37 protein-coding genes (1 of these 37 only partly in view) are annotated in these 57671 nt (G+C 39.5%); 33 read left to right on the top strand and 4 right to left on the bottom strand.

Translation table 11 applies throughout. The annotated features are described in order from the left end of the window. Window positions 1–474 precede the first annotated feature (474 nt). The 3 genes from FW778_RS19780 to FW778_RS19770 form a co-directional block, all read right to left on the bottom strand. The gene (locus tag FW778_RS19780) at window positions 475–897 is read right to left on the bottom strand and encodes a hypothetical protein (protein WP_150416593.1); all 423 of its coding nucleotides are present in this window, start codon (window positions 895–897) and stop codon (window positions 475–477) included. A 319-nt stretch (window positions 898–1216) separates the two neighbouring features. Continuing rightward, window positions 1217–1552: a DUF6804 family protein gene (locus FW778_RS19775; RefSeq protein WP_150416592.1), complete on the bottom strand. Its 336-nt coding sequence runs from the start codon at window positions 1550–1552 to the stop codon at window positions 1217–1219. 676 nt (window positions 1553–2228) lie between these two features. Beyond that, window positions 2229–2771, bottom strand: coding sequence for a cupin domain-containing protein (locus FW778_RS19770; RefSeq protein ID WP_150416591.1), 543 nt, complete (start codon window positions 2769–2771; stop codon window positions 2229–2231). A 499-nt stretch (window positions 2772–3270) separates the two neighbouring features. On the opposite strand from FW778_RS19770, the gene FW778_RS23635 reads away from it, so the two are divergent. After that, complete coding sequence (locus FW778_RS23635) at window positions 3271–3729, top strand: DUF6266 family protein (protein ID WP_150416590.1); 459 nt, start codon at window positions 3271–3273, stop codon at window positions 3727–3729. Beyond that, the gene (locus tag FW778_RS23800; RefSeq protein WP_150416589.1) at window positions 3723–3917 is read left to right on the top strand and encodes a DUF6266 family protein; all 195 of its coding nucleotides are present in this window, start codon (window positions 3723–3725) and stop codon (window positions 3915–3917) included. Before FW778_RS23635 ends, FW778_RS23800 begins: the two co-directional genes overlap by 7 nt. 197 nt (window positions 3918–4114) lie before the next feature. Here the strand turns inward: FW778_RS23800 and FW778_RS19755 are convergent, their stop codons facing one another. Beyond that, a complete protein-coding gene (locus tag FW778_RS19755; protein WP_150416588.1) occupies window positions 4115–4315 on the bottom strand; it encodes a hypothetical protein in 201 nt (66 codons plus the stop codon). A gap of 48 nt (window positions 4316–4363) precedes the next feature. On the opposite strand from FW778_RS19755, the gene FW778_RS19750 reads away from it, so the two are divergent. The 31 genes from FW778_RS19750 to FW778_RS19600 form a co-directional block, all read left to right on the top strand. After that, window positions 4364–4744, top strand: a complete 381-nt coding sequence (locus tag FW778_RS19750; protein ID WP_150416587.1) for a HEPN domain-containing protein — start codon at window positions 4364–4366, stop codon at window positions 4742–4744. 732 nt (window positions 4745–5476) lie between these two features. Next, complete coding sequence (locus FW778_RS19745; RefSeq protein ID WP_202552378.1) at window positions 5477–8659, top strand: SusC/RagA family TonB-linked outer membrane protein; 3183 nt, start codon at window positions 5477–5479, stop codon at window positions 8657–8659. A gap of 10 nt (window positions 8660–8669) precedes the next feature. Further along, window positions 8670–10403 (top strand): RagB/SusD family nutrient uptake outer membrane protein, encoded by a 1734-nt coding sequence (locus FW778_RS19740; RefSeq protein WP_150416585.1) that lies wholly within the window; start codon window positions 8670–8672, stop codon window positions 10401–10403. Window positions 10404–10748: 345 nt separating this feature from the next. Then, window positions 10749–12761 carry a glycoside hydrolase family 127 protein gene (locus FW778_RS19735; protein WP_150416584.1) on the top strand — a complete coding sequence of 671 codons (2013 nt, stop codon included), beginning with the start codon at window positions 10749–10751 and terminating at the stop codon, window positions 12759–12761. 71 nt (window positions 12762–12832) lie between these two features. After that, window positions 12833–15703 carry a glycosyl hydrolase gene (locus tag FW778_RS19730; protein ID WP_150416583.1) on the top strand — a complete coding sequence of 957 codons (2871 nt, stop codon included), beginning with the start codon at window positions 12833–12835 and terminating at the stop codon, window positions 15701–15703. A 261-nt stretch (window positions 15704–15964) separates the two neighbouring features. Beyond that, entirely contained in the window at window positions 15965–17992 is a 2028-nt protein-coding gene (locus tag FW778_RS19725) for a LamG domain-containing protein (RefSeq protein ID WP_150416582.1), read from the top strand. Between the two features lie 64 nt (window positions 17993–18056). Beyond that, window positions 18057–19730: a hypothetical protein gene (locus tag FW778_RS19720; RefSeq protein ID WP_150416581.1), complete on the top strand. Its 1674-nt coding sequence runs from the start codon at window positions 18057–18059 to the stop codon at window positions 19728–19730. A 139-nt stretch (window positions 19731–19869) separates the two neighbouring features. Next, window positions 19870–21321 (top strand): DUF3863 domain-containing protein, encoded by a 1452-nt coding sequence (locus FW778_RS19715; protein ID WP_150416580.1) that lies wholly within the window; start codon window positions 19870–19872, stop codon window positions 21319–21321. A gap of 124 nt (window positions 21322–21445) precedes the next feature. After that, window positions 21446–23038, top strand: a complete 1593-nt coding sequence (locus FW778_RS19710; protein WP_150416579.1) for a beta-N-acetylhexosaminidase — start codon at window positions 21446–21448, stop codon at window positions 23036–23038. Window positions 23039–23151: 113 nt separating this feature from the next. Further along, the gene (locus FW778_RS19705) at window positions 23152–25056 is read left to right on the top strand and encodes an MGH1-like glycoside hydrolase domain-containing protein (RefSeq protein ID WP_202552376.1); all 1905 of its coding nucleotides are present in this window, start codon (window positions 23152–23154) and stop codon (window positions 25054–25056) included. Between the two features lie 187 nt (window positions 25057–25243). After that, entirely contained in the window at window positions 25244–27163 is a 1920-nt protein-coding gene (locus FW778_RS19700; RefSeq protein ID WP_202552375.1) for an MGH1-like glycoside hydrolase domain-containing protein, read from the top strand. 128 nt (window positions 27164–27291) lie between these two features. After that, window positions 27292–27597: an MGH1-like glycoside hydrolase domain-containing protein gene (locus FW778_RS19695; RefSeq protein WP_150416576.1), complete on the top strand. Its 306-nt coding sequence runs from the start codon at window positions 27292–27294 to the stop codon at window positions 27595–27597. 151 nt (window positions 27598–27748) lie between these two features. Continuing rightward, entirely contained in the window at window positions 27749–28489 is a 741-nt protein-coding gene (locus FW778_RS19690; protein ID WP_150416575.1) for a hypothetical protein, read from the top strand. A gap of 194 nt (window positions 28490–28683) precedes the next feature. Further along, the gene (locus FW778_RS19685) at window positions 28684–30120 is read left to right on the top strand and encodes a sulfatase family protein (protein WP_202552374.1); all 1437 of its coding nucleotides are present in this window, start codon (window positions 28684–28686) and stop codon (window positions 30118–30120) included. 73 nt (window positions 30121–30193) lie between these two features. Then, the gene (locus FW778_RS19680; protein ID WP_150416574.1) at window positions 30194–32104 is read left to right on the top strand and encodes an MGH1-like glycoside hydrolase domain-containing protein; all 1911 of its coding nucleotides are present in this window, start codon (window positions 30194–30196) and stop codon (window positions 32102–32104) included. Between the two features lie 100 nt (window positions 32105–32204). Next, window positions 32205–34202 (top strand): right-handed parallel beta-helix repeat-containing protein, encoded by a 1998-nt coding sequence (locus FW778_RS19675; protein ID WP_202552373.1) that lies wholly within the window; start codon window positions 32205–32207, stop codon window positions 34200–34202. 42 nt (window positions 34203–34244) lie between these two features. Further along, window positions 34245–36986 carry a glycosyl hydrolase gene (locus tag FW778_RS19670; protein ID WP_150416573.1) on the top strand — a complete coding sequence of 914 codons (2742 nt, stop codon included), beginning with the start codon at window positions 34245–34247 and terminating at the stop codon, window positions 36984–36986. 103 nt (window positions 36987–37089) lie between these two features. After that, window positions 37090–38352 (top strand): aminotransferase class V-fold PLP-dependent enzyme, encoded by a 1263-nt coding sequence (locus FW778_RS19665; protein WP_150416572.1) that lies wholly within the window; start codon window positions 37090–37092, stop codon window positions 38350–38352. A 259-nt stretch (window positions 38353–38611) separates the two neighbouring features. Continuing rightward, complete coding sequence (locus tag FW778_RS19660; RefSeq protein WP_202552372.1) at window positions 38612–39898, top strand: glycoside hydrolase family 27 protein; 1287 nt, start codon at window positions 38612–38614, stop codon at window positions 39896–39898. Window positions 39899–40065: 167 nt separating this feature from the next. After that, a complete protein-coding gene (locus FW778_RS19655; protein WP_150416570.1) occupies window positions 40066–40563 on the top strand; it encodes a family 43 glycosylhydrolase in 498 nt (165 codons plus the stop codon). Between the two features lie 660 nt (window positions 40564–41223). Beyond that, window positions 41224–42708: a peptide MFS transporter gene (locus FW778_RS19650; protein ID WP_150416569.1), complete on the top strand. Its 1485-nt coding sequence runs from the start codon at window positions 41224–41226 to the stop codon at window positions 42706–42708. Between the two features lie 233 nt (window positions 42709–42941). Then, window positions 42942–43883: a dihydrodipicolinate synthase family protein gene (locus tag FW778_RS19645; protein ID WP_150416568.1), complete on the top strand. Its 942-nt coding sequence runs from the start codon at window positions 42942–42944 to the stop codon at window positions 43881–43883. After that, on the top strand, window positions 43867–45453 hold the full coding sequence (locus FW778_RS19640) for an aldehyde dehydrogenase (NADP(+)) (protein ID WP_150416567.1): 1587 nt from the start codon (window positions 43867–43869) through the stop codon (window positions 45451–45453). The genes FW778_RS19645 and FW778_RS19640 overlap by 17 nt, the downstream gene beginning before the upstream one ends. Window positions 45454–45850: 397 nt before the next feature. Beyond that, window positions 45851–46729, top strand: a complete 879-nt coding sequence (locus FW778_RS19635; RefSeq protein WP_235906485.1) for an AraC family transcriptional regulator — start codon at window positions 45851–45853, stop codon at window positions 46727–46729. 143 nt (window positions 46730–46872) lie between these two features. Next, window positions 46873–48522: a sodium:solute symporter gene (locus FW778_RS19630; RefSeq protein ID WP_150416566.1), complete on the top strand. Its 1650-nt coding sequence runs from the start codon at window positions 46873–46875 to the stop codon at window positions 48520–48522. Window positions 48523–48974: 452 nt separating this feature from the next. Then, window positions 48975–50438 carry a sulfatase family protein gene (locus FW778_RS19625; RefSeq protein ID WP_235906483.1) on the top strand — a complete coding sequence of 488 codons (1464 nt, stop codon included), beginning with the start codon at window positions 48975–48977 and terminating at the stop codon, window positions 50436–50438. 90 nt (window positions 50439–50528) lie between these two features. Then, entirely contained in the window at window positions 50529–52175 is a 1647-nt protein-coding gene (locus FW778_RS19620; protein ID WP_150416565.1) for a M1 family metallopeptidase, read from the top strand. A gap of 370 nt (window positions 52176–52545) precedes the next feature. Further along, complete coding sequence (locus FW778_RS19615) at window positions 52546–52941, top strand: sulfatase-like hydrolase/transferase (RefSeq protein WP_150416564.1); 396 nt, start codon at window positions 52546–52548, stop codon at window positions 52939–52941. Further along, entirely contained in the window at window positions 52938–54554 is a 1617-nt protein-coding gene (locus FW778_RS19610; protein WP_150416563.1) for a M1 family metallopeptidase, read from the top strand. Before FW778_RS19615 ends, FW778_RS19610 begins: the two co-directional genes overlap by 4 nt. A 216-nt stretch (window positions 54555–54770) precedes the next feature. Next, window positions 54771–56345 carry a M20/M25/M40 family metallo-hydrolase gene (locus FW778_RS19605; RefSeq protein ID WP_235906481.1) on the top strand — a complete coding sequence of 525 codons (1575 nt, stop codon included), beginning with the start codon at window positions 54771–54773 and terminating at the stop codon, window positions 56343–56345. Between the two features lie 748 nt (window positions 56346–57093). Further along, on the top strand, window positions 57094–57671 hold the beginning of the coding sequence (locus tag FW778_RS19600; RefSeq protein WP_150416562.1) for a SusC/RagA family TonB-linked outer membrane protein. Its footprint extends 2599 nt past the window's final position; the window shows 578 of its 3177 coding nt (coding positions 1–578); the start codon lies at window positions 57094–57096; its stop codon lies beyond the right edge, outside the window.

The raw sequence follows: 57671 nt of genomic DNA, 5'->3' as shown, positions 1-57671 counted from the left end.
TGTAGGCATAACGGTTATTAATAACTCACAGTTTGGGCTCCTTCCAAGAAATTAACTTAAACTTATAGGGGGCAAGATCTTTTAAACTTACGACATTCATCAATTTATCCTTCAGTATTTTAATTGGGATTTTGATTTTGTTAAATCTTAAACTTAATAAAGTAATTTCTTAATAAGTATTTAGACGCATGTGGCTGGTTTTGGGCCGCGGCGTTTTCTTGTGGCCTTTTTTATACTTGCGTACGGGTTTGAGTGGTGCCGTTGAGCAACTCAAATTTTTTATCAATGTGCGTTGATGGTGAGTAATGATTTTGTCGGATTAATTAATAGTATTGAAAGTACGTATGAGGGAAGGATTCATTGTTGACGCTCCACGGCCATGCATTTATACCGTCCGGGAATTTAAAATTTCGTCTGTTCATAACCGTTGTCAAACCTGCCGGCGGGCTGGTTTATAATTAAAGATTCAGGTTACTATTGCGGTTGAGCAAAGTTCCCTCTACCGGGCACTATTGATGAAGTAAGCTTGCTGATTTTGGCAAGAGAAAATGCTCCAATTCCCATTACGATATCACGAACAGCAACATCTAAATAATTTCCACTTGCTAATAAAGTAATTGCGATTAATGTTAACCAGGCTGAAACAATATATCCTCCGATTATTGGTTTGGCCAGTACGATCAAACCTGCGATAACTTCAATTACTCCAACTATCATCATGAAAGTATGTGGTGTAAATGGAATTAAATGTGCAATGCCAGGGTTAAGATAATTTTCCCATTGTGTTAACAAGTCGGTGAATTTGTCAATTCCTGCAACAATTGAAACAATGCCAAATGTGTACTTTAATAAATGGAATGTTGGTTTAAGCTCTTGATTTAAATTAGCGACTGCCATCTTGATTTATTTAGATTGTGTTTGATAATATAGCCATACCATATTGGAGTGTCATTCAATCAAAAAGGTTACAAAAGGTTTTGTTTCTGTAATTAACGGGGTGATTTTTTTGAGTCCGGGCCGAGACTTCTTCGGGAAAGCCGGGGTGCGCAAAACAAAAAACGAAAGTCCTGCGCAGGCTGAAACTGATAGTAATGTGTCACGCTATTTAACAATTTTTTGCTTGTGTTAGTGGGTGCTCAAATGATTTGCAAAAGAACTGAATATGCACAAAGCTAATTAGCAATTTTCAGCCAAGGCCCGGCTTGGCTATTTCTGTTTACGCCCGGGTTTTCTCATATTCCAGCCATTCGTATACTATTATTATGGTGATAATGACAGCTACTAAATAGTCAATTGAATGCCAGGTTTCTTTTTGCAACCAATTCTTCTTAAAGGGATTAAAAAGAAGTGCAGATGCACTGTAAAAAATCAGGAGCCCGGTCTTTTTATTTTTGCAAGAGGTAAAAACGAAGTAAGTAAATGTAGTCATGATAAACCATCTCATTATGATGTAATAACTATATTGGTGAGGTATCGCCGCTCCAATTACGAGAGCGATGACAATGCCAAATGCAACCAATGACTTTGCTATTTGTGAATATGTGGTATTCATGATTCTGAGTTATTTGTTCACCCTTTTAGTAGAAACTGAGGAGCCTCAGCTTAACCAAAAGATGTCTGATGGAATTCATTCTGAATAGCCGGATTGTACCTTTGACTTGATTTAACAATAAAAAAAGCCCGGTAATATTTTTTCCTCCATCCTTATACTGAATGTCCCTATATCTTCGCTTAATCTTTCAGGTTAGATGCTGTTCCGGCTTTTGCATTTTCATACTTCAGGCAACAGATTGCTGTCCCGTGCTTTAAATTTGCAATTCAGAAATTACGACTTGTGTATTTTCGAAATTCCCAGGTATTGATTCTATCATTTCTTTAAATTCGAAGCAACAGGCAGATACTTTTAGTTTCCAATTGGAGTCGATTTCTATATCGGGACGCCTGCCATGACAGGGCACATTTATTTAAAATCTTCCAGATCATATTTTCGGTATCCCCAGGCACATTGACAATTAGGGTTATAATTACCAATTATCTTACGAAGGTCAAGTTAAGAAATTAAATTTATCTTATAAAAAGTTTCATTTGAATGGCAAACCAGCCTGCGTATTAATATTTCTGAAGAAATCTCCGCGCTGTGCAGATAAGTACGGTGTTTTTTTAATGCCCCATCATCAGTATGATAATTAATCTGGTATGTTCCGTTTATTGATGTTTGATTGATTGAGTTATGACAAGGGGCTTAAATCATACCGTTTAATAATTTCTTCTGCGCCATATGGATCGATAATAAGGCCGTACTTTTTAGCTGTTTCTTTAAGTCTATCAATCTGAGGCGGCTTTCCGGGTTGTAGGAAAGGAGCTATTTCAGCAAAATAACATTCAAAGTTTCCAGGTGTAATCACCTCGATAAAGCGCACCACCTCTGTTCCCGAATTCCAAAAAGTATGAAAAAATCCCCTTGGTTTTACGATATACTGTCCAGGACCTGCAGTTTGAACATTCCCGTTTTGGAATACGGAAAGCTCACCCTCAAGTATATACGATATTTCGTCTTCATGGGTATGTTTATGCATGGGGGATCCGATACTTCTAGCCTCCAGGGTGTGTTCTACTATTGCAGCAGACCCGCTTACTGATTCACTTAGCACTTTATAGGTAGTGCCCAATGCGCGAAAAAAAACTGATTGATTTACTTGCACTTTATTGTTACCATTATTTGCCGGCATCATAATGAATAAATTGATAGGTTCAAATGATAAAGTTAGCATCTTTGGGAATATTGCGCGATAGCATAGGGGTATTTTGGATGAGGTAAATAAAAGTATTGCTTTGGATTGGCATTCACTTTGACCCGCCCCGACATTTGAAAAACGAAATATACAGCGTATGAAATTTAATGATTTGTATAAAATGGAAACCTTTCGGAGAGTTTTTCAATTTACAGGGTATCACGTTAGTAACAGCTGGCCTATACGAAGAGGAGCTGCATTGTTATTTTGAATTTGTTTACAATATCGTTCTCTCTGATCAATTTCCTTTTTCCTACCTCTTTCATCTCCCTGCACAATAATTAATCAATACCTGCGTTTAATAGTGACCGGAGAATAAATAGTAAGCGGATGGTATTTGGCCGGTATTTGTTCGGTCTTAACACCGAAAATTGAGTTACCACTTGGTATCTATTCATTAAATCACTTGGGGAATTGGCTGGTTAGGAAACAGGAATAAAGCGGTAAACAAAAATTATTTTCATTAAAAATAAATAATATGGCAGAAATAAGACAAGGAATATTGGGCGGCTTTACCGGAAGAGTAGGCCCCGTATCCGGCTTTAGAAGAAATGGCCGTGACCTTATGCGCAGTGCCACCAGCACAGTAACGGACAAGCCTACCCCGGCACGGGTGGCCCAGCGTGAAAAAGTGAAAGTTTGCAATGCGTTCATCAACGCGTTTTCCGGAACGGGCATCTTTCGCAAAACGTTTCCTGATCCTAACCACGGCGGCTCTGGTTACAATCGGGCCATGAAGGTTTTAATGAACAGTGCCTTAGCAGGCCGGTATCCTCATTACGAAATACTATACGATAAGTTTCTTATCTCCAAAGGCGAACTGCCCGTTGCTGAAAATGCGGCGGTAACTTTAGATGCTGGCGGTAACTTTGTCTTTGCTGGACAGATAACTCAACTGATGGTACCGCCAAAACCAATGACAAGACTGTATTGGTAGCATGGTTCCCGGAGAAGCAAACACAACTGGCATGGTCGCTGGATGCTGCAGAAAGGGCAGCCGGTACGGCTACTCTTACAATACCTGGTGAGAATAAAGGTGCCGTTGCAGAAACATGGATAGGTTTTGTTAGTGCAGACGGGCAGATCGCTTCCAACAGCGTGTATACGGGACGGCTGGAAGTGTGAGGATTTTATTCTGCCAACTTAAATTACAAAAAATTAAAATGATTCATTACTGTGAAGGGTATTCGAACTATTTTGGAGTAGAGCGTAGGTGCAACCGAAATATCTGCATGGAAAAAATTATCTCAATGAATTACATCCACGTTCAACAAAGATAAACCCCCAAAGAGTTAGCAATCACGTTCGTTAGGTGGCGGCCGCTATTTTTTTCCCATCGTCTTTTCCAGCAAAGCAATCTTCTCATCCTTCTCTTTCAATAAAACCTGGTAAAGCTTTTTGTTTTCTCCTACCCGCTCAATGTATTTATCAAGCAGGTTTATGTTTAAAGTACAATTAGTATTAGAAACAGATGCATTATCATGAAAAGTACTGGATATAACGTTTATTGCAGAACTGTTCATCAAAATTCTTAGTAGCTTCCGCAGGTATCTTTAAAACGAAATAAAGAGTTGCTTACAGAAGGCACAAATAAAATAGCAGAATTTTTAGCCTCTGCTGATTTGTACCTGTTAAGAAAACAAAGAAATATGGCGGGCTTTATGTTGCACCGGGCTGGCGAGCAGGCTTTGCATACCATGTTTCTTATTACCACGGGCATGTACCTGAACACGCACAGTATTGGTAATTTATTGCGTTATTGCTCCATGGTATATTACCGCCTTCCTGATATTTTTCCCGGGAACAATGAAAAGAACGAACGTTTATTCCGGCTTTTGCAAAAAGCGTATACAGGTAGGCGTTATGATATTGATTATTCTATCGGCATGCAGGACCTGGAAGTGTTAAAGAAAAGGGTGGAGGAATTGAAAGGACTGTCGGACAGGTTATAATACTTTTTTTAATTGCTTAGGCCCTCCACTATAAAGCCCTTCTATTTCCATTACCTCCATTACCACCGCCTTTACGAAGCGATCAAAGATGACAACAGGATCGATCCGATCCTTATTAGTTTGTATATGGCGCTTTTTCAGTTGTATAATTAAACCGCTTTTGTAATCCCATAAACATTACGCGGGCTTCCGTGATGGACACGGCCAAAATAAGCGGACTGGCAACCTGCCATAAATTTATTAAAGACCTGCTGAATTTGTATATAGTCAGTATATGCCGTCATTTAACCCTGATGTTTGCAGCAGGGTTTTTTTGTTGAAGGTTTGAGATGATTCAAATGTTGTTAACAAAGCAGACTTTGTTCCTTTAGGTGGCGGCGAAGATTGTGATAAGTATTGTTAATACTGCGCCTGAAATGGTTATTCGCATTCTTTTAATGAAATGCAAAGGACTGGTCATAAGAAGCCCGATATTATTAAATGCAATAAAGCCATCGGTACGAGTTTGTATGTAGCATGGCAATAAATTAGAGATAGCGGAATAGTATAGACGCACGCCTCACATTATCGGCTTTAAACATGACTTTCTTATAAATTAGGAGTTGACTAAAGTGAAAAAATAAACCAATTTTTTCCAGTATTTACCAGATTTTATCCAAAGGCAGATAATATAAATTAATATTACTATTATTGATATATAAACTTACCAATAACTTAAAAAAACAGATGTTTATGAAAAAGTCAATATTCCTAAACGTTGGCGTCCTGCTACTGGCTATTTTCTTATTCTCTACGTCCGGTATGGCGCAGAGAAAAATAACGGGATTTGTACAGGATGCCACGACCAACTTGCCATTGGATGGAGCAACTGTTTCAATTCAGAACAGTCAAACTAATACTCTGTCAAAAGAAGGGGGCAAATTTGAAATTACGGCACCTAACGGTCGGAGTATTCTTTCGATTTCTTTTGTAGGTTATGAAACGCGAACGATTACGGTCGGAACAAGTTCGAACAATGTGGTTATAAAGCTGAGCCCGTCGGCGGCCAGCGCATTAAATGAAGTAGTAGTGGTGGGATATGGTACAAAAAAGAAGGTAGATTTAACCGGAGCTATTTCTACTGTTTCTTCTAAAGAAATTGAATCGCGGCCGATCGCCAGTACCCAACAGGCATTGCAGGGGTTGGTTCCTAACCTTAATATTACAGTTTCGGATCAGGGCGGTGAGCCCGGCGGTTCTATGAAAATGAATATCAGGGGGCTACAATCTTTTAGTGGAAGTAATGCACCTTATGTGCTGGTGGATGGTGTTCCGATGGATATAAATAGCATTGATCCCAACACCATTGAATCCATATCGGTTCTAAAAGATGCTGCTTCAGCTGCGATTTACGGAGCGCGTGCAGCTTATGGTGTTATCCTGATAACCACAAAATCGGGGAAAAATAATAACAGGGGTGCGAATATTTCCTATACAGCAAACATGGACATGGCAAAGCCTGTGAAATGGCCTAAACTGGTTGGGGCTATGGATTTTGCACTTGCTATGAACGACGCAGCAAAAAATGTTGGCGGGTCTCCCTGGTATAATGCCGATGCCCTGGATCGGTTGGCCAAGAACATAGCCAATCCCGGAAGTGCTCCAACTATGTATGGTAATGCTAACGGACAAACCTGGAACATTGGATCAGAAGGGCTTGGTGCAGCAGCTAATACAGATTGGTATGATATTTTTTTCAAGAAATTTGCTACGCATCAAAGTCACAGCCTGAGTGTATCAGGTTCCAATGAAAAGGTTGATTATTATTTATCGGCAGGATTGTACAATGATCAGGGATTGCTGAGATATGGTCATGAAAGTTTTGACCGGTATAATTTCAATGGAAAAATAAATGTAAAGGCTACTTCCTGGGCTAAGGTTTCAGTTTTGTTCAAATACAATTACGGTCAGCAACTTTTTCCATGGCAACTTGGTCTTGGCCGGGGTCGTATCTATGATATGATGACCAAAATAAAACCAACCATGCCGGCAAAGTATCCCGGTACAGATATTTGGACCCTGGAAAGCAGAATTGAAGAGTGGCAGGCAGACAGGGATAATACTACCACCAGAAATATGATTATTTCACCCAGGATCATAATTGAACCCATCAAAGGATGGGTGACGAATTTGGACTTTAATTACACGCAAAATAATGACCAGGAGGTATTTTTGGCTAAGCAGTATTTCTGGGTTCAACCCAATGGTCAATTGGCCGCTGGAAATGCTCAGGCTAATACCACATACAATCCCAATATAAATACTAATTCATATTTGTCGCCAAATCTTTATACAAGTTATACGCGAAGCTTTGGAAAACATAACCTGGCAATAATGGCGGGCTATCAGCAGGAAGCATACAATTACTTTGACTTATCGGGAACGGCCGGTTATCTGCTGAGTGATAACGTTCCTTCAGTCAGTACAGCCGTTGGAACAAAAACCATTTCAGATGCTATCGGACACTGGGCTACCCAGAGTGCATTCGGAAGGCTGAATTACAATTACGACGATAAATACTTGTTGGAGGCCAACGTTCGGGCCGACGGATCTTCACGATTTGAGCCAGGTAAACAATGGGGAACATTTCCTTCTGTGTCTGGCGGATGGGTGGCTTCAAAGGAAAAATTTTTCCCATTGAAAAACGAGATCAATTTTTTCAAGGTTAGGGCTTCCTATGGTGCACTTGGAAACCAGAATGTAGACAATTATCTCTATGTCCCTACTTTACCAATCTCTCAGAGCAATTATCTGTTTGGTGGTGATCGGCTGTGGACTGTGGGGACTCCTAACCTGTCCAGTGTCAATTTAACATGGGAAAAAGTGAATACGACGGATCTCGGGACGGATTTCAGTTTGCTGAAAAATCATTTGTCCGGTTCCTTCGACTGGTATCAAACATATACAACCAACCTGGTTGGTCCGGGTAGTGCGGTTCCTGCCCTGTTGGGAACTGGCGTACCAAAGCAAAACGATGGAGAAGTTAGAACCCGGGGATTTGAACTGGAATTTAGCTGGAAGGATCATGTAGGCAATTTTTACTATGAAGTTGGAGGCAATTTGTCTAATAACCGGAGTGTAGTGACAAAATACAATAACCCCAACAAGATTTTGAGTACGTATTACGAAGGGGAAGTGCTGGGTGAATTATGGGGCTATAAAACAGCTGGCCTGTTCCAGACGACTGATGAGGTTACAAAATGGGTTGATCAAAGTTATATATATAATGGTAAATGGAATCCGGGTGATGTGAAATATGTGGATCTGAACGGGGATAAAAAGATCGGCATTGGAACAAATACCTTAGCTGATCATGGCGACAAGACAATCATTGGAAATACACTTCCACAATACTTGTATGCTTTTCACGCCGGTGCCTCATGGAAAGGAATTGACTTGTACGTTTTATTCCAGGGGGTCGCCAAGCAAACCCTTTGGCTTGCCGATTTATATAATGGAGCAATTTTCAGGGGACCGGCAAATGGCCCATTTCACGCAATGGTTTATCAGGGACAGATGGATTACTGGCGCGATGCTTCCAGCCCATTGGGAGCAAACCCTAATGCTTATTACCCTGCACCGTATTCTGTATATGATGGAGCTAATCACAAGAATTACGGGAACCCTACTGATCGCTACTCCCCAAGCGGGGCATATCTACGTTTAAAGAATCTCAGGTTAGGATATACAATTCCTGAGAAAATTTCTCAAAAGGCGCTCATTTCACATGCACAGATTTATCTATCAGGAGAAAACCTGTTGGTTTTTTCAAAATTTAAGCTTTTAGATCCTGAGGAAGTTGGGGGAAGAAACGGAGATGGTAGAACCTATCCATTGTCAAAATCTTATTCTTTGGGATTAAATATAAACTTCTAAAATTCTGAAAATGAAAAAAATATTATTTGTACTCTTATTACTAGGGATAGTTCTTAATTCCTGTAAAAAAGATTTACTGAATAAAAGTCCCCAGGACCAGATATCAGATCCGGCATTCTGGAAATCGGACGGAGACCTCCAATTGTATATCAACAATTTATACAGTCAGTTTCCAGGATGGAATGTTACAGGCGAAGGGGGTACTCCGCTGTTGGACGCTGGCACTGATGTAGCAATTGCCACGGGGTTGTTTCAAACCACCAAAAATCGTCTGGACGGTGTTATAAACGTTCCTTCTACCGGAGGGGGATGGAGTTGGCAGAACGTTCGGGCAGCCAATTATTTTCTTGATAATATCGACAGGGTTCCCGAGGGCGGAAAGAAAAATCAATATATTGGCGAAGGTTACTTTTTCAGGGCGTGGGCTTATTTTACACTGCTTAAGCAATTTGGTGACTTACCGATTGTAACCAAGTCTCTTACTACGGCAGATCACGATATCTTATATGGTACCCGCAGTTCAAGAACCGATGTTGTTAACTTCATTGTTAAAGATCTGGATACAGCTATTTCAAAAATGGGAGATAAATCTTCCGCTGGAGCAAATCGGATTAACAGGGATGTAGCCCTGGCTTTTGAAGCAAGAGTATGCCTGTATGAAGGTACATGGGAAAAGTATCATGCAAATGACGCTTTTAAAGGAACTACTAACGGTACCGCCTTCCTCACAAAGGCAGCGCAAGCTGCTAAAGCGGTTATGGATGGTGCAAATTACTCTCTTTCCACAGGTGATCCGCACCAGGCTTATTATGAACTTTTTAATAAAGTTAAAACTGAACTCAGCAATAACCCTGAAGTAATGCTATATAGAAGTTATGATAGAGCAGCTTATGGTGATGATTTCGGAAATGAAGTTTGGAACTGGCCGAATGGTTCAGGCATTACCAAAGATATGGTGGATATGTATCTTTGCTCTGATGGTAAGCCAATATCACTTAGCCCGCTTTACCAGGGCGATCATGATATACGACAGATAATCCAAAACCGGGACCCGAGGCTGGTCCAAACGGTTATGAATCCCGGCGATCCGATTACCATTAGTTTGACAGGTGACACAACCAAATTTGTCGTGCCTCAAATGATCAATCAGCAGGGGGATCCAACAGGATATGATTCACAGAAATTCCGCCAGCCGCACCTTGACCCTGCCACCGGGCTTTATAGTACTGATCTGGCATATATCATATTTCGTTATGCCGAGGTTTTGCTAAATTATGCTGAAGCCAGGGCTGAATTGGGACAATTAACCCAGGATGATATTGATATGACGATTAATAAATTAAGAGACAGAGTTGGAATGCCGCATTTAACGTTGAGTTCAATACCCGTTGATCCGGCATGGCCGGATTATGGGTATTCTTTACCAGATTATCTTTATGAAATCAGGCGGGAACGCGAAGTGGAATTATTTTCTGAAGGATTCCGTTATGATGACCTGATGCGCTGGAAAGCAGATAGGCTTTTTGTTGGCAAAAGACCTAAGGGAGCCTATTATACAGCTGAGTTGAAATCTGCATGGCCGAACTTAGTTACTGATGCCAATAATTATATTGATCCATATTTGAAAGTTCTTAGCGGGGCTAGCGGGACATGGGGATTTAATCCTAACAAGAATTATCTGATGCCAATTCCAACCAATGAATTGACGTTGAATCCAAATTTGAAACAGAATCCTGGTTGGTAAAATAAAACAATTGTTTTTTTTATGATTTAATCAATAATCTCATGATTTCAAAGCAATGCCTAAGTCATCAATATATACTTAGGGTTAGCTTTATTTTGTTTTATTTATTTTGAAATGAAAATGTGTTGCCACCAAAGGTCATTTGAAGGAGGCACGTATATGAACATTTTTTCCAGATTTTTTGGCACATGACAGAAAAAGTTATGAATATTTTATTCTGAAAATTTTTTACCGATTTGAACATCCGGAGGTTTCAATTTTTAAGGGAGCAACAAAAATAATTAATAAGTCTTCAAAGGCTCTTTATTATTAAGGAAACCCTGTTTTATGAAAATCTAATAAATCATGAAAAAGGAATTCTTTATTTTGATGGCTGGATTTTTTATGCTTGCATTCACTGTTGGGTTAAAAGAAGGACAATATTTGGTCAACGGGCAAGGTATAATACCGGGGAACTCTATTGAAGAGGTTTCCTTTCAGCATGTGACCATTACCGATAAATTCTGGCGGCCGAAAATTGATAATAACCGGTTAGCCGGTATCAGGTCTGCCTTAAAGGAAGCTTCCCATGACATAGATAATTTTGATATTGCTGCTGGAAAAAAGAAAGGAAAACATGCCGGTAGTGGAGGTAGTGATTCAAACGTATTTAAAATAATCCAGGGTGCCGCATATTCACTAAATGATACACCTGATAAGGCACTGAAAGCAACCATTGACTCCCTTATTGACAGGATTGTGGCCGCCCAGCAACCGGACGGGTATCTTTCAACCTACTGGACAGTGAATGACCTTTCAAAGAGGTGGTCAGACATTGCCAGTGGACACGAGTTATATTGTGCCGGCCACCTGTTTGAGGCGGCTGCAGCTTATTACCAGGTGACAGGTAAAAGGAAATTATTGGATGCTGCTATTCGTTATGCCGACTTGATTTATTCGACATTTGGGCACCATAAGCGGCTGGAGGTGCCGGGACATGAAGAAATTGAACTGGCCCTTTATAAACTATACAAAGTAACCGGAGAGGAAAAATACCTTGAATTGTCTTCTTATTTTGTTGACGAACGTGGTGATCCCGGGAGGATGGCAGCAGATAGAATCACTCCTCCTGATCATGATCCTAATGCAAATACACCACATCGCTGGCGGCCACCTTCCTATATGCAGGACCACCTTCCAGTGACGCAGCAGTTTTATGCTGTAGGACACGCTGTACGTGCTACCTATCTATATACTGCTATGGCAGATCTTTCCATGGAAACTAAAAGTAGTAAATACCTTCCCCCCATGGATTCTATCTGGAATGATATTGTTGGTAAAAAATTGTATATCACCGGTGGTATTGGCACCAGGCAGTTTCACAACGAGGGATTTGGTTCAGCCTACCTGCTTCCCAATGACCAGGCATATTGTGAAACCTGTTCCAGTATTGGATTTATTTTTTGGAACAGGAAAATGAGCCTGTTGACTGGAGATGCTAAATATGCTGACTTACTGGAGCTTACTATGTATAATGCAGCAATAGCTGGCGTATCATTAAGTGGTGACAGGTTCTTCTATACTAATCCCCTTGAATCGAAAGGAAAGACAATGAGGCAACCCTGGGATGATCCTCCCTGTTGTCCCACCAATATGGTTCGGTTTCTACCGGAAATAGGGTCCACTATTTATGGTAAGAGGGATAAAGAAATTTTTATAAATCAGTTTATCGCAAATGAAGCAAACATCCACATAGGAAACCAGGATATCTCTCTAAAAATGGATACCGATTATCCCTGGGAAGGTTCCGTTAGCCTGGAGATTGACCCCGAAACTCCGGTGGACATTGCCTTGCATATCCGGATTCCCGGATGGGCGCGGGGCGAATTACTGCCGGACGGCCTCTATCATTATGTTGGAAATGAAACCAATCCCGGGAAGGAAATAATCCTGAAAGTAAATGGAAGAACAATACAAAAAATTGAACTGGAAAAAGGGTATGCCGTCATTAAAAGAAAATGGAAAAAAGGGGATAAGGTGGAACTGGATTTGCCCATGCTAATAAGGCTGGTAGCGGGGAATACCAAGCTTAAGGATACACATGGTAAATTAGTTATCATGCGCGGCCCTCTTGTTTATTGTATTGAAGAAACAGATAATAAGCTCTATTTTGAAAATGATAAAGATGCATATATGGTTTCTTCAGCTTTAAAGGTAAAATACAGAAATGATTTGCTGGATGGTGTTGTGACTATTGAGGGGACTGCTTTCGAACCGACGAAAAAAAGTAAGGTTGATATTACGGCCATCCCCTATTATGCCTGGTGCAACCGGGAATTGGGGCAAATGAAAGTCTGGTTGCCGTTTCAGTTGAAGTAAAAATCGTGCGATGGGAATTCAATGATGCAGAATGGTATTAATTCAGCACAAAAAAATATAGTAAAGTGATTATGAAAAATAGATTAATTCGCTTGAGTAAATTAATAATGATCCTTTTGGTAACCACAGCTTTATTAACGCAGTGTAATACAGAAAAGCTTACCAAAGAAAAACCAGAAGATAGTTTTGTAAACCCTCCAATAGCGAACCGGCCACTCGCATATTGGCCCTGGCTAAATGGATTTGTGGATACAGCTAAAATGGTTTATGAGCTGGAACAAATGAAAGAAAAAGGCATGGGGGGAGCATTTATATGGGATGTTGGTGCAATAGCTGATCCTGATAAAGTCGTTCCTGCAGGGCCTGCATTTCTCGGATCAGAATCACTTGGATATATATCCCTTGCTTTGAGAACAGTTAAAAGGCTGGGCCTTGACCTTGGGATGTGTGTTTCCAGCAGTTGGAATGCCGGGGGACCCTGGATTGGGCAGGCTGACGCAAGTAAAGAGCTTCTAAGTGTGTCCCAAATGGTTACAGGGCCGTTGAAGAAAAGGATCGCTATCGGACGACCTAAAACAAGGCGGGGAGGAAATGAGTCCTATTCTTTGATAACATCAATGGCAATCCCCTACTCCGGCTCAAAGGTGATTGATTATTCCATGGCTAAAATAATCCCCCTGGATGAATTTACAACCGGAGATAAGTTTATTGACTGGGACGTTCCTGACGGGAAATGGGATATTATCTCTTTTTTTATGTGCAATACCGGTCAAAACCTGGAATGCCCAAGTCCAAACTCTAATGGATTGATTATTGACCATTTGAGCGGAAGGGCGACAAAGAGAGATTTCGATAGTGTCCTTGCAAGACTGGCTACCGTAAGTACGCCGGAAAATCATTTAAACTTTCTTGAGCTCGACAGTTATGAAGTTTGGCCGGCCAAAGACTGGACTCCTGGGTTTGTACAGGAATTTAAAACCCGCTATGGATACGATCCGAAACCATTCCTGCCCGTCCTAGAAGGATATAGAAGTAAGGATAGTGTAATTGGGCAGCGGTTTTTGGGTGATTATAATCGCCTGGTAAGCGATATGATAATTGAAAATCATTTTGGCCAATCTGTTGATATTGCACATAAGAATGGAATGAACATGTTTACCGAAGCGGGGCACGGAGGTTATGCCAGGGTTGACCCGTTAAAGGGGCTTGGAAATTCTGATGTACCTATGGGAGAATTCTGGAACAGGAAACAATTTTGGGTTACCAAAGAAGCTGCAAGTGCAGCTCATATATATGGGAAAAATGTAGTAGCCTCAGAATCGCTTACCGGGTGGCAGAATTGGCAACAAGGACCAACCGATTTTAAGCAGCTATGTGATATAGCATTCTGTGCGGGTCTTAACCAGATCGTTTTTCACAATTTTGCTCATAATCCGAGAATAGCCGGAAAACCAGGATTCGCTTATCATGCAGGTGAGCATATCAACGTGAATGCAACCTGGTGGGACATGTCCAGGCCGTTTATGGATTATCTAAGCAGATGTTCCTATATGCTAAGACAGGGAAACTTTGTCGGAGATGTGTGCCTTTATTATGGCGACCAGGCGCCCAACCTGGTTCCCACAAGGCGTATTGATCCGAATATTGTTCCATTATATGATGATAACCACTGCCTTCATTGTGGTCAACTCAAACCGGTTGATCCGGGAAAATTACCAGGATACGATTATGATTACATTAATGTCGATATTATAACCTCGAAACTAAAGGTGGAAAAAGGGCAGTTGGTTCTGCCTTCAGGGCAAAGCTATAAGATGATGCAGATCCCCGACCGGGAAGATATATCCCTGGAAGTATTAAAAAAGCTCGATACGCTGGTTTATGAAGGGGCCATTATTATTGGTCCAAAGCCCAGGAGGGCAACGAGTTTGAAAAATTATCCTGCATGTGATGAACAGGTCAAATCCATTGCAGATAAAATGTGGGGAGCATGTGACAGCAGGAAGATACTGTCAAACAAATATGGTAAAGGAACCATTTACTGGGGAAAGACAGTACAACAGGTACTTGACGAACAGAATATACCGCCGGATATGCAGGTCATCGGGGTGGATAATTCCGACAGGCACATTGATTATATTCATCGTAAGACCGAAACACAAGACATCTATTTTATCTCAAACAGTAAACCTGCGGCGGAAAAAGTAACCTGTGTCTTCAGGGTAGATAAAAAGATGATTCCTGAATTGTGGGATGCCGAAACCGGATTAATTCAGCGGGAAGTGGAATATTCAAAAGTGAAAAATGGGATAAGTATTGATTTCATAATGGATCCATTGGCATCAAGATTTGTGGTATTCAAAAACAAATCAACAGGGAAGAATGATGCTGGTTTAAACTATGATTTACAATTTGGGTTTGATAAAAAACAGAAGGCGGCAGAAAACCATAAGCTGATAGATATCAGCAAGGGTTGGACTTTGAAGTTCGATACTTCAATGGGAGGGCCGGCATCTTACCAACTGGACAGCTTGCAAAGCTGGTCAGATATCAATAACGAAGGAATTAAGTATTATTCTGGTACTGCAAGTTATGAAAAGGATTTTTATGTGGGTAAAGATGCTTTAACCAAAGGAACAGAAGCATTTGTGGTATTTGACGATATACAGGAGATGGCACAGGTTTTTGTGAATGGGCAGGATTGCGGTATTGTATGGACTCCTCCTTATAAAGCTGACATTACAAAATACCTCAGAGCAGGTTCAAATCATATAACTGTGAGAGTAGTAAATACCTGGAATAACAGGATTGTTGGTGATTTGAGAAACCCGGATAAAAAGCAATATACAAGGACCAATATTAAATATAAATTCAAAGCCGAAAGCCCATTGTTGAAATCAGGTTTAATTGGCACAGCTAAAATATTCTTTTCTAAAAAGTAACATTATTAGTTAATAGAATGAAGAAAATCAGTTGAAAATATAATAGAGAAATGGGATGAATAAGACAAGATTATTGCTCAATATAATGTCGCACTTGAGGTATTTTAAACTGAGATGCTCAGCCGCTTCCCACAAAAATATCATCATTTAAACCGATGATTTAGGATGCAATAAGTTTTCCTGTTAGAAAATGTTCGAATTTAAATGCCACGAGGAAGTTTGCAAAAGGAATATTTTTAAAAGTTCAATTTATACCTAATTATGAAACAAATCTTCAAATACCTAATTATTTTGCTGCTCGCCACGCTGACGGGGCAGCAAACTATTCAGGCCCAGGCACCCGTCATGAAATGGGATTTTGAAACAGTAAGGAACCGGAGTGTGATTGAAGAATTGACAAATATCTCAGATACCATTGAAGGGAACTTTGAATGGGCAGAAGGGGTGAGCGGAAAAGGAATACGCCTTGATGGATTTACAACCCGGATTGTCCGCCAAAGTAAGGATATCACTAAGCCAGGTAGAGCGTTCACGATTGAGGCATGGGTTGCTTTGGGCGAATATCCCCTAAATTGGTGTCCGGTAATCACAACTGAATCTGATGAAGTTAAGGGATATCGCCTGATGATCGGGCCTTACGGCCAGGTTTCTTTTGAAACAGCTATTAGTGAGCAATGGATTTCATGTACAAGTGCCGATGAAGCAGTGCCACTCAGAAAATGGATGCACATCACTGGCGTTTATACCGCTAAAAAAGAATTGGCACTATATATAAATGGTGGGCTTGTGTCCTCCCAGGTAATAAAAGGAGCGTTAACATTTCCTTCAAAAGCCAGTTGTATTCTTGGAATGGTAGCCGTTCCCGGGCGACCCAGCAATACCATCAGAACATGGGGAACCGTTGAAGCTTACTATGGACTGGATGGAATTGTTGATGATATTAATGTGTTTAGTACAGCATTGACTGCCAATCAGGTCAAAAATAATTTTATGAAGGTTAAGTCTGTTGTTCCGGATATTAAACCACGCAGGCTGCCTGCAATTGAAAAGAACCCGGGCCATTTTGGAGCCTATTATACCAAATTGAAATACTATCCCGGGTGGGATAATCTTTGGCCTGTTGATCAGGATCCTGATATTGTTGTCTGTTTTGACAATAATCCAACTAAGTTTATTTTCTGGAGAGGAACCAGGTATGGACCTGCCTGGGTTTCTGAAAATGAAAATTGGATGGCAGATCAAAGCCTTGAAACCTGGGGAAATGGGAAAAATGACATTGAAGGATGTTTCGAACACATGCAGGACCGTCATTGTCGTTTTTCTCATGTTAGAATTATTGAAAATAATGAAGCCAGAGCAGTTGTGCACTGGCGTTATGCCCTGGTCAGTTCTCACGATCATACCTGGATGCCCGATCCCAAAACAGGTTGGGAGTGCTGGGTAGATGAATATTACTACATTTACCCTGATGGTTCTGCCATTAGAAAAGTTTCGTGGAATAAAGGGACAACGGGTCGAGCAATACAATACCAGGAATCACTACCTCTGACACAACCCGGTCAGCAAAGCAAAGATGTGATCTGGAATGATTATGTCCATATTGCAGACTATAAATACAATAAAATTGCTGTTTCTGTCGATCAGGGCAAGAAGTCAGCCAGCTGGACCGAAAAATACACTATTCAGCAATTTAATTTCAAATCAGAAAACAAACCTTATATCTGTTTTGAACCATGTAACGAAATGTGGGTAAGGTGGATTGATGGTGGATATAATCATTTCCCTGTAAATCAGGCTCGAAGTGATGGGAGATGGGCAAAAGAAACAGATCGCCCTACCCATTTCATGAGTTCACCGTGTTCAGATCCAGTTATTCACGAGAGCGGAAATCGTCTGTTTTGGATGGGTCTTTACGGCATGAATAATATGAACATGGATGAATTGATAAGTTTCGGGCGTTCATGGGCTTATGCACCTGCCCTTTCTCTTTCTGGGAATGGAACTATTTCAAAAGGTTACGATAAAACTCAGCGTTGCTACCAATTGGAGAACCAAAATTCCAAAGTTTCATCCGTTGAATTGACCCTTATGGGTAGTAACGATTCTCCTATTATTAATCCGGCAATTGTTGTGAAAAACTGGAATTCAAATGGGGCAAAGATTTTGGTTAACGGGAAAGAAAATGGAAAATATAAAGCTGGAATTAACCATCAACTTGATGGTGACGAACTGGTTCTGTATATCCCTTTAAAATCAGAGGTGCCGGTAAAGATTACTATTTTACCCTGATTACTATGTATTATTAGTTTTTAGTAGAATTAAATAAAATGGAAAGGAAATAAATATAAATCTTATGACAAAAAAAATGATCGTAAAAGTATTTTTAGTTCTTAATCTTATTATTTTGCTTACATCTTTTGCCTCGGCGCAAAAGGCATCTGACGAAAGCAAAATAAAAAAGGGAAATGTTGGCGGTTATATGATTGCGCAGACAGAGAAGGTTGATCAATCATATAATGCAGGTTACTCAATGTATGTGGCTGCCTATCCTTTACTGAAGAAGTATCCAGGTAGGAGTTTTCAATCGGGCCTTTTTGGTACTTGGATGCATCCACAATACGACCGGCCTTTACCGGTGGATAAATTATATACCGATATCGAGGGTGGGCTTGGATGGTGGCGCGATACTGAGTATGCAACAGAAACTCCAAAATTTATCATGGGCGGAGTACAGCGCGACTTTGTCGGATGGGCTAATGGTCCTGGAGCCGGGCAAGGAAGAGACTGGAGCAAGCCAAAAGGCAAATATGGTGTGGCACAACTGAGTCCGTGGTTATTGTGGCCTCCTGATGGATTGAACCTAAAGCAGGGCACCTGCGGTGAATTATTCGGCAGTGGCTATCTGCCCTTGCCGCTCACCGAACCGAAATCAAAAACTGCTGGTGAGGATATTATTACCGGCAATCAGTGCTGGACGTTGTTTCTTAATACTGGCAACTTTAAAGGACCCGTTGCATTTTTTACCCCTTATTTCTGGACCCAGGCATCAGTTGATGACCAGCAACTTAATGGATTATTTCTGGACCAACGCCCTTCACTGGCCAATAAGCCATTCCAGATGGAAACGCAGCATATCCATTCTTTTGAAGCCACTGACTCTAAAGGACAAACTTACGCACGTATAGCTCCCACACAGTATCCTGTCGGACCTGATGGTAATTCGAATTTGTTGCATCGTCTGATGGTTTATAACAAGAAGGCCCTCTGGAACAAGGTTGATGCCTGGTTTCAAGGTGGCCTTCCGGCTGATGGTACCATTGATCTGGAAGGGGCTACCATGCAGAAGTTCAAAAAGGGAGTTCGGTCAAACTGGAAGTTATATGCAGACAATGTTCCCAAGGATAAGTTGGCCTTAATGAATATCACTTCTTATATGGATGCAAATGTTACCGATACAGCAACTTTAAGGGTGAGATGGGAAGGTGCAATTATTACCCACAGAAAAACAAATAACGGTTCTTTGGTAACTCTTCCTGAATATTACAAACTGGTAAAAAACGGAAATGATGAAGTTGGTCAATGGATAGCTGTGGCACCGGAAGAAGTGCCGGCAGAAACCCGACTTCACAATGTTGATTTTAGTAATTCCGACAAAAGAATTCCCATTGCCTATATCACTCCCAAGGAGAAGGAAAGTTGCTGGAAAACCCCTGGTCCGGTAGCCGGGCCATTTGAGGCGAAACTGGGTGACGGCAGCGTCGTAACCTACTATTGGTACCGATTTGCCGACCAGCCTGCTTTACTCAACGCTGATTTGACAAAAGATGAGCGTGAAGAAATGCAAAGGCGGGTGGAATTGCTTCACAGGCACTGGAAAAAGGACCGTGAATACCTTCCTTCTCCTTTTATCGGGAAATTGGCAGATATTGACCCTGCGCTGATTGTAACTCCGCCCAAAGGCCTGGAATTTGGATATGTCCCGATCGTCACGCAACAGGGGTTGAAAAAGCTGAACCATGGCATGTAGAATCTGCCGGATTGCTGGGGTCTGTTCGATTGATGCCATCAGTTTAGCTTAATGTGATAAAGTAGAGGAATATCCAGTTGTGTTAAAAATAGCGAAGAGGCATCAGGTTTATATTGTTACATTTTTATAATCATAAAATATGAATAAGCTTGAAAAATTACGAAAATTAATTTTTAAAATACTCTTAGTATTTATTATAGCGTGTTCATTTTGTGAATTAGTAACAGCTCAGGAAATTCCCGGACTTCAATTAATGGGTCACCGTTTTTTTACACTTAGTACGGTCGTTCGGGTTCGTCAGGTTGAAGTATCAAGAGATTCGGCTTATGGTCCAGATGAATCAAGCGTGCACAGTCCGGCTGAAGCACGCATTTTCCGGGAAACAGTGGCAAATGCATGGCCGGGAGCCAGAATTACGTGGGCCTTCAGCTGGCTTGCCTTAAAAGATAATCGTCCCAACTATCGTGAGCTAAAAAAACTGGTTGTTTCATATCATAAAAAGTATGGTGATGAGATCACCTTTATTCCCGGAGCCTATTTTGCCAATATGTATAATACCCGCGAACAGGTTAGCCGGGATTTGCACGATGGCTTGAAAATGGTATCTCAAATGGTTGGCAATAATTACCGTCCTCTTGCGGTCATTGCCGGGTTTCTTTCATCAGACAACTTGAGATACCTGGCAGAAAAAGAAGGAATTCATGTTTGCCAGGGTAATATCTGGAGTCAATATTCTGTTGACAATGGCGACGGGGAGGGTTCCATATCTTATCCATATTATCCTTCACTTGAACATTTTTGCAAACCGGCACAGGGAAAGAAAGATTTTATTGATTGCGTGAATCTTGATGGCTGGACGGTTGATTTTGTAAACGCCATATACCCGGGTGCAAAATTTATTAATGGAAAACGTTGTGGCAGCAGGCAGGGTGTAGGACCTATTGAGACCGTGATCCGCCTCGGCACGGAGCAGGGAATCAAAGAAATGCTTTCCTGCACGTCGGCTCATTTTGATACCGGATTTGCACTAAATGGATTTGCCTGGGTAACCTGTATCTGGGAATTAAGTCTTGTCGAAGCAAGAAAAATATATGGATACGACGGACGAAATGGTATGGAAGGTTTGCAAATATGGTTGAGGGAAATGCATAAACGCTGGCCCGATGCCAAATGCATCACACATGGAGAGTTTGGGATGATCTGGCGAAATCATTTCAAAAATAATGACAGCATCAATTACCGTTTCATACAGCGAGGCTCTGGTATTTGCGGTTCAGATTCAAACCTGGAAGTCAACTGGTATATGAATAAAGACTTCAGGCTGGCTTTAATGAGAAACCTGAAAGACGATTCCCCCCAGAAAGTTATCGATTTTACCCGCTATGATCTGAAAGCAAAGGAACCTGATGATCCCAAACCGGGACAGCACGTCCGTAACTGGAGTTTAATGAACAGGCTAAACCAAAAAGGGATCCGTCCGCAGGACAAACCGGTTGATATCAGAAAATTGACTTCTGAAGAGCAGGCAATGATTTATAAAAGATATCCAGAATTATTTATTCGTAAACACGATTTTGAAAAAGATAGATAATAAATACTACTCCCAAGTACTTTATACTACCTAAAAATAGCATAAGCAAGAAGTCACTGGCATTACTGGTAATCAGGGGCAATAAGAACTTAGAAAAAAAGAATATGATTAAAGTATTACTTAGATGAAAAAATATTTGATTTTTTACGTTCAATTAATTGCCGCGTTTTTTTACGTCAGTTCCTTATATGCTCAGGAAATATCTATTATTCCAAAACCTGTTGAAATGACAATTCAGACGGGATGTTTTGTTCTAAGTGGGAAAACATGCCTGGTGGTCGACAATGGAGCCAGCAAAACTGCCGACTATCTTCAGAGCCGCATTAGAGAAGGGCTGGGCATTGTGCTTAAAGAAAACAGTACAGTAGATTGTATCAACAAACTTATTCTTAAGATCGACAAACAAACAGATATTGGTAAAGAGGGTTATAAACTTCTTATTGACGATAATATTTCAATTATTGCATCAGACAATGCTGGCCTTTTTTATGGGGTGCAAAGTTTGTTGCAACTTATGCCACCCCAGGTTTATGGAGAGCATACATCAGAAATTAAGTCATTGGAACTACCTAAACTAAGAATAAACGATTACCCTCGTTTTCAATATCGTGGCATGATGGTGGATATTTCACGCCATTTTGTATCTAAAAAAGACCTCCTGAAGATAATTGATATGATGGCGATGCATAAACTTAATGTTTTACATCTCCATCTTACAGATGATCAGGGTTGGAGAATTGAAATAAAAAGTTATCCAAAACTTACATCAGTTGGGTCTACGGGAGATTTCACCAATCCGGATGGTCCGGAAAAATATTTCCTTAGCCAGGATGAAATCCGGGAAATAGTGGCCTTCGCAGCATATCGCCATGTGATGGTTATTCCTGAAATTGAAATGCCGGGGCATTCCCACGCTGCCAGCAAAGCCTATCCGGATTTTTTTGATGGAGGGAACGCCTTCAACCCCGCTAATTCAGGAACCTTCACTTTTATTGGGAAAATCATGGATGAGATGATAACACTTTTTCCTGCACCATATTTTCATTTAGGTGGCGACGAAGTGGCTGGTGCCACTCATTGGTTAGAAATGCCGGATGTCCAAAATTTTATGAAGGCCAGGGGCTATAAAACAGCCGGTGAAGTAGAAGCGTATTTTGATAGAAAAGTAGCAGATATGCTCATAAGCAGAGGTAAGCAACCGATAGGTTGGGAAGAGGTGGTAAATTCAGATGTAAATAGGAAAACAGTAATCCAGTGGTGGCTCGGTCATTTAATGCCTCCGAAAAATTTAAACAAGGCACTCAGTAATGGAAATCCTGTGATCATGTCGCCAAACTGGTATGTCTATCTTGATTATGCGCAGGCGCCGGGTGAGCCCGGGGCTCCATGGAACGGAAATATAAATGGCCCCAATAGCCTCGAGCTTATCTACAACTGGGAACCGCTTCCGGATACTTTATCTGCAGGCAAGCAAGTGCTAGTTCTGGGTATTGAAGCTCCGTTATGGACAGAATTTATAAAATCAACCAGCTTCCGTGATTATATGATCTATCCACGAATGTCTGCACTTGCTGAAATAAATTGGGTACCCAGGGGTTCAAAAAATCTTAAAGACTTTCATTTCAGGATGCAAAAACAATATATGCGGTATAAAGCAGCTGGTGTGAATTACAGGACCCCTGGCTGGATAGGCGATATTAAATATTTGACACACTAAGCAATATATTATAAAATGATATGTATAGATTGAAAAAAATAACCGGAGAGCATTTCGGGATGATCTTATTAAGATTGATGATTAAATGTGGATCGTATAAATCAGCAATCAGGATGAAAATTAAATTTCTGATCCCCGTCCTGATCTCATTTTTCTTTTTAAATAATAATTTGATTGCTCAAAAAAATTCAATTAAAGATGGTAATGCTGCAAAACAATTGATAAAATTAAATAACCGTCTTGCAACAGGATGGAATACGTGGTATACCAACAGTGTATTATCTCATGTATTATTACCCGCAGGTTTTGCGATCGATCTGCGACTACTAAATCATCAACAAAGTGATACACTAAAGGAAGCCTTAATTGGCAGGGAAGATTATGGTACAAAAGAGCATGTTGTTCCCGGGCCTCATGCCTACGATGGATCGTACACCGATCTCACTGCAGAGTGGAAAAATATTATTATTCGTGTTCAAAGTGCGACCAAAAAAAATGCGTTCTTTTTATTGATAAGTCCGGTAAAACATTCACGAAGTGATTCTCTAATCGTATATCCAAAAATGTTGTGGGGAAAGAAAGGACAAATTACGGTTATGCCAGATAGGATCACGGTTCATACACCTTCCGGTGAAATAAAAATTAAAGTAGCAGGAGGTAAGTATTCTATATCAGATAGTGTTATGACTTTTTCACTGGATCATGTTATCGCTCTTTGCTCTGATCAATCCAGGTCAGCAGAAGATGTTGAAAGGATTATTAATGATTCAAAGAAGAAATTCACTGCAGTAAAATCGGGTTATAAAGAATTGTCAGAAGAGTACAACGCAATGCAAACGGTATTGGCATGGAATACCATTTACGATCCCATCAATAAAAGAGCAATTACACCGGTAAGCCGAAACTGGGCAGCTCCGGATGGTGGCTGGGTGTTGTTTGATTGGGATACCTATTTCGCAGCATACATGCTATCACTAGACAATAAAGATTTGGCATACGCCAATGCAATTGCAATCACAAAAGAGATTACTAAAAAAGGATTTATACCCAATAACTCACAGCCAGGACATAAGAGTGAGGATCGTACAGAACCGCCAGTTGGGGCTATTGCCGTTCTGGCAATTTATAAAAGATTCCCTGAAAAGTGGTTTTTACGGGAAGTGTTCGATGAATTGCTAAGTTGGAACCGTTGGCGATCTGCAAACCGTGATATTGACGGGTATTTGGTTTACGGCACGGATCCATATGACTATGGCACTAATAAATCCCGCTCCGCCACTGAATCGGGAAAGATGAAGGCAGCCAAATGGGAATCAGGGATGGATAATTCTCCTATGTGGGATGATGCAGTTTTTGATACTGCTAATCATCGTATGATGCTGGCTGATGTTGGCTTAATGAGCCTTTATATTGCAGATTGTCAAAGTTTATCAAAGATTGCCAGAGTTCTGGGTAAAACAGCGATAGAGCAAGAGTTAAATGAAAGAGCAGAAAGGTATTCCAGGAAATTGAAAACACTATGGAATGATACATTTGGGCTTTATCTTAATAAAGACCTGGTAACAGGAAAATTCAGTTACAGGTTATCACCCACCTTATTTTACCCGCTTCTCTCAAAAGTGCCTTCACAAAAGCAAGCAGAAAGAATGATTAAAGAACATTTTTATAGTGCGAAGGAATTCTGGGGTCAATACATTATGCCTTCCATAGCACGAAATGATCCGGCATATAAGGATAACCATTACTGGAGAGGAAGAATATGGGCACCATTGAATTTCCTGGTATATCTGGGTATTCGAAATTATGATTTACCCGGGGCAAGAAAGGATATGGTAGTGAAATCGAAAAACCTGCTGTTGAAATCATGGGCAGGAGAGAATCATGTCTATGAAAATTACAGCGCTGAAACAGGGCGTGGAGACGATGATGCAAGAAAATGGAGTGATGCTTTTTATCACTGGGGAGCACTATTAGGTTTTATAAATCTTATTGAAAAGGGATATGTATTCCCTCCTTGATCTTAATAATCATTTATAATAATTAATAGTAAATATTCTCAGGAAGTTCTTTATGCAGCTGGCAAAAATAAAAGGAGCATTGAAACTTCCTAAACTTAGAATAAACGATCACCCCGGATGAGAGGAAATAATAAAAAGAAAGTATCCTGAATTATTTAATAATTAAACTCAAATGAATAGAAACAAGATGAAAATTAAATTTTTGATCGCTGCCGTACTTTCAAGTTTCATTTTCAACACTTACCTACAGGCCCAGCAGATATCCGATCAAGAGAGGAATGTAATACAAATGAGGCAATTGAATGCACATCTTTGCAAAGGATGGAATACATGGAATACCAATAGTGTTTTGTCTCATGTATTATTGCCGGAAGGTTTTGCTATTAATGTACAGTTAGTAAATCATCAAAAAGGAGATACACTAAAGGAAGCCTTAATTGGCAGGGAAGATTATGGTACAAAAGAACATGTTGTTCCAGGACCTCATTGCTACGATGGATCATATACCGACTTAACTGTTGAGTGGCAACATATAAATGTTCGTGTACAAAGTGCCGCTGAAAAAAATGATTTATTCTTATTAATAACTCCAGTCAATTTCTCAAACATGGATTCGCTGATAATAGATCCGCAGATGTTATGGGGAAGGAAAGGAAAAATAAAAATGAGTGATGGTATCATCATTGCAAATACACCATCAGGTGAAATTAGGATAAAAGTAGCCGGAGGAAATTATTCAACGTCGGATACTAGAATAATTTTTTCGCTTGATCATGATATCGCTCTTAGTACTGATAAATCTAAATCTGCTGCAGATATTGAAAGTATTATGAAAGTGTCAGAGAAAAAATTTACGGCGGAAAAATCAAAATATAAAGAAGCTTCAGAAGAGTATAATGCGATGCAAACGGTATTAGCCTGGAATACAGTTTACGATCCCGCAAATAACCGTCTGCTCACTCCGGTCAGCCGCAACTGGTGTGTTGGGTGGCAGGGATGGGTTTTGTTTGAATGGGATAACTATTTTGCTGCATATATGTTATCGTTGGATAACAAAGACCTCGCTTATTCCAATGCAATTGCCATTACAAAGGAGATTACAAAAAGGGGCTTTGTTCCAAATTTTGGATCATCAAAAAATAAAAGTGAAGATCGTTCTGAGCCGCCAGTTGGTTCATTAATCGTGAATGAGATTTATAAGAAGTATCATGAAAAATGGTTTCTTAAAGAAGTATTCGACGAACTGTTAAGCTGGAATCGCTGGTGGGCAAACAATCGTGATATCAATGGATACTTATGTTGGGGATCAGATCCCTATGTTTACGGTAAAATATCGCCCTTTCTTATTAAGGGAATTGGCACAAAAAAGGGAGCACAATGGGAGTCGGGCTTAGACAATTCACCTATGTGGGATGATGCGGTTTTTGATAGTACAAGACATCGTTTGATGCAGGCAGATGTTGGATTAATGAGCTTATACATTACAGATTGCCAAAGTCTTTCTGAAATCGCTAATGCCTTAGGAAAAACCGCAATAGTAAAAGAGTTAACCCAAAGAGCCGATAAGTATTCAAAGAAACTAAGAACTCTTTGGGATGATCAATTTGGTCTGTACCTGAATAAGAATCTTATAACCGGCAAATTCAGTTATCGTTTATCTCCAACCTTGTTTTATCCGCTACTTGTTAAAGTGCCTACTCATAAGCAGGCAGAAAGAATGATCAAAGAACATTTTTATAATCCACAGGAATTCTGGGGTCAATTCATTATGCCTTCTATTACCAGAAATGATCCCGCATTTAAAGATAACAAATATTGGAGAGGAAGGATTTGGGCCCCGATGGATTTCCTGGTATATCTGGGCATGAGAAATTATCAACTGCCCAATGCAAGAAAGGATATGGTTGAAAAATCGAAAAACCTGCTTTTGAAATCCTGGTTAGGAGAGCACCATATTTATGAAAATTACAACGCAACATCTGGTGAAGGGAATGATTCAGGGATGAGTGATCCATTCTATCATTGGGGAGCTCTGTTAGGATTTATTGATATTATGGATAAAGGTTATGTGCCAGCTCCGGAGTTGCCATTGGAAGCTAAAAATTAAATTTTCACTATAGATTTTATGAGATCTATATTATGAAAATAAAAGCCTGTTTTTCCTATTGAATATTTGTTTCGTGAGGGTTTTCCGCAAATTGCAGGGTTTTTATTTTGAAAATTAAATAATTAGTTATGTGGTTCCGGCATGGGAAGCAGAAAATGAAGGGGCATGGTATGGCAATGTTTTGGGTAACAGGAAATACGTCCTACCTCATTATGGGCGAGAAAAGTTTGGTTAGATTAGCGAAGCTGGCTGGAGAAACTGAAATGGCAGCACGGAGGCAAGTATTTATTGATAAGGCAGTGCAGGCTATGAGAACTTATATGTGGGATGAGCACGCGGTGACTTTTTTGTCAGTAAAAAAGGAAACCATGGAGAAAATCCCTGTGGCTAACAATTGGCAGCTGGATTCCACTTGCAGCTGGAGTTCCTACTAGAGAGATGGCACAAAGAAAGGCACAGGTTCTTCAAACTGAATCGGCTGACTAAAAAATACGAACTGAAACTAAAAAATCATAATAAATAATTTACTACTGTTTAAAATAAATCTATTGTTCAATAGCAGTATTGGTTCATAAATAAAATACAATGAATAAATTAATGACCTTATTAAGTTTGACTGGCTCTCTGTTAATTTTTGCGACAAATTCCAGTTTAGCCCAGGAAAAGGATATAATGATACCACCCCTTCAAAATCCTTTTTCGGAGTCATACATCAAAGAAAATCTGAAACAATCCAAACCCCGGCTGATTTACAACAAACAATTAATTGAAGAGCTTAAAGGAAAAATAAAATCAGATCCGGTTATTGCTAATATGTATGAGGCAGTGCGTCTTGCTGCATACAAAATTCTTGATACCCCGGTAATAAAGAGAATTAAAACCACCAATTCTATGCTGGATGTTTCCAGGGAATTACTTCGCAGGATAAACATGCTGGGTTTGGTGTATTTAGTGGAAAAAAATCACATTATTCTTGACCGTATCAACCAGGAGGTGCTTGCAACCTGCAATTTTTCGGACTGGAATCCACCTGTTTATTTAGATGTTGCAGAAATTTCCATGGCGATTTCGTTTGCGTTGGACTGGACACTTGATAATCTACCTGCATCAACGATTAAAAAGGCAAAAAATGCTTTGATCGAAAAAGGTATTTATCCTAGCTGGGAGGAATATGGTGGCGATAAAAGAAATACGTGGTTGATAAATGGTTATAATAACTGGAACCAGGTTTGTAATAGTGGATTAATCGCAGCATCTATTTCAATAGCTGAAGATAAGCCGGAACTCGCTGCAAAAACTATTAAAAGGGCATTCTATAAATATTAAAATACGGTTGGCTGAAAAATTAAAATGATCATCCATGTTTGATAATTCCTGACAAAAACAGCAAATAATGAAGACCGAACAAACATGATAAAAAAATTATTCAAACTACAATATCTTCTGGAAATTCAGTACCAAAATGAATTTTGGAAGTCACTGCCTAATAAAATGTTTTTAAATATTTAAATTATTAAATTATGAGAAATGCATTAATGTTAGCATTTGCTTTTTTGAGTGTTACTCTAGATTCACTTGCCGGAGATAAAACTACACCACCTAATATTATTTTAATTTTTTGCGATGACCTCGGCTATGGTGACTTGTCGTCTTACGGCTCGGTATGGAACCAGACTCCTGAAATCGATAAAATGGCCGTGGAAGGTCTCAGATTTACCGATTTTTATGCAGGGGCACCCGTTTGCACACCTTCGCGGGCAGGATTAATGACCGGTTGTTATGCCCGTCGGGTTGATCTGGATCTAGATGCCGAAAATCAATGGGTGCTTTTTCCTAAGTCGCAAAAGGGTATAAATCCAGCGGAAACTATTTTACCCGAGATGTTGAAAAAAGCAGGATATGCTACTGCTATTATTGGCAAATGGCATTTAGGTGACCAACCTGTGTTTCTACCTGTAAACAATGGATTTGATTATTGGTTTGGGCTGCCCTATTCCAATGACATGGGGATCAGAAAAAATAAGATTCCGCTTTTGCCATTGATGCAGAATGAAAAGGTTATAGATGAAATAAATGAAGATAGCCAAAGTGACTTGTCAACGATTACAAAGCGGTACACCGCCGAAGCTATAAAATGGATCGGTCAAAACAAGGATCATCCATTCTTTTTATATTTTGCGCATACGATGCCGCATAATCCTGTTGCCGCTCGGGAACAGTTTCACCTGAAGACTATTAATCCGAAAGAGAGTTATGGGGCGAGTATAGCTGAAATAAGCTGGTCGACTGGAAGAATATTAGAGTGTCTTAAAAAGGAGGGAATCGCTAAAAATACTTTGGTGATTTTTACTTCCGATAATGGCGGAGCACCACGTTGGGGGGCAAATAACGGAGTCCTTAAAGGCAGAAAAGGCCAGGTTTATGAGGGAGGTATTCGTGTCCCATGTATTGCCTGGTGGCCGGGGAAAATACATCCCGGTGCTACATGTAATGCTCCGGCATCTGTTCTGGATCTCTACCCGACATTCGCGGCATTAGCAAATTTTCAGTTTAACGACAATGTAAGAAGGGATGGCAATGACATTTCAGATTATTTGTTTCATCCTGATGCAAAAAGGGAAGCCCGTCCGTTTTACTACTGGCATGTCGGATATCTCCAGGCAGTGAGATATGGCGATTGGAAACTTAGTTTACTGGGGCGGTTTTCAAAAGAAGAACAGCAGAATATATTGAAGAGCACCTATCATATAGCTGATTTTTCAGATCACATCGAATTATACAATTTACGTGAAGATCCAGGAGAAAGTAATGATGTATCAGAAAAACATCCTGATATAGTTGCTGAGATCCTCAAATTAGCAGAAAAAGAAAAAAGGGAACTTGGAGAATGGACCAACAAAGGGCCAGAAGTCAGAAAAACACTTTATGTGGAATCTCCGGAACCGATTATTAAATGAGAAAATCCATCAAGTCATTTAATGTATTCCTTTAAAAAGAATCAATCATAATTTAATATAAAAAGTAACCCGGATGAAAATAAAAATTCATTTACTACTACTGTTACTGCTGAATTATTTGGACACCAACGCTCAAAAAAAATATAATTCCGATTATACAGGAACGGAATACATACAATTGAAATCTGAACTTGACCGGGGATGGAATACATGGAATACGAATAGCGTTTTATCACATGTTTTGCTTCCTGAAGCTATTGCAATAGATTTTTATTTAAAAGATAAAAATGGGGCAATATTAAAAGAAGCATTAATGGGGAAAAAGGGCAAGGAAGCAGAGACGATATTGCCGCTGGCACATTCCTATGACGGTTCATATACGGAATTAATTATCGAATGGAAGAATATCAAATTAAGGATTCAGTCATGTTCCCGTGGTCGGGATATATGTTTTTTGCTAACGCCGGTTAATATGAATAGCAATGGTGAGGTGTGGATAAATCCCCGAAAAATATGGTGGAAAAGAGAAGGAAACATAAGCATAGACAGCAATCAAATAATTTTTAAATTACCATCCGGTAAAATTACACTTACTGCAAATGGGCAGCAGTTAAGACACAAAGACTCAACTTCACCACATCTGGCTTTTTCTGCACAATCCATAATTGCTTTAACGACGATGCCAAATTTGTCTGTTGAAGAAATTGAAGAGCGGATAAAAGTTGCCAAAACACGCTATGAGCAAAGTAAACACAAGTATGGGGAGAGCGAGGAAGTATATCATGCTATGCAAAATGTTTTAGCATGGGACATGATCTATGACCCCGAAGGACAACGTGAATTGACAACAGTAAGTCGTTTATGGAATACTTACCGGGGAGGTTTTGTGATATTTTGCTGGGATAATTATTTTGCAGCATATATGCATTCGTTAGACAATAAAGATCTTGCCTACGCGAATGCCATTGAAATTACAAATGCTATCACCGGCTCAGGATTTGTTCCTAATTTGAGTGCTTCTATGGGGATTAAAACCAATGACAGATCGCAACCACCGGTAGGATCATTCGTGGTAAGGGAAATTTACCGACATTACAGGGAAAAGTGGTTTCTCCGTGAGGTTTTCCCAAAACTATTAACATGGAATCGGTGGTGGCCCAAGAACAGAGATAAGGATGGCTTTTTGGGCTGGGGGTCATCTCCATTTGAGCCTTACCTGAGAAACTTTGATAAGAATGCGCATTCCAGGTTTGGTGCCGCTCTGGAATCAGGTCTTGATAATTCCCCGATGTATGATAGCATACCTTTTGACACTGTTGCAAATCACCTAGAACTGGCAGATGTTGGACTCATGAGTCTTTACATAATGGATTGTGATGCGCTTAGTGATATTGCAGGAATATTGGACAAACCTGAAGTGCAAAAAGAACTCACTGGCAGAGCACTAAAATACCGTAACAATCTTAAGAAGTTGTGGAGCGAAAAAAAGGGAATCTATCTGAATAAGCGACTGGATAACGGTGAATTCAGTAATGAAATTTCGCCGACTAATTTCTATCCATTACTTGCAAAAGTTCCTACCCAAAAAAAAGCTGAAAGAATGATAAAGGAACATTTTTATAACCCGGATGAATTTTGGGGTAAATATATGTTACCCTCAATTGCGTTTAATGGTCCGGGTTATGAAAACGATTACTGGCGCGGGAGAGTTTGGGCGCCTATGAATTTTCTGGTATATCTCGGCCTTAGGAATTATAATCTTAAAAGCGCACAAAAGGATTTAGTACAAAAATCAAAAGATCTTTTTCTGGAACAATGGCAAAAAAATGGATATGTCTGCGAAAATTATAATGCTAAAACGGGTGAATGCGATGATGTGAGGAATTGTGATTTGTTTTATCACTGGGGTGGGTTGCTTGGCTTGATCTCTATGATAGAAGAAGGCTATATTAAAAATCCTAATGTTGAATTGATGGAAAAGTAACAGAAATAATAATAATTAGCATTTGATGATTTTCTTGTACTGTTATAACTAATTAGGCAAATTAGAGATTGTAATGAAAAAGAACTTAATCCAAAATAAAATGAATAAAATTATAACCGTATTGGTAATTTTATTCTTTCTTATGCTGACCAGTTTGAATGTAGCTGCCAGGGAGTATCATGTATCAAAAAATGGCAGTGATGACGCAGATGGTTCGATGGGGCATCCCTTTAAAACAATAATGGCAGCCAGTAGGGTCGCAAGGGCGGGAGATACAATTACGGTTCATGAAGGAACGTATCGTGAATGGGTAGATCCAAAATACGGTGGGATAAACGATCTCAACAGGATTCTATATCGTGCAGCAGATGGAGTGAAGGTTATTATAACCGGATCAGAAGTTATTAAAGGATGGAAAAAGGCAGGCGAAGGAGTTTGGAAGGTAATACTTAATAATGCCATGTTTGGTGATTACAATCCCTACCGCGAGATTATCGGTGGTGACTGGTTCCTTGATTTAGGTAGGGTTCATCATACCGGGGAGGTGTACCTGAACGGGAAATCATTTTATGAGATCGATTCACTGGAAAAAATTTTTAATCCTCAACCATTAAAAGGAGCACAGGATCAGGAGGGTTCAGTGTACCAATGGTATTGTAAAAGCGATAGCAAAACAACTACGGTATGGGCTAATTTTCATAATGCTGATCCTAACAAAGAATTAGTTGAGATCAACGCAAGACCTGCAGTTTTTTATCCTAAGAAAACGGGTATTAATTATATCACTGTAAGAGGATTTATTTTAAAGCAGGCTGCTACCAACTGGGCGCCACCAACAGCAGAGCAGATAGGGCTAATAGGTCCTCACTGGAGCAAAGGATGGATCATTGAAAATAATACCATCAGCGATTCAAAATCTTCCGGTATAAGCCTTGGAGCCGATCGGATGATAGGGCAGAACTATTCTTCAGTTTATAAAACAAAAAGTGGACACATCAGTCAGCTGGAGACAGTATTCAACGCTATAAAAAATGGCTGGTCGAAGGAAACAGTGGGCTCGCATATTGTGCGGAATAACGAAATCTTCAATTGCGAACAAACGGGAATTTGTGGAGACCTGGGTGCGATATTCAGCCAGATTTACGGCAACCATATTTATAATATTTATGTAAAAAGGCAATGGGGTGGTTTTGAAATGGCGGGTATAAAACTGCATGCACCTATTGATGTATTGATAAAGAATAATTGCGTTCACAATGCATCTAAGGGGATATGGATCGACTGGGAGGCACAGGGTATAAGAATCACAGGGAATTTGTTGTATGATAACAGTTGGATGGATCTTCATATTGAGGTGAGCCACGGGCCACAGATTATTGATAACAATTGTTTCTTATCCAATCTTAATTTGTGGAACCTGTCAACAGGCAGTGCCTTCATTAATAATATGTTTACGGGCCAGATCTGTAAAGGCACGGAGAATGAAAGATTTACACCTTATCATTATCCTCATTCCACTAAAGTAGCGGGGATAATGACAACACAAGGCGGAGATGACAGATACCTGAATAACATTTTTATCAAAACACCGGCGCCGTCCTATGATATTTTTGAAAAAGCCAACAGGCCTAAAAGAAAAAAAGGTACAATGGATTATGGCCTGGGGATCTATAACGACTATCCGGCTATCATGCCCTCATCAGATTATTTTATAAGTGAATTGTCGGAAGTGAAATTACCGGTAAAAGCAGCCAATAACGTGTATATAAATGGTGCTATTCCTTATAAAAATGGCTTGAATGAGTTGGTGGATAAGCAGCCCGATACAAATATACATATCGAGGAAAAGTCAGACGGTATTTATTTGATCATCAAAATAGATAAAGATGTTTTCGGCCATAAAATTAAGATCATTAATAGCCCGGATCTGGGGGAGGCATTGGTACCTGAAGTTGCATTTGAAAACCCGGAAGGCACTCCCGTCTTATTTGATACCGATTATTTTAATCAGAAAAGAGCGCTTGGTAACAATTCAATGCCCGGGCCTTTTATAAGTTTGAAACCCGGTGAAAATGAAATTAAGTTGTGGCCAAAATAGCACCAGCAAAGGCAGCTACGATACGATATATAAATAAATATTATGAAGCCAGTTTATTTTATATTATTCAGTTTGTCCGTACTTTCCTATACGGTTGCAAAAAAGCTGAATCCTGCACCAAACAAAATCACGAAAGACTTTCAAAAGCTTTCTGATGAATTTATACATCCACCCAGTTCAAGCAGACCAGGCGCTTACTGGTGCTGGCTGAATGGAGATGTTACTAATGCTTCCATTACACATGACCTTGAAGAGATGAAAGCAAAAGGAATGGGAAGAGCTGAAATCTGGGATGTGGCAGCAATGTATAATCCTGGAAAAGCTTATGGTACCGGCCCGGAATTTTTGGGACAACAATCTGTAAAATCGATCCAATATGCTTTATCAGAAGGAAAACGACTGGGCATTAAAATGGGATTGATCGGTTCGAGTGGCTGGAATGCCGGTGGCTCATGGGTGAAGCCTGGTTGGGCTGCAAAGGCGCTCTATTATTCAGAATGTAAAGTAAAAGGGCCGCTTTTATTTTCAGATACCTTGCCATTTCCATCTGTTCCGGCACAATGCCCGAAAGATAAAAATGGAAGGCCGGTTTATTACAAAGAGGTCGCCGTCTTGGCAATTCCTGATAACAAGGATAGAAAAATAGTAAGCCTTAATGATGTCCGGATTTTAAATAAAAACTTTAATGGAAAAATTTTGAAGTGGGAAATTCCCACAGGTAACTGGACCTTGCTGCGATTTATTTGTTCCAATACAGGACAGCATTTAATTGTTCCGAGCCCCAATTCCAATGGACTGTTTATAGATTTTCTTGATCCTGATGCAACCAAAAAGCATTTGAAATATATGCTTGATCGTTTAGGCATTACAACGGATAATGCGGAGAAATCGGGTTTAACTTATTTGTCTTTTGATAGCATGGAATTGGATGAAGCGACTTCATGGACTGATTCTATGGACAGTATTTTTCATGATCATAACGGATATGATATTTTACCATACTTACCAGCATTTGCCAGATGGAATTTGCCGGGAGGTAATGATGAGTTTCTTTCACAATTCAAAAAAACAGTAAGTGACCAACTTATTTTAAGCCATTACATCACAGGAAGAAAATTTCTTGCCCGTTATGGGATTCAATTAGTGGCAGAAGCAGGCGGCCCGGGCCCTCCTATCTGGAACTCATGCCCGGTTGAGGCATTGAAGGCTTTGGGAAATGTTAGTGTTCCCCGTGGTGAATTCTGGATACGCAATCGCTACAATATTTTTCTCGTCAAGGAAATTGCCAGTGCTTCGCATATTTACGGATTACATTTGACAGATGCTGAATCTTTCACTACGTGGAGAAGATGGAAAGATGCGCCTCATGATTTGAAACCTTACGTTGATCGCGCCTTTTGTGAAGGGTTGAATAGTATTACCATGCATGCATTTGCTAATACCCGGCCGGAATTTGGTTTCCCTGGAAGGGCTTACCATGCGGGTTCTGATATTAATCCTACCACAACCTGGTGGGAAGATGCTAAACCGTTTATGGATTATTTGTCAAGATGTTCTTATATGCTTCGGCAGGGGCAATCTGTAGCCGACATCGCTTATTATTATGGAGATAAAGCCCCCCATTTTTTTCCTGAATTACAGGGCTCTCCGGATCGGACTGGATTAATTGGATTGAGTTTTGGATATGATTTTGATTTAATCAATACAGATGTTTTATTGAATCGAATGACTGTTTCCAGAGGTAAACTTATTCTCCCCGATGGTTTAAATTATAAGCTGCTTGTAATTCCTGATAAAAAAGACATACCCATTGCTGTATGGAAAAAAATTGAAAGATTGATCGCGGGCGGTGCCCATGTACTGATACAAAATTCTTCATCGATACCACAACATTCAATAAGTTCTGATCTTGTAAATGTAAGTATAGATGCGGCATTGCGTAAATTATCCATTGCAAAAGATTTTACTGGTGATGCCGACAAACTGGATTTTATTCATCGCAAGACAGACATTGCTGATATATATTTTGTAAGAAATAAAACGGATCAAAATATTGTTGAAGACTGTCAATTCAGGTCAACGGGTAAACAGGTAGAATTTTGGGATCCTGTGACAAGGCAGCAATATCTGATTAAAACTTCAGAAACATCCGAAGGCAAAGCAAAACTGAAATTACAATTGCCACCCAATGGTTCCTGTTTTATAATATTCAGTTCGCAACGGCGCCAACTTCCAGGATATTATGTAGCTGGATCAAATTCTGTTACACAGATAAAAGGCCCATGGACTTTATCATTTCCGAGACACCGTGGAGCACCGGATTCAGTAAAACTTGATACACTTATTTCCTGGACAGACTATCCGGATAGTGGCGTTAAATATTTTTCAGGAACGGCAACTTATAAAAAGAATATTGCGATCAGTTCGGCTACTATAAAAATGGACAGTTTAGTTGTTTTAGATTTAGGCAACGTGCGGGATGTGGCAGAGGTAATTGTTAATGGAAGATCTTCCGGGATATTATGGACATATCCTTTTAAACTAAATATTAAAAGCTATTTGAAACCCGGTGAAAATATTGTTGAAATTAAAATTACCAATATGTGGGTGAATCGTTTGACAGGCGATATGAATTTGCCCAAAGGAAAAAAATTTTGTCAAACCAATGTCCCGGATATTACGCAGGACAGGTCACCCGTTGGAGATGAAAAATATCACGTTCAACCATCAGGTTTGTTTGGGCCAGTTACGATCGAAGCTATTCAATATAAATCGATCCGATAAGCAGACGCTAAATTAAAATAATGATGGACAGATATAGAATATGTCTTTTTAAAAAAAGATAATCGACATCCTTAAATATTTTTCTACAGTCTAAATGTTAATTATGAACAAAAGAACTTTTATAAAAAACTTTTCCTTACTCGGTATGACGCCTGCATTCAGCCATCTGGATAAATGGATAAAAAAGTTCGAGAAAATACATCCTGAAGTTTTAGCAGCTGATGAAGATTTTTGGGAAGGCATTCGCAAAGGGTATCGTCTCAAACCCGATTACATCAACCTTGAAAATGGATATTATTGTTTTATGCCTGAAGAAATATTGGAGTATTTTATCACTCATGTAAGGGAAGTCAACTACCAGGGATCTTATTATATGCGCAATCACAGAGTGAAGGATAACAATATCATGGCAGCAAAATTAGCGGCGGTAACGGGCTGTTCCAAAGAGGAACTGAACATAACAAGGAATGCTACTGAGTCGCTCGATCTGGTTATCGGCGGTACACACTGGAAGGAAGGCGATGAAGCCGTAATGGCCGAGCAGGATTATGGGTCAATGATAGATATGTTTAAACTGGTATCAAAAAAATATGGAGTCGTAAATAAAATTATCTCCGTTCCTAATCATCCCTCATCAGATGAAGAGATCGTGGATTTATATGCTAATGCCCTCACTTCAAAAACAAAATTGCTGATGGTGTGTCATATGATCAATATAACGGGGCAGATACTTCCAATTCAAAAGATCTGCGATATGGCCCACAGCAAAGGCGTTAAGGTGATGGTAGATGGTGCACATGCCTTCGCCCATATTACTTTTTCAATTCCTGATTTGCATTGTGACTATTACGGCACGAGTTTGCATAAATGGTTAAGTGCCCCACTAGGTTGTGGGTTCTTATATGTGAAGAAAGAAAACATTTCGGACCTGTGGCCACTGCTTGCGGATAATCCTAAGCTGGATGACGACAATATTCTTCGCCTGGGTCATACAGGTACAAACCCTATGCATACCAATTTATCTATCGCAAATGCATTAGACTATTACTCAAAGATAGGAGCAGAAAGAAAAGAAGCCAGGCTTCGCTACCTGCAGCGGTATTGGACAGATAAAGTGAGAAACCTGGACAATATAATCGTTAACACACCGGTTGAAATTGAGCGATCCTGTGGCATTGCCAATGTTGGTATAAAAGGAATGAAGCCAGCAGACCTTGCTAATGCCCTAATAGAAAAATATAACATTTATACCGTTGCCATTGATAGTGCAAACGTTCACGGCTGCCGCATTTCGCCAAATATTTATACAACACCTGGAGACCTGGATCAGTTGGTGAGGGCACTGAGTGAATTGGGAAAGGCCTGAACGTATTGTTGTTGGTAAAGCCTGGCGCTATAAGATAAACATAGAAAGACAAACAACGGGGCTTTTCTTTTGGTGTTCGATAGGAATTTAAGTTGGAGGCCTAAGGCTTCAACAGGTTTAGATAATTAGGCGAATAGAATCCTGAGTGTGCAACAAGTCGCAGAATTGCCCCTAATCGGTTTCATAGAACTCTGGCGTGGATGATGAATGGTATTGTTCAGGAAATTTTTTATTACATCAACAAATAATGTACGTGCTTATGTTAAAGAAATTCTGGTCGTTCAATAAAACCGAGGTTGTTATTTTATCCAGCCTTCTCTTTGTGAATTTAAATTCAAGAGAAGTAAATGCCCAGCAACTATCTTTTTCCAAATCAAATGGCAAAGAATTAATAATATCCGGCAAAGATCAGCGCAGCATTCAAACGGGTCAGCAAGAGTTGGCGCCAACTTCTCCAATGGGATGGAATACTTGGAATTGGTTTGGTAAGACCGGGATTAATGAGAAGATAATTAGAGAAGTAATCGACGCGATGGCAAGAAACGGACTTCGGGATGCCGGCTATGAATATATTGTTGTGGACGGGGGGTGGAGAGACAATAAACTGGGACCAAATGGTGAACTGCTCGCTAATCCCATTAGATTCCCCCATGGAATGAAGGTTTTGGCAGATTATGCCCATTCTAACGGGTTTAAATTTGGCCTGCACACTGTACCCGGTACCAACGATTGTGGTGGAGACAAAGTGGGTGGTTATGGCCATGAGAAAGTCCAGATACAGCAATTCGTCGATTGGGGAATTGATTTTATAAAACTGGACAAATGTCGGTTTTCAGGTGGATGGAACGAGCAGCTGTTAGAAAGAACCTACCGGAAATGGGCTACTATTTTGAAAAAAAGCGGGAGAAATATTGTTTTAAGTATTAGTGCTTACCAATTCAGGGATTGGAATCCTGAAGTAGGTAATATGTCAAGAACAACAGGCGATATAGGAGCAAAAGTGAATGGAGGAGCAATTTTTGATTCCGTTCCCGGAAGTGTTATGCACATAGCGGAGGAAAATAATAAATGGGCGAAGTATGCAAGACCCGGCTATTGGAACGATCCTGATATGCTCGCGACCGGTGATCAGGGGCTTACCCCTGACGAACAAAAAATTCACTTTGCACTTTGGGGGATCATGTCTGCACCTTTATTTTTGGGAGACGATCCCAGGAAAGTTCCCCAATACGAGAAGGATATTATTTTAAATAAAGAAGCTATTGCAATTGATCAGGATACCACCGGCCAGGGTGTACAACTTAAAGTAAATGGAGATGGAGAAATATGGGCAAAAAAACTTGGACATAATAAAGTCGCCTTATTATTATTTAATAAAAGCCGTTCACAGGCTAAAAATATTGAGCTTAATTTAAGTGAATTAGGAATTCACAAAACAGTAAATGTAACAGATGTTTATGCAAAAAGGAATTTAGGGAAGTTCTCTGACCGGATAAGCTACCTGGTGAAATCCAGGTCATGTTTGTATATGGTAATAAGCCAATAGGAGTTTCGTTAAAGGATTAATTGAATTAAGACAGAATTTTCTATACAAGTAATGGGAATGCGGAACTAAAAATTTACCTGTGCTCAAGTTTAAAGTCAGCGTGTACAATTGCCTTTACCCATACAGAACTTTTAAAGATTGATGAAATATGAAAAAAATTTTCTATCATGCTGGTTTTCGCACTATTTCAAATGTGTGGAATCTGTCAAAATCCAATTCTACCTGTTAAAGAAGGAATGACAGATCCACATATTCATGTTTATGACGGCAAAGCCTATATAGTTGTCGATCACGATAGCTCTATTAACAATAAGTGGTTTGAAATGAATTATTGGGCTATGTATTCTTCTCCAGATCTTGTGAACTGGAAAAAGGAATATACGTCGCATCCGGAAGAAACCTTCATTGGCAGGCCCTACAACGAATGCTGGGGAAGCGGTTTTGCAAAAAGAAATGGCCGGTTCTATTGGTACCTTTCTCAGTATAATCTTGCTATCGGCGTAATGACAGCTCCATCTCCTGGCGGTCCCTGGCGTGATCCGATTGGGTATCCATTGATAAAGCCGGGAACGGCTCCAACAGATCCTTACGATCCTGCTATTGTTGAGATTAATGGAAATTATTATATCGTTTTTGGCGTATGGAATTTTATATATCGAGGTTGAATCATGATATGATCTCACTGGCGGAGATACCCATAAAGATAATTATAAATAATCCTCATGGCCCTTATAATTTGGATGGTCTTAATACAAAAGAACCTACTGATGATAAACGCAACATTCATTTTTATAAGGCGAAATTTTATCCCGAAACGCGGTTATTTAATAAAAGGAGAAAATCAGTTTATAATCTATCAATATATGCAATTCGAATTTGGTTTAGTCCTCATAGCTTTGATTTAAATTATTAAACTTAAAAAAATTGTGAAAGCTTATTTTTTCAATTAAAATATTTTATACGCTTCAATTTAGCAAACGTAAATAAGCCAATAATTTATCCTTTGCTTTCGGTTGCGATGGCAACGAAAAGCCGTTAGTAAAGGAGATATTACAAATGGCGTAATTGTCTGTGATCTTTTTCTCATGTGCAATCAAGCATAACATGAAGGCTCTAACCGGCCTGTTTAAACAGGCCGGGCAAGCCAACATGAGGCTAATACCCTCTTATTATGAAGCTGTATGACTATCCAATTTTGCACGGAAGAATTACAGAACGAGTATCGGAAAAGTGCCAAAGTCGTACATGTAGTTCTTAGCTATGTATTTCGGAAAGATTAATCAATAATTCTTCGGTCGTAATTATCCCAATTAATAAAATTATTCATGAATTCGGCAACCGCATTAAAAGCGCCGGCTGGGCACCCAAAACAACTCTACATTTTATTCTTTACTGAGATGTGGGAAAGGTTTTCATTTTACGGAATGAAAGCTTTGCTTCTCGCATACATGGTTACCCAGCTGAAATTTGATGAACCAAAAGGATATGCTATACTTGGCTCATATACTGCCTTGGTTTATACCATGCCCATGTTTGGAGGCTTGATGGCAGACCGCTTTCTCGGTTATCGCAGATCTATTATGTTTGGCGGTATATTGATGGCAATTGGTCATTTCGTTCTGGCACTACCAAATAAATGGAGTTTCTTTTATGGAATGGCCTTCATTATATGTGGCAATGGGTTTTTTAAACCTAATATTTCAAGCCTCGTGGGTACACTATATGCTAAAAATGATCCTAAAAAGGACAGCGGTTTTTCTATATTCTATATTGGAATAAATGCCGGCGCAGCCCTTGGTGGTTTATTGTGTGGCTATGTAGGACAAAAACTCAATTGGCATTATGGATTTGGGTTAGCCGGAATTTTTATGATACTGGGATTGCTTATTTTTTATGTGGGAAAAAAATCACTGGATCAAAAAGGATTACCTCCACACCCTGAATCATTATACGCCCGTATTTTTTTAGGATGTATTACGACCGAGCTAATAATTTATGGAGGGACGCTCCTGGTAGTGCCCCTGATAGTCACCCTGTTTAATACTTATGAATTGATGGATTACATCATGTTCAGCCTTGGATTTATTTCCCTTGCATATATAATTTATATAGCTCTGAAAATGGATACTGTTTCGCGTTTTAAGCTTTTTGCTGCTTTGATTATGATAATCTTCTCTATCATGTTTTGGGCTTTTTATGAACAGAACTCCGGTTCCCTGAATTTATTTGCTATCAGAAATGTAGATATGAAATTCCTCGGGGTAAATCTTCCACCTTTATCTGTAAATAATTTTTTGCCCCCGGCCTGGGTGATTATTTTAAGTTTTTTCTTTGCAGAATTATGGCCGTGGTTAAATAAAAAAGGAAAGGAGCCGTCGACTCCATTGAAATTTGCCATTTCATTTATACTTATGGCGTTAGGATTCTATGTGTTTTGGTTTGGATGTCATTCAAATGAAATTAGTGGATTAGTACCATTATGGTGGTTTGTTGCAGGTTATTTTTTTATCATATCGGGAGAGCTTTGTATTTCACCAATTGGTTTATCAATGATTACGAAATTATCCCCTGTTAAAATTGTATCATTAATAATGGGTATTTGGTTTTTTGCAACGGCGATAGGGGAATTCTTAGCGAGTAAGATTGGAGCAATGATGAGTGTCCCCGGGGCTATTCAGGATAATTCTATTGCTTCCTTGCCTTATTACGAGAACATTCTTTTTAAAATCGCTTTATGGGCGGCTGCGACCGGTATATTTTTGTGTCTTCTCGTCCCAATTCTCAAAAAGTGGATGCAGGATGTAAAGTAAATTTCGCAATTACCGACAAAATAACCAGGATACTTCTTTGCAAATTCAGGATTGACGATTTGAAGGTATTATGCAATATTTTGATATTTCTTAACCTCTGGCCGCTAAAAAGAATTTACATCTGACATTATATTAATCTATGGTAAAATCTGTAAATAAACGGATACTTTATATCAAAGCATTCTTTCGATAATAGGATATGTTTGTTCTTTAATTTTAAAATACATTATATCATGATTGTGAATTGGCAAGGTATATACCCTGCATTGTTAACTCCATTTAATGCCAACAATTCAATAGATTTTGACATGTTCAAAAAAAACCTGAATGCGCAGTTGAATGCCGGTATTGATGGAATAGTCATCGGCGGCTCATTGGGTGAAGCAAGTACCTTACTGAACAGCGAAAAATTAGAATTGCTTCAAATAAGTAAGCAAGCGATGAACAGGCCAGTGCCCATTATTATCAATATTGCCGAGCAATCTACAAAATGTGCGATTGAAGCTGCTCAGGATGCCGAAAAAAATGGTGCCGACGGCTTAATGCTTTTGCCCCCAATGCGGTATAAAGCTGATGGAATAGAAACAGTTACTTACTTTAAGTCGGTAGTCAAAGCCACTTCTTTACCGATAATTATATATAATAATCCATATGACTATAAAATTGAAGTGACGTTAAGTATGTTTGAAGAGTTGGCGGATGTGCCTTCCATACAAGCCGTGAAAGAATCAACGAGAGATGTGACGAATATAACACGTATGAAAAATCTTTTTGGTAACCGCTTTAAAATCCTTTGTGGAGTTGATACTCTTGCATTTGAAGAATTAGCTCTTGGAGCTGATGGCTGGGTCGGTGGTTTGGTAGATGCTTTTCCTGCTGAGACAGTAGCGATCTACCAGCTTATGAAAACAGGTAATTATGATGAAGCATTGGCAATTTATCGTTGGTTCTTTCCTTTGTTAGAATTGGATATACATCCAAAGTTTGTTCAATACATTAAACTGGCTGCTGCACAAAACGGGCTAAGTTCAGAATACGTAAGGCCGCCCCGGTTACGGTTAGCGGGCACGGAAAAAGAATTGATTTTAAAAATCATAAATGAGGGGATGTCTACAAGACCAAAATTGCCAGATTATTCACATCTAATAAAATTACACAATGTTGAAGGGGTGTAACCTTATTGGGCAAACAGAATGTAATGAAGGTGATCAATCACTACTTGCATTTAGCACTGTTACCCGAAGTGTTCTGCCCAAAAATTTTTTTATAGCAACCACTCGGGAAATTAATAATGCTGTTTTAAAAGCGGAAATAGCTTTTGAGGTATATAAAGATATTACCGGTGAAATTAAAGCCATCTTTTTAGATACTATTGCAGAAGAAATAATGGCAGTTGGGGATGACTTGATACAACGTGCGATTCTGGAAACAGGTTTGCAGGAAGCACGGTTAATTGGTGAACGTGGAAGAACAATAGGGCAGTTAAAGTTATTTGCCGATTTGTTACGGGAAGGTTCATGGGTGGAAGCGGTAATTGACACTGCATTGCCTCACCGCAAACCTTTTCCCCATGCTGATATACGGAAAATGCAGGTACCTATTGGCCCGGTGGTTGTTTTTGGTGCCAGCAATTTTCCATTTGCATTTTCAACAGCTGGGGGTGACACAGCGTCTGCATTGGCAGCAGGCAACCCTGTGATCGTAAAAGCACATGCTTCGCACTTGGGTACAAACGAATTAGTTGCAATGGCTATTAATAATGCGGCAAAAAAATGCAATATGCCGGACGGTGTATTTTCATTTGTTATTGGTCCGGGTGCTGAAACCGGCATGCAGCTGGTAAAACACCCTGGAGTAAAGGCGGTAGGTTTTACAGGTTCTTATAAGGGAGGCATGGCGATTTATAAAGCAGCGGTAAACGAACGCGAAACTCCTATTCCTGTGTATGCGGAAATGAGCAGTATTAATCCCGTCTTGTTATTGCCGTCAAAACTAAAAAGAGATGCTACTACTTTAGCTGAGCAAATCGCAGGTTCTGTTACCTTGGGTACTGGCCAATTTTGTACAAATCCTGGTTTGATATTTTTAATTGAAGATGAATCGGCCGACATATTTATTAAAAGGTTTACCGAAGTTCTTTCAAATGAATCTCCGGCTACCATGTTGAATTCCGATATTTGTTTGAATTATTATAAAAGCAGGAGGATTATAGCAGAGCAAAATGGTGTAATCACATTATTTAAGGGTAATGATTTTTCCGAAGTTTATCAAGGTTCTACTGCATTGTTCCTGACAAGTGCAAGGGATTTCATAAATAATCCGAAACTGCAAAATGAGATGTTTGGACCGGCAACATTGCTTGTAAAATGCAAACATGCACTTGAGTTGTTGCAAGCTATCGAATCATTACATGGGCAGCTAACAGGAACTGTTATTGCAGATAACGCTGACGTTAGTAACTATTTGAAATGTATAGACGTTCTGTACACTAAAGTGGGCAGGATAGTTTACAACGGTGTCCCTACAGGTGTGGAAGTTTGCCAGGCAATGGTGCATGGCGGACCATTCCCTTCCACGACGGATTCGCGAACTACATCTGTTGGTGCAGATGCAATAAAGCGTTTTGTACGGCCACTGTGCTTGCAGGATTGCCCTGACGAGTTTTTACCTGAAGCCTTGAGAAATGAAAACCCGCTTAATTTAATGCGAAAAGTAAATGGAAGTTACACAAGAGAAAGTTTGTAGTATGTACAGTGCAGGATTCTTTTAATAATTATAAATATTTGTTTTGGGCTTCCTGAACCCGTTTATTTCAGTGAACAAATCGGTTACTCTGCTGTTGGATAATTATACCCGAAGAATTAAAGATTTATATCCTAAATTAAAAGGATAAAACGTAAAGGTGCTCAATTTCAATTGAGCTGTGTTTATTTTACTCTCGTAATGATAAGCACGAGAATGCTTTATAATTTGGTAATAAATATGTCCACGGATATTACGGAGTTGCAGAGATCCGGGTAAAATTGTTGATGGCTTTTTCTGCAATAACCAGCCGCGAGGTGTTTAATGGATATCGGTCTTTGTCATCACGGTTAGTTTTATTGATGCATTTTAACTTTTAGAAAAATAAACGTAATTTGTTATGATGAAGGTTATACAGTTTACCATCCCGGTAGAAATTGATAATTCAATATATTTTCAAGAGGATAGGTTGCCTTATTTTTATCGCCATCTGCACCGTCATATCGAAACCCAGATTACCTGGGTGGTAAATGGAGAAGGCACTTTAGTGATAGGCAACAATATGCTGCCATTTCGTTCAGGCGACCTGTTTGTTATCGGCGCCAATCAACCGCACTTATTTAAAAGCGACCCGTCGTATTTTATTCCGGGTAGTCGAAGACAGATCCATTCATTAAATATATTTTTTAATCCCACCGGGTTCATTTCACACCTACTTGCGTTTCCCGAGATGCTTAGTATAAAAAAATTTGTAAACTCAAGTAATACCGGGTTGCAGGCTTCAGACAAGGATGCAGCCAAATTAGCCGAACATTTTTTAAAAATACGTAATAGTTCCGTTGGATTCAGATTGGCATATTTTATCGAATTTCTGCAGGTAATGGCTAATTTACGAAAATGGAAACCTCTATCTACCGGATCATTTGAGTATTCCATTTCCGATACCGAAGGATTGAGAATGAATGATATTTATCAATATACTATGGATCATTTCACTGAGGATATCACGCTGGCGCAAATTGCAGCTATTGCCTATTTAACTCCCCAGTCATTTTGCCGCTATTTTAAAAAGCATACTAACAAAACCTATGTCAATTTTTTAAATGAAGTTAGGATAAACGAAGCGTGCAAGAAATTTATGGAATTGAATTTTGAAAGCATCGGCAACGTTGCGTACCAATCGGGTTTTAATAGTGTGGTTTCGTTTAACCGCGTATTTAAAAGTATTATGGAGAAAACCCCTAAAGAGTTCATAAGAACTTATCACAAAGATAATTAATCCTCATTTTTATAAAATTATATTACCATTAAAAATCACATCAAATGGATAATAGGGGAGTATTAATAAAGAAACTACACCAGTAACATCTGGTGAGAGAATCTGGCAGACAATATTTTTATTATACAATGTAAAACGGCATTATGAAAGATATTAAAATAGGTACAACTGATCTTATAATAATTATTATTTATATCATTGGTATTTTGGCAATAGGGTTATTTTCCGTTCGGAAAAATAAAATGACAAGTAATAACTATTTCCTGGCCGGTCGCAGTTTAAAATGGTTAATAGTAGGTACAGCTCTTTTTGCATCTAATATCTCAACAATTCACATGGTTGGTCTTGCAGCTTCAGGATACAATGAAGGATTGGTGTGGGGAAATTTTGAATGGATGGCGGTCTTTACTCTTATTTTACTGGCACTAATATTTGCTCCTTTTTATTTCAAGACTAAAATTTCAACCCTCCCTGAATTTATGGAAAAGCGATATGGGCCCGCATCCCGCACATTTGTGGCCTTTATGGGAATCGTAGCTGCTTTATTCATTCATCTGGGGATGAGTTTATATGCCGGTGCGGTGGTTTTCGAATCATTTTTTGGGATCAATGTATATATTTCAATTTTTCTGATTTCTCTCATTACTGCTATATATACTGTTATAGGCGGGTTAAAAGCCGTTATGATAACGGAGACGGTGCAAACTGTAATTCTTATCTCGGGGGCCGTATTGCTGACAATTTTCGGAATTCTTGCGTTGCCGGAACACGGAATAACTTCTTTTGCATTATTTAAGGCAGCATTAAAAGAGGGGCAACTTAGTATGCTCCACTCTGCTGCCTCAATAAAGGCGTTGAGTCCCAAAGGCGCTGATAGCGGTTTAACCTGGTATGCAGTTTTTTTAGGCTATCCTGTCTTAGGAATATGGTATTGGTGCACTGACCAAACACATGTACAGCGTGTGTTAAGTGCCCGTTCTTTAGAAGACGCTCAAAAAGGTTCTTTGTTTGCGGGAGTATTGAAAATTTTGCCGGTATTTATTTTAATTCTGCCAGGCGTTATCGGTTATGTATTGTATAAAGACATTATTGGAACTGATGCAAACCAGACTTTTCCGATTCTTATCACACATTTATTACCTGTCGGAATAAAGGGGATTGTAGCTGCGGCATTATTATCGGCCCTGATGAGTGTTGTAGCCGCGGCACTTAATAGTTCAGCTACTTTAGTATCTGTTGATATTGTTAAACGGTATAGACCAAAAACCTCGGATAAGGAACAGGTTTTAGTAGGGCGCATAGCGGCCGTAGTTATTATGATTGTGGCTATGTTGTGGTCAACCCAGGGAGGAAATTTTGCGAGTATTTTCGAGGCTATCAATAAGATTGCCGCTGCTATGGCACCACCTATCACAACTGTGTTTTTGCTTGGTGTGTTTAGTAAACGGGGAACAAAAGAAGCCTCGATAATTACGCTGTATGTGGGTTTTCTTTTGGGAATAATTTCATTTTGTCTCGACTACGTCCCCATTAGTGGGAAAATGTATATTACCGAGGGTTTAGGAATTCCTTTTATGATGCAGGCATGGTGGTTATTTTGCATCAATTGTCTTATCTATTATATTGTAAGCTATCTCACGCCAAAACCCGATCCTGAAGCGATTTCGCAATGTACATGGGATAGCCCAATTTCTGTAATTACCCAGGGAAAATTTAAAGGTATTGGAGATGTCCGGTTTTTGGCTGGCTTACTCTTAATTTTCCTGATTATTATGTACGCAATATTCAGATAGATTTATAAAATCAATGCGATTAACAACGTCAAAAGATAAACTATTTTAGTTGCTGAACTGCCTTAAGAGGCTTTCTTCCAGAATTTCTGTTGTCCGTTTCTGGCCCGGCATAAACAAGCGTTATTATACCAGCCGATTGGAACAGCCATTGATTCAAAATGAGAAAATTTTCTCAGAACGTAATCTGGTGGGCTGCGTTTTTCATTAGAATGGGATGATATTAAATGAAGAAAATGAGAAATTTCGCTGATGACTGGTTAATATTTGTATACTTAAAGGAGTGGAAGCAATATACCTTTATTTACCTGCGGAAACTTTGAATTTATTCACCTTAAATTTTGGATGATATGCTAATTTTTATTCAAATTTAAAAGGAGTATTTATAGGAGAATATTTTCTTAACTTTTAATTTATAAAATCTAACAATTATTTTTCTAAATTATAATTATAACGTGAGAAAATTCTTGCATAGCGGTGTGGTGATCTTTTTTATCTTAATTATCATAGATATTTCCTGCATTGCTCAGAGATCGAAACAACCAATTTCGAATCCCGATATTGTACTTATTTATATGGACGATATGGGCTATGGCGACGTTGATGCATACGGGGGTATTGATTATATTACTCCCAATATAGATAAACTGGCAGCCTGTGGGATGAGATTTACCAATTTTTATTCTTCGCAGCCTATTTGTACAGCTTCACGAGCTGGTTTATTAACCGGATGTTATCCTAATCGAATTGGCTTACATGGAGCGCTTGGCCCCTATTCTAAAATTGGTATCAGTGATAAGGAAGTAACAATTGCCCAGATGCTAAAAAAGAAAGGTTATGCGACGGGTATGATTGGTAAATGGCATTTAGGTGTCACTAAAAAGTTTTTACCCTTACAACATGGCTTCGACGAATATTTTGGACTTCCTTATTCCAATGATATGTGGCCGGTTAATTATGATGGAAAGCCTATAAAAGATACCAACGACTTCCGGTCAAAATATCCACCATTACCCTTGATGGAAGGGAATAAAGTTTTTCGCTATATCAAAACGTTGGATGATCAGAGTATACTTACTACACTTTATACCGAGCATGCGGTTAACTTTATTAAGCGACAGAAGAATCATCCTTTTTTCCTTTACCTGGCTCATACCATGGTTCACGTTCCTATTGCTGTATCCGATAAGTTTAAAGGAAAAAGCAAGCAAGGACTCTTTGGTGACGTAATGATGGAAGTAGATTGGTCAATAGGACAAATACTGAAGGCAATTCACGACAATGGGTTAGACAAGAATACTTTAATAATTTTTACCAGTGATAATGGGCCATGGCTCACTTTCGGCAACCACGCTGGTTCGGCCGGAGGCCTGAAAGAAGGTAAAATGACAACCTTTGAAGGTGGTTTAAGAGAACCGGCCATTGTCTGCTGGCCGGGTATAATAGCGCCGGGGGCGGTTTGTAACAAGCTTGCCTGTAATATAGATATTCTGCCTACACTCGCTGCTCTTACAGGTGCGCCGTTGCCTCTCCATAAAATAGACGGAGTAAATATTCTGCCATTGTTTAAAGGGGACCCGAATGCAAATCCCCGGGACCACTTGTATTATTATTATAACAAAAATAGTTTGGAAGCCGTCAGGCAGGGGTCGTGGAAATTAGTATTGCCCCACAAAATTGAGTCTAATGAAAATGAACCACCTGGCAAGGATGGCTGGCCAGGCAAAATTCACATGGATTCAACCGGATTGGCTTTATATGATTTACGAAGAGATCCTGGAGAGCGGTACAATGTAAAAGAACAAAATCCTGATGTGGTTGAAAAATTACAGCAATTGGTAGAAAAAGCCCGTGAAGACCTTGGGGATGACCTTACCGGGAGAGAAGGTGAAAATAGGCGGCCTCCGGGTAAATTGTGAAATTCTCTAACAATATAATTGAGTGTTTGTGTTCGGGCTGATATTTAATTGTTTTCTATAAAAGCTTAATTTTTGTATAATCAAATTTGTATGATCAATAAATTTAAATGGCTCACTATCTTGCTGCTATTGACAGGGCTCTCCCGCGCAGCATATGCCGATAATTATCCACGCAACTATAATATTGATGTTCTTCATTATTCCTTTGAACTCACCCTGTCTGACAACACAGATCAAATAAATGGTAATGCTTCCATTACAATATTATTTAAGAAGAATGATATCCGTCAGGTCCGGCTGGATTTAGCAAATAAAACTGTTGAAAGAAATGGCAAGGGAATGGTGGTTGACTCGATAACCCTTAATGGTGAAGCATTGCAATATACTCATAGAAATGATGAATTATTTATTCAATTGCCAACTGGTTCAATAGAAGGCACTAAACTGGTTTTTGTCTTACGGTATCATGGAATTCCTGCAGATGGCCTTAGGATCGGCCCGACCAAGTATGGTGATAGAAGTTTTTTTAGCGAAAACTGGCCAAACTTAGCCCGTCATTGGCTTCCATGCGTTGACCATCCTTATGATAAAGCGACAAGCGAGTTCAAAGTAATAGCTCCTTCACATTATAAGGTAATTTCTAACGGGTTATTATTGGAAGAAAGTAATCTTGATTCAGCTACCAGGCTTACTCACTGGAAACAATCAGTGCCGATCTCCTGCTGGTTGTATGTTTTAGGCGTAGCAGATTTTGCCGTCCAGTATGTTGGCGATGTGTATGGTAAATCGATTCAAACCTGGATATACCCCAAAGACCGCGATGCCGGTTTTTATGATTTTGCCGTTCCAACAAAGTCTGTCATTGAATTTTTTTCTGACTATATAGGACCATATGTGTATGAAAAAATTGCAAATATCCAGGCCACCAGTCACGGAGGGATGGAAACGGCTTCGGCAATATTTTATACAGAAAATTTAGTTACCGGAAAGCGGGCAGAGGGTCTCAGGAATGTGGTGACACATGAATTGGCACACCAATGGTTTGGAAACTCTGTAACTGAGTCCACCTGGGATGATGCATGGCTTAGCGAAGGATTTGCAACTTTTTTTACGCTGTTATATAGAGAACATACTTACGGCCATGATGATTATATAAAGGGGCTACTAAACGCTAAAAAAATGGTCTATGCATATTATGAGAAAGATCCTCATTATAGTATTGTCGCGGATCGCTCTGCCGAGAAGGGACCTGTAACCAGTGCCATTACTTATCAGAAAGGCGCATGGTTTCTTCATATGCTGAGAGATTCGATTGGTAATGAAAATTTTCATAAAGGAATTCAGTCATATTACAGCCACTTTATGAATTCCAATGCAACCACTAATGATTTTTTGCATGAAATGGAACAAGCATCAGGTAAAGATCTGAAAGCCTTTTTTGACCAATGGCTTTATCATAGTGAGAACCTGATGATAAAGGGTAACTGGAAATATGATCCTGCAAAGAAACAGGTAATTGTAAAATTTGATCAGTCACAGAAAACGCATTATGTATTTGATGTTCCGGTTGAAATAGGCATTTATCAAACGGGTAGCCCGGTTCCTAAAATTTCAAAATTCAGAATGAACTCAAAAACTGCACAGTTTGCAATACCTGTTGATACCAGGCCTGAAAAAGTGGTATTCGATCCCCGGACTGTTTTGCTCGCGATGGTTGAGTTAAGTGAGAGGAAATAAAATATAAATTATAATTAAATCGCAAAAAATGTCTCATGAAGTTGCGGGATGTTGACTGCCTTATAATTTAATAAATGTATGGTTGGACACAAGCACCGGGTTTCATTAATATTTAACTGAAACTGTCACTGGTTGACGTGCTTTTTTGAACAATGACTCGGCAACTTTTTTAAAAATTAGATATAATTTGAATTGAAAATTAAGACATGCAAAGCTTCCGTCTAAGAGGAATTGGAAATTTAATAGAGTACGGAAGTTCATTAAAATGTTAGCTGAAATGAACCTTGGAGTAACCGGATAACCTTAAAAGATGTGCATTCTCAATTTTCCCTGAATTTTGGGGGAGAAAGCCATTAAAATATATAGCCGAATGAAAAAACAAATTATAATCTTATTTGCAGTGCTTTGTGCGGGGATAGCATGCGGTCAAATTAAATTGGATGCACAAAAACCAGCCGAAAATAAAAGACCTAATGTCATTCTGATACTTACAGATGACCAGGGAGATGGAGACATGGGATGTCATGGCAGTCCATATGTAAAAACACCGGCTATTGATTCGCTGTACAAACAAAGTGTACATTTTACCGATTTCCATGTAGATCCTATGTGTTCTCCAACAAGAGCAGCACTGTTGACAGGCTGCTATTCTCCCCGGGCGGGCGTTTGGAACACGATAGGAGGCAGATCTCTTTTAAAGGAAGGAATGCCTACTATTGCAGATCTTTTTAAAGAAAACGGCTATGAAAATCAAACTTTATCATGAAAAAAACTGTCCATTTTCTGCTATTTTGTTTTTTTACAGCCGGCATTACAGCACAAGACCGTGATATAAATTATATGAGTTCGGGAGGAAAACTGAATCCTATACAGGCAAACATGGATATCAGGCATTATACCCTTTCGCTTGATGTAGATATAGCCAACCAGGCAATCACAGGATACGCAGTGATTGATCTTATCTTATTACAACCAACGGACACTATTTTGTTTGACCTGGTTCATTTTTTAAATGTAACAAAGATCACCGAAGCTAAGAAGAAAAAAACCTTTTATCGCGACCGCGATTTTATTTATGTCGTTGATGCGGGCGGTTTTAAGGCTGGCAGGCAAAGCATTAAAATTGAATATAATGGTAAACCTCCTGTAGCTGTAAAGCCGCCATGGGAGGGCGGTTTCAGCTGGAAAAAAGACAGTACCGGTAATCCGTGGGTTTCAATAAACTGCCAGCTGCAGGGCGCCAAAGTTTATTTTCCCTGCAAAGATCACCCGAGTGACGAACCCAATGAAGGGGTTGATATGTTCATTACCGTACCCAGGGGTTTGACAGTTGCGGGCCCGGGGCTGTTGCAAAGCGTGAGTTCAAAAAGCAATAAAAAAACCTTTCACTGGAAAACAAATTATACTATCAGCAACTATTGTATCGTATTTGATATTGGCCAATACGTAATTATAAAGCGAACCTACACTACCATTAAAGGCAATAAAGTGCCGATGGAATTTTATGTGCTGGAAGAAGATAAATCGAACGCCCAAAAAGTATTAGACCTGCGTGAACGTGATAGCCGGATACTGGAAAAATATTTTGGTGAATATCCGTGGGTAAAAGAAAAGATTGGCATTGCAGAGGTTCCTAATTCGGGAATGGAGCACCAGACTATGGTCACGTATGGCGGGAAATTCAATTACAAAAAAGTGTGTACTATGGATTATTCATCAAATCTCTTTCATGAATTTACCCACGAATGGTTTGCCAATAAAGTTACCAATAAAGACTGGGCACACATATGGATCCAGGAAGGTATTACCACTTACGCCGAAGCCCTGTTTTGCCGGGAAGCATGCGGCGAAGGAGGTTACGACAGCATGATGGTGAAGTTTAAAAGAAGTATTAAAAATAAAAAACCGGTGGTACAGGGTGATGAAATGGACTTAAAAAGTGCCTACTATGGTAGCGATGTTTATACTAAGGGCGCCTTCTTTATGCACACGCTGCGGTATGTATTAGGTGATGCCCTGTTTTTTCCAACACTCAAAAAATTAGCCACCGATCCGCAATACACCTACAGCAATTTGGTTACAACTGATGATGTGGAGCATTTATTCAGCAATGAATCGGGAAAAGATATGAAACCACTCTTCGATTTTTATTTAAGAACTACTAAAAAACTGGAGATAGCGATTAATCAAACAGGATATAATGAATACGCTGTAACATCAACGAACCTGCCGATGCCATTAGATATTGATGTTTTAACCGATACAGGAATTCAGCGAATTACATTATCTGATAAAGATAAAGGGGTCAAGATCATAAGCAGTTTTACACCGGTCGTTGATCCGAAAGGATATTATTTAAAAAATGTTACCAGTGAATAATTAAATAATTCATCCCAAAAACTAAAAAAGGGAAATTTCGTTGGCGACTGGTTAAAATTTGTATAGTGGATCCTTAAGGATAGTTTTACTTTTATTATATATTATAGGATAAATTTACAGGGGATGGATTTACTAAAACGAAACCTGCAATATCTCCTGTATTTGAAAGTCTCTTTCTCAAAATCTTTTTCACTTTATCGTTAAAAACTTGTGCACGTGAAATTTATTAAGTGTTCTTCTTTATTCCTCTTCTTTGTTCTTCCTGGTTCCCTATTTGCCCAATCTGAAAATGTTGACCAGGCTGTAATGACTAAAATTAGAAATGAAGGATTAAAAAATTCCAAAGTGATGGATATCGCGTTTCATCTTACTGAATTAAGTGGCCCAAGGGTTACAAATTCACCTGGATTTATGCGAGCTGCCAATTATGCTAAAAATCAATTAACCCAATGGGGATTGGTTGATTCCAAATTGGATGCATGGGGTGATTTTGGAAAAGGATGGGAATTGAAAAAATCTTATGTAGCCATTACATCACCGTGGTACAGGCCTCTTATTGCTTATCCCAAAACCTGGTCAGCTGGCACAAATGGTCTGCAAAGTGGAGAAGTGCTTTTGATTTCTGCTAAAGATTCGGCAGAACTGGATGCTTATCGTGGTAAACTTAAGGGTAAAGTTTTAATCATCGATAATTTGATAAACTTTCAACAAAGCACTCAACCGGTTGGTGGTCGTTATACGGATGAGGAATTACAAAAAATGAGTGAAGTAACGGAGGCAGAAGATACTGCTGCCATGCGCAGAAGACGTGAGCGATATAAAGACCAAAATATTGTTCCAAGGGAAGTGCTGACCAGACTAAAAAAAATGGCTGAAAAAGAAGGTGCAATAGCCCTTTTAAGCTCTGGTACAGAAGATCATGGCGGAACTATTTTGGTACTACAGGCAGGCCCTCATAAAATCTCTGACCCAGCCAATTTTTTGGACATTGCTATTGGCCTTGAAGATTATAACATGATTATTCGTATTTTGAAAAATAACACGCCTGTAAAAATGGATGTAGATGTAAAAGCGAAATTCCAAACGGCTGATTCCAGAGGTTATAATGTTATTGCTGAAATACCGGGCACGGATAAAAACTTAAAAGATCAGGTGGTAATGCTTGGCGCCCATCTCGACTCCTGGCCTGCCGCTGTTGGCGCCACTGATGATGCAGCAGGTTCCTGCGTTATGATGGAAGCAATACGCATATTAAAAGCTATAGGAATACAACCTAAAAGAACGATTCGTATTGCATTGTGGAGCGGAGAAGAAGAGGGTTTGCTGGGATCAGGAGCTTATGTAAAGAAAACTTTTGGAGATCCGGTAACGATGAAATTATTGCCCGCACATGATAAATTTTCTGTGTATTTTAATTTAGATAATGGGACCGGAAAAATTCGTGGAATTCATCTTCAGGGCAATGAAGCAGCCAGAAAAATTTTTGAACAATGGTTTGCTCCGTTCAATGATCTGGGCGCCAAAACAATCACTATTCGAAATACGGGCTCTACGGATCACATATCTTTTGATGTTGTGGGATTACCGGCATTTCAGTTTATCCAGGACCCATTGGTAAGCCAACATAGTAATATGGACAGCTACGACCACTTGATGTCAGATGATCTCAAACAAGCAGCAACCATTGTGGCAGCATTTGTATATGATGCAGCCATGCGGGATCAAAACTTCCCCCGAAAACCATTGCCTAAACCGCTCTCCCTTGATCCCATAACAGGTTCTCATAGGTAGCAGCTTTCTCTTTCTATAAACTTACTCAATAATTGAAACCTTCTTTAAATTCCAAACAAAATATTTTGGATGGAACTAAAGTAGCCTTGCGGCCGTTTTTTTACCTATAATGGTTGTTAATTGTGTGCATTACTCGTTTTTCGTTTTTATTATTGTCGCAAAGCTTCAATTCCCGGCGTTTATATTTACCCTCCGGTATACCTCACACTATCCTTTCCATAACATCATTGCATCCCTGGGATATTTAGTATAATTCTCATAAACCGTGGGTATCACAAAGCCTGATAGGTTTGTTACATAAATCGCTCAAAGCATTGCACGGTAACTTCGCACGGAAAGTGGATACTATAGGAAAGGGTGGAGAAATGTAAAAATATATAGGGAATGCAAACAGAAATAATCTTAAGAAATTTATCCCGTTCATACCAGGGAAGTTGTCGAAAGATAACTCCGATGAAAGGTTGAATCTTTTAATAAAAAGCTTGTTTGATATGCTAAAATAAACCGGTAGAAAATAGATGATTGAATTAAGTGTAGTTTGGCCCGGTAATGATTACCAACTGTAAAATCAAGATTACCTGAAAAAAGGGAAATTCCGTTGATGACTGGTTAAAATTTGTATAGTTCATGCATGATGATAGTTATACCTTTATCATCGGATATGATGTACAGGAAATAAATTCTACCAAAACGGCAACCTGCATCCTTTTCGAACTATTATTTTATTGAAATACCAAAATTCTAAATCATGAATAAAATCGTAACTGTTTTTGGGATCCTCCTCTTAATGTATATGGGAGTAAGGTCAACTGCGTTTGCCCAGCAGCGGCAATTGACGGGCACTGTTTTAAACAGCGATGGAGAGCCCATCAAATTTGCTACCATCCAGGTAATTGGAGCCAACAAGGGCATAAGCGCCGATGAACAGGGCAAATTCAAAATAGAGGCGTCAATTGGCCAGCAAATAAGGGTCTCCGCTATCGGCTACGAGCCAGCTACCGTGACGGTCGGAAAAAGTAATATTTTGTCTATCACTCTGGTTTCTTCCGGCAATGAATTAGGAGAGGTGGTAGTGACTGCACTAGGCATTACACGAGCCAAAAAAACACTGGGTTATGCTGTTCAAGAGCTTAATAATGCTGCTCTCACCAACGCAGCAGACAATAATATTGTAAACACAATATCTGGTAAGATAGCGGGTGCACAGGTTACCAGCGGCGGAAGTACTATTGGTTCTTCGTCTAGGATAGTAATAAGGGGTAATGCCTCTTTTAGCGGGAATCAACCTTTATTCGTGGTCGACGGAACTCCAATAGATAACACCAC

This window comes from Ginsengibacter hankyongi (assembly GCF_008710285.1).
Taxonomy (GTDB): domain Bacteria; phylum Bacteroidota; class Bacteroidia; order Chitinophagales; family Chitinophagaceae; genus Ginsengibacter; species Ginsengibacter hankyongi.
This window is presented reverse-complemented; position numbering and strand designations above follow the sequence as displayed.

What these genes read in the sequence shown, in the direction of transcription:
- FW778_RS19780 (WP_150416593.1), bottom strand. Translation starts at nt 897, where the DNA reads ATGGCAGTCGCTAATTTAAATCAAGAGCTTAAACCAACATTCCATTTA.
- FW778_RS19775 (WP_150416592.1), bottom strand. Translation starts at nt 1,552, where the DNA reads ATGAATACCACATATTCACAAATAGCAAAGTCATTGGTTGCATTTGGC.
- FW778_RS19770 (WP_150416591.1), bottom strand. Translation starts at nt 2,771, where the DNA reads ATGCTAACTTTATCATTTGAACCTATCAATTTATTCATTATGATGCCG.
- FW778_RS23635 (WP_150416590.1), top strand. Translation starts at nt 3,271, where the DNA reads ATGGCAGAAATAAGACAAGGAATATTGGGCGGCTTTACCGGAAGAGTA.
- FW778_RS19755 (WP_150416588.1), bottom strand. Translation starts at nt 4,315, where the DNA reads ATGAACAGTTCTGCAATAAACGTTATATCCAGTACTTTTCATGATAAT.
- FW778_RS19745 (WP_202552378.1), top strand. Translation starts at nt 5,477, where the DNA reads ATGAAAAAGTCAATATTCCTAAACGTTGGCGTCCTGCTACTGGCTATT.
- FW778_RS19740 (WP_150416585.1), top strand. Translation starts at nt 8,670, where the DNA reads ATGAAAAAAATATTATTTGTACTCTTATTACTAGGGATAGTTCTTAAT.
- FW778_RS19735 (WP_150416584.1), top strand. Translation starts at nt 10,749, where the DNA reads ATGAAAAAGGAATTCTTTATTTTGATGGCTGGATTTTTTATGCTTGCA.
- FW778_RS19730 (WP_150416583.1), top strand. Translation starts at nt 12,833, where the DNA reads ATGAAAAATAGATTAATTCGCTTGAGTAAATTAATAATGATCCTTTTG.
- FW778_RS19725 (WP_150416582.1), top strand. Translation starts at nt 15,965, where the DNA reads ATGAAACAAATCTTCAAATACCTAATTATTTTGCTGCTCGCCACGCTG.
- FW778_RS19720 (WP_150416581.1), top strand. Translation starts at nt 18,057, where the DNA reads ATGACAAAAAAAATGATCGTAAAAGTATTTTTAGTTCTTAATCTTATT.
- FW778_RS19715 (WP_150416580.1), top strand. Translation starts at nt 19,870, where the DNA reads ATGAATAAGCTTGAAAAATTACGAAAATTAATTTTTAAAATACTCTTA.
- FW778_RS19710 (WP_150416579.1), top strand. Translation starts at nt 21,446, where the DNA reads ATGAAAAAATATTTGATTTTTTACGTTCAATTAATTGCCGCGTTTTTT.
- FW778_RS19705 (WP_202552376.1), top strand. Translation starts at nt 23,152, where the DNA reads ATGAAAATTAAATTTCTGATCCCCGTCCTGATCTCATTTTTCTTTTTA.
- FW778_RS19700 (WP_202552375.1), top strand. Translation starts at nt 25,244, where the DNA reads ATGAAAATTAAATTTTTGATCGCTGCCGTACTTTCAAGTTTCATTTTC.
- FW778_RS19695 (WP_150416576.1), top strand. Translation starts at nt 27,292, where the DNA reads ATGTGGTTCCGGCATGGGAAGCAGAAAATGAAGGGGCATGGTATGGCA.
- FW778_RS19690 (WP_150416575.1), top strand. Translation starts at nt 27,749, where the DNA reads ATGAATAAATTAATGACCTTATTAAGTTTGACTGGCTCTCTGTTAATT.
- FW778_RS19685 (WP_202552374.1), top strand. Translation starts at nt 28,684, where the DNA reads ATGAGAAATGCATTAATGTTAGCATTTGCTTTTTTGAGTGTTACTCTA.
- FW778_RS19680 (WP_150416574.1), top strand. Translation starts at nt 30,194, where the DNA reads ATGAAAATAAAAATTCATTTACTACTACTGTTACTGCTGAATTATTTG.
- FW778_RS19675 (WP_202552373.1), top strand. Translation starts at nt 32,205, where the DNA reads ATGAATAAAATTATAACCGTATTGGTAATTTTATTCTTTCTTATGCTG.
- FW778_RS19670 (WP_150416573.1), top strand. Translation starts at nt 34,245, where the DNA reads ATGAAGCCAGTTTATTTTATATTATTCAGTTTGTCCGTACTTTCCTAT.
- FW778_RS19665 (WP_150416572.1), top strand. Translation starts at nt 37,090, where the DNA reads ATGAACAAAAGAACTTTTATAAAAAACTTTTCCTTACTCGGTATGACG.
- FW778_RS19660 (WP_202552372.1), top strand. Translation starts at nt 38,612, where the DNA reads ATGTTAAAGAAATTCTGGTCGTTCAATAAAACCGAGGTTGTTATTTTA.
- FW778_RS19655 (WP_150416570.1), top strand. Translation starts at nt 40,066, where the DNA reads ATGCTGGTTTTCGCACTATTTCAAATGTGTGGAATCTGTCAAAATCCA.
- FW778_RS19650 (WP_150416569.1), top strand. Translation starts at nt 41,224, where the DNA reads ATGAATTCGGCAACCGCATTAAAAGCGCCGGCTGGGCACCCAAAACAA.
- FW778_RS19645 (WP_150416568.1), top strand. Translation starts at nt 42,942, where the DNA reads ATGATTGTGAATTGGCAAGGTATATACCCTGCATTGTTAACTCCATTT.
- FW778_RS19640 (WP_150416567.1), top strand. Translation starts at nt 43,867, where the DNA reads ATGTTGAAGGGGTGTAACCTTATTGGGCAAACAGAATGTAATGAAGGT.
- FW778_RS19635 (WP_235906485.1), top strand. Translation starts at nt 45,851, where the DNA reads ATGATGAAGGTTATACAGTTTACCATCCCGGTAGAAATTGATAATTCA.
- FW778_RS19630 (WP_150416566.1), top strand. Translation starts at nt 46,873, where the DNA reads ATGAAAGATATTAAAATAGGTACAACTGATCTTATAATAATTATTATT.
- FW778_RS19620 (WP_150416565.1), top strand. Translation starts at nt 50,529, where the DNA reads ATGATCAATAAATTTAAATGGCTCACTATCTTGCTGCTATTGACAGGG.
- FW778_RS19615 (WP_150416564.1), top strand. Translation starts at nt 52,546, where the DNA reads ATGAAAAAACAAATTATAATCTTATTTGCAGTGCTTTGTGCGGGGATA.
- FW778_RS19610 (WP_150416563.1), top strand. Translation starts at nt 52,938, where the DNA reads ATGAAAAAAACTGTCCATTTTCTGCTATTTTGTTTTTTTACAGCCGGC.